General features: G+C 44.4%; 60 protein-coding genes, 1 tRNA gene and 2 pseudogenes (2 of these 63 only partly in view). 28 read left to right on the forward strand and 35 right to left on the reverse strand.

Annotated elements, in window-relative coordinates:
- Both EP13_RS10155 and EP13_RS10160 read right to left on the reverse strand, forming a co-directional pair.
- Positions 1–476, reverse strand: the 5' end (the start) of a protein-coding gene (locus EP13_RS10155; RefSeq protein WP_044057194.1) for a DUF3360 family protein. It extends 991 nt beyond the left edge of the window; the window shows 476 of its 1,467 coding nt (coding positions 1–476); the start codon lies at positions 474–476; the stop codon falls past the left edge of the window.
- A 179-nt stretch (positions 477–655) separates the two neighbouring features.
- Positions 656–747 (reverse strand) — tRNA-Ser (locus EP13_RS10160).
- A gap of 238 nt (positions 748–985) precedes the next feature.
- On the opposite strand from EP13_RS10160, the gene EP13_RS10165 reads away from it, so the two are divergent.
- The 9 genes from EP13_RS10165 to EP13_RS10205 all read left to right on the forward strand — a co-directional run bounded on the left by EP13_RS10165 (position 986) and on the right by EP13_RS10205 (position 5,928).
- Positions 986–1,651 (forward strand): Bax inhibitor-1/YccA family protein, encoded by a 666-nt coding sequence (locus tag EP13_RS10165; protein WP_044057195.1) that lies wholly within the window; start codon positions 986–988, stop codon positions 1,649–1,651.
- Positions 1,652–1,705: 54 nt separating this feature from the next.
- On the forward strand, positions 1,706–2,095 hold the full coding sequence (tusD, locus tag EP13_RS10170; RefSeq protein ID WP_044057196.1) for a sulfurtransferase complex subunit TusD: 390 nt from the start codon (positions 1,706–1,708) through the stop codon (positions 2,093–2,095).
- Positions 2,095–2,463, forward strand: a complete 369-nt coding sequence (locus EP13_RS10175; protein WP_044057197.1) for a DsrE family protein — start codon at positions 2,095–2,097, stop codon at positions 2,461–2,463. Before tusD ends, EP13_RS10175 begins: the two co-directional genes overlap by 1 nt.
- The gene (locus EP13_RS10180; protein WP_044057198.1) at positions 2,463–2,768 is read left to right on the forward strand and encodes a DsrH/TusB family sulfur metabolism protein; all 306 of its coding nucleotides are present in this window, start codon (positions 2,463–2,465) and stop codon (positions 2,766–2,768) included. The genes EP13_RS10175 and EP13_RS10180 overlap by 1 nt, the downstream gene beginning before the upstream one ends.
- 2 nt (positions 2,769–2,770) lie before the next feature.
- On the forward strand, positions 2,771–3,118 hold the full coding sequence (locus EP13_RS10185; protein ID WP_044057199.1) for a TusE/DsrC/DsvC family sulfur relay protein: 348 nt from the start codon (positions 2,771–2,773) through the stop codon (positions 3,116–3,118).
- 55 nt (positions 3,119–3,173) lie between these two features.
- Positions 3,174–3,992 carry an HAD family hydrolase gene (locus EP13_RS10190; protein ID WP_044057200.1) on the forward strand — a complete coding sequence of 273 codons (819 nt, stop codon included), beginning with the start codon at positions 3,174–3,176 and terminating at the stop codon, positions 3,990–3,992.
- A 240-nt stretch (positions 3,993–4,232) separates the two neighbouring features.
- Entirely contained in the window at positions 4,233–4,907 is a 675-nt protein-coding gene (locus tag EP13_RS10195; protein ID WP_044058895.1) for a CsgG/HfaB family protein, read from the forward strand.
- 1 nt (position 4,908) lies between these two features.
- On the forward strand, positions 4,909–5,253 hold the full coding sequence (locus EP13_RS10200) for a DUF4810 domain-containing protein (RefSeq protein ID WP_044057201.1): 345 nt from the start codon (positions 4,909–4,911) through the stop codon (positions 5,251–5,253).
- A 3-nt stretch (positions 5,254–5,256) separates the two neighbouring features.
- Positions 5,257–5,928 (forward strand): DUF799 domain-containing protein, encoded by a 672-nt coding sequence (locus EP13_RS10205; protein WP_044057202.1) that lies wholly within the window; start codon positions 5,257–5,259, stop codon positions 5,926–5,928.
- A 97-nt stretch (positions 5,929–6,025) separates the two neighbouring features.
- On the opposite strand, the gene serS is transcribed toward EP13_RS10205, so the two are convergent.
- The 7 genes and pseudogenes from serS to lrp form a co-directional block, all read right to left on the reverse strand.
- Positions 6,026–7,321, reverse strand: coding sequence for a serine--tRNA ligase (gene serS, locus EP13_RS10210; protein ID WP_044057203.1), 1,296 nt, complete (start codon positions 7,319–7,321; stop codon positions 6,026–6,028).
- A 10-nt stretch (positions 7,322–7,331) separates the two neighbouring features.
- Positions 7,332–7,715: a fluoride efflux transporter CrcB gene (crcB, locus tag EP13_RS10215; RefSeq protein WP_044057204.1), complete on the reverse strand. Its 384-nt coding sequence runs from the start codon at positions 7,713–7,715 to the stop codon at positions 7,332–7,334.
- Between the two features lie 120 nt (positions 7,716–7,835).
- Positions 7,836–9,143 (reverse strand): replication-associated recombination protein A, encoded by a 1,308-nt coding sequence (locus EP13_RS10220; RefSeq protein WP_044057205.1) that lies wholly within the window; start codon positions 9,141–9,143, stop codon positions 7,836–7,838.
- A complete protein-coding gene (gene lolA, locus EP13_RS10225) occupies positions 9,143–9,856 on the reverse strand; it encodes an outer membrane lipoprotein chaperone LolA (RefSeq protein WP_044057206.1) in 714 nt (237 codons plus the stop codon). Before lolA ends, EP13_RS10220 begins: the two co-directional genes overlap by 1 nt.
- A 16-nt stretch (positions 9,857–9,872) precedes the next feature.
- Positions 9,873–10,115, reverse strand: a complete 243-nt coding sequence (locus tag EP13_RS19440) for a DNA translocase FtsK (RefSeq protein ID WP_431603917.1) — start codon at positions 10,113–10,115, stop codon at positions 9,873–9,875.
- A gap of 15 nt (positions 10,116–10,130) precedes the next feature.
- A pseudogene (locus EP13_RS19390) lies at positions 10,131–12,617 on the reverse strand (DNA translocase FtsK); the annotation flags it as partial.
- A 107-nt stretch (positions 12,618–12,724) separates the two neighbouring features.
- Positions 12,725–13,210: a leucine-responsive transcriptional regulator Lrp gene (gene lrp / locus EP13_RS10235; RefSeq protein WP_044058896.1), complete on the reverse strand. Its 486-nt coding sequence runs from the start codon at positions 13,208–13,210 to the stop codon at positions 12,725–12,727.
- 146 nt (positions 13,211–13,356) lie between these two features.
- Here lrp and ald point away from each other — a divergent pair, with 146 nt between their 5' ends.
- Positions 13,357–14,487: an alanine dehydrogenase gene (ald, locus tag EP13_RS10240; protein ID WP_044057208.1), complete on the forward strand. Its 1,131-nt coding sequence runs from the start codon at positions 13,357–13,359 to the stop codon at positions 14,485–14,487.
- A gap of 60 nt (positions 14,488–14,547) precedes the next feature.
- Here ald and pyrF read toward each other — a convergent pair whose 3' ends face one another.
- The 10 genes from pyrF to gyrA all read right to left on the reverse strand — a co-directional run bounded on the left by pyrF (position 14,548) and on the right by gyrA (position 27,467).
- Entirely contained in the window at positions 14,548–15,243 is a 696-nt protein-coding gene (gene pyrF, locus EP13_RS10245; protein WP_044057209.1) for an orotidine-5'-phosphate decarboxylase, read from the reverse strand.
- Between the two features lie 7 nt (positions 15,244–15,250).
- Positions 15,251–16,420: a lipopolysaccharide assembly protein LapB gene (gene lapB, locus EP13_RS10250; protein WP_044057210.1), complete on the reverse strand. Its 1,170-nt coding sequence runs from the start codon at positions 16,418–16,420 to the stop codon at positions 15,251–15,253.
- A 2-nt stretch (positions 16,421–16,422) separates the two neighbouring features.
- Positions 16,423–16,680, reverse strand: coding sequence for a lipopolysaccharide assembly protein LapA domain-containing protein (locus tag EP13_RS10255; protein ID WP_044057211.1), 258 nt, complete (start codon positions 16,678–16,680; stop codon positions 16,423–16,425).
- 89 nt (positions 16,681–16,769) lie between these two features.
- Positions 16,770–19,112, reverse strand: a complete 2,343-nt coding sequence (locus EP13_RS10260) for a PilZ domain-containing protein (RefSeq protein WP_044057212.1) — start codon at positions 19,110–19,112, stop codon at positions 16,770–16,772.
- 142 nt (positions 19,113–19,254) lie between these two features.
- Positions 19,255–19,542 carry an integration host factor subunit beta gene (ihfB, locus tag EP13_RS10265; protein ID WP_044057213.1) on the reverse strand — a complete coding sequence of 96 codons (288 nt, stop codon included), beginning with the start codon at positions 19,540–19,542 and terminating at the stop codon, positions 19,255–19,257.
- Positions 19,543–19,617: 75 nt separating this feature from the next.
- A complete protein-coding gene (gene rpsA / locus EP13_RS10270) occupies positions 19,618–21,288 on the reverse strand; it encodes a 30S ribosomal protein S1 (protein WP_044058897.1) in 1,671 nt (556 codons plus the stop codon).
- 120 nt (positions 21,289–21,408) lie between these two features.
- Positions 21,409–22,080, reverse strand: coding sequence for a (d)CMP kinase (gene cmk, locus EP13_RS10275; RefSeq protein ID WP_044057214.1), 672 nt, complete (start codon positions 22,078–22,080; stop codon positions 21,409–21,411).
- 147 nt (positions 22,081–22,227) lie between these two features.
- Positions 22,228–23,508 (reverse strand): 3-phosphoshikimate 1-carboxyvinyltransferase, encoded by a 1,281-nt coding sequence (gene aroA, locus EP13_RS10280; protein ID WP_044057215.1) that lies wholly within the window; start codon positions 23,506–23,508, stop codon positions 22,228–22,230.
- 3 nt (positions 23,509–23,511) lie between these two features.
- Positions 23,512–24,597, reverse strand: a complete 1,086-nt coding sequence (gene serC / locus EP13_RS10285) for a 3-phosphoserine/phosphohydroxythreonine transaminase (RefSeq protein WP_044058898.1) — start codon at positions 24,595–24,597, stop codon at positions 23,512–23,514.
- 155 nt (positions 24,598–24,752) lie between these two features.
- On the reverse strand, positions 24,753–27,467 hold the full coding sequence (gene gyrA / locus EP13_RS10290; RefSeq protein ID WP_044057216.1) for a DNA topoisomerase (ATP-hydrolyzing) subunit A: 2,715 nt from the start codon (positions 27,465–27,467) through the stop codon (positions 24,753–24,755).
- 426 nt (positions 27,468–27,893) lie between these two features.
- Here gyrA and ubiG point away from each other — a divergent pair, with 426 nt between their 5' ends.
- The 4 genes from ubiG (at position 27,894) to yfaE (ending at position 33,034) form a co-directional block, all read left to right on the forward strand.
- Entirely contained in the window at positions 27,894–28,601 is a 708-nt protein-coding gene (gene ubiG / locus EP13_RS10295) for a bifunctional 2-polyprenyl-6-hydroxyphenol methylase/3-demethylubiquinol 3-O-methyltransferase UbiG (RefSeq protein WP_044057217.1), read from the forward strand.
- Positions 28,602–29,219: 618 nt separating this feature from the next.
- Positions 29,220–31,541 (forward strand): class 1a ribonucleoside-diphosphate reductase subunit alpha, encoded by a 2,322-nt coding sequence (gene nrdA, locus EP13_RS10300; RefSeq protein WP_044057218.1) that lies wholly within the window; start codon positions 29,220–29,222, stop codon positions 31,539–31,541.
- Positions 31,542–31,618: 77 nt separating this feature from the next.
- Complete coding sequence (gene nrdB, locus EP13_RS10305; RefSeq protein ID WP_044057219.1) at positions 31,619–32,749, forward strand: class Ia ribonucleoside-diphosphate reductase subunit beta; 1,131 nt, start codon at positions 31,619–31,621, stop codon at positions 32,747–32,749.
- Between the two features lie 12 nt (positions 32,750–32,761).
- Positions 32,762–33,034, forward strand: coding sequence for a class I ribonucleotide reductase maintenance protein YfaE (yfaE, locus tag EP13_RS10310; RefSeq protein ID WP_044057220.1), 273 nt, complete (start codon positions 32,762–32,764; stop codon positions 33,032–33,034).
- Here the strand turns inward: yfaE and EP13_RS10315 are convergent.
- The 4 genes from EP13_RS10315 to EP13_RS10330 are packed head-to-tail and all read right to left on the reverse strand — an operon-like array spanning position 33,031 to position 35,849.
- The gene (locus tag EP13_RS10315) at positions 33,031–34,125 is read right to left on the reverse strand and encodes a nucleotidyltransferase family protein (protein ID WP_052364358.1); all 1,095 of its coding nucleotides are present in this window, start codon (positions 34,123–34,125) and stop codon (positions 33,031–33,033) included. The two genes, yfaE and EP13_RS10315, sit on opposite strands and share 4 nt — an antisense overlap.
- Positions 34,122–35,000, reverse strand: coding sequence for an HprK-related kinase A (locus tag EP13_RS10320; RefSeq protein ID WP_052364359.1), 879 nt, complete (start codon positions 34,998–35,000; stop codon positions 34,122–34,124). Before EP13_RS10320 ends, EP13_RS10315 begins: the two co-directional genes overlap by 4 nt.
- Positions 34,990–35,202: a hypothetical protein gene (locus tag EP13_RS10325; protein WP_044057221.1), complete on the reverse strand. Its 213-nt coding sequence runs from the start codon at positions 35,200–35,202 to the stop codon at positions 34,990–34,992. Before EP13_RS10325 ends, EP13_RS10320 begins: the two co-directional genes overlap by 11 nt.
- A 44-nt stretch (positions 35,203–35,246) precedes the next feature.
- Entirely contained in the window at positions 35,247–35,849 is a 603-nt protein-coding gene (locus EP13_RS10330) for a hypothetical protein (RefSeq protein ID WP_044057222.1), read from the reverse strand.
- Between the two features lie 282 nt (positions 35,850–36,131).
- Here EP13_RS10330 and EP13_RS10335 point away from each other — a divergent pair, with 282 nt between their 5' ends.
- On the forward strand, positions 36,132–37,235 hold the full coding sequence (locus EP13_RS10335; protein WP_044057223.1) for an NADH:flavin oxidoreductase: 1,104 nt from the start codon (positions 36,132–36,134) through the stop codon (positions 37,233–37,235).
- A 43-nt stretch (positions 37,236–37,278) separates the two neighbouring features.
- Here the strand turns inward: EP13_RS10335 and EP13_RS10340 are convergent, their stop codons facing one another.
- From EP13_RS10340 to dapA, 4 genes are all read right to left on the reverse strand, one after another.
- Positions 37,279–38,142 (reverse strand): DMT family transporter, encoded by an 864-nt coding sequence (locus EP13_RS10340; protein ID WP_044057224.1) that lies wholly within the window; start codon positions 38,140–38,142, stop codon positions 37,279–37,281.
- Positions 38,143–38,259: 117 nt separating this feature from the next.
- A complete protein-coding gene (gene purC, locus EP13_RS10345) occupies positions 38,260–38,973 on the reverse strand; it encodes a phosphoribosylaminoimidazolesuccinocarboxamide synthase (RefSeq protein ID WP_044057225.1) in 714 nt (237 codons plus the stop codon).
- 12 nt (positions 38,974–38,985) lie between these two features.
- A complete protein-coding gene (gene bamC, locus EP13_RS10350; protein WP_044057226.1) occupies positions 38,986–40,089 on the reverse strand; it encodes an outer membrane protein assembly factor BamC in 1,104 nt (367 codons plus the stop codon).
- A gap of 12 nt (positions 40,090–40,101) precedes the next feature.
- Positions 40,102–40,986 (reverse strand): 4-hydroxy-tetrahydrodipicolinate synthase, encoded by an 885-nt coding sequence (gene dapA, locus EP13_RS10355; RefSeq protein WP_044057227.1) that lies wholly within the window; start codon positions 40,984–40,986, stop codon positions 40,102–40,104.
- Between the two features lie 180 nt (positions 40,987–41,166).
- Between dapA and EP13_RS10360 the strand changes: the two genes are divergently transcribed.
- On the forward strand, positions 41,167–41,730 hold the full coding sequence (locus EP13_RS10360) for a glycine cleavage system protein R (RefSeq protein ID WP_044057228.1): 564 nt from the start codon (positions 41,167–41,169) through the stop codon (positions 41,728–41,730).
- Positions 41,708–42,172 (forward strand): thioredoxin-dependent thiol peroxidase, encoded by a 465-nt coding sequence (gene bcp, locus EP13_RS10365; protein ID WP_044057229.1) that lies wholly within the window; start codon positions 41,708–41,710, stop codon positions 42,170–42,172. Before EP13_RS10360 ends, bcp begins: the two co-directional genes overlap by 23 nt.
- A 99-nt stretch (positions 42,173–42,271) precedes the next feature.
- Here the strand turns inward: bcp and EP13_RS10370 are convergent, their stop codons facing one another.
- Positions 42,272–43,345, reverse strand: a complete 1,074-nt coding sequence (locus EP13_RS10370; RefSeq protein WP_044057230.1) for an AI-2E family transporter — start codon at positions 43,343–43,345, stop codon at positions 42,272–42,274.
- A 268-nt stretch (positions 43,346–43,613) separates the two neighbouring features.
- On the opposite strand from EP13_RS10370, the gene bepA reads away from it, so the two are divergent.
- A complete protein-coding gene (bepA, locus tag EP13_RS10375; protein WP_044057231.1) occupies positions 43,614–45,080 on the forward strand; it encodes a beta-barrel assembly-enhancing protease in 1,467 nt (488 codons plus the stop codon).
- Here the strand turns inward: bepA and EP13_RS10380 are convergent.
- Positions 45,066–45,545, reverse strand: coding sequence for a TlpA family protein disulfide reductase (locus EP13_RS10380; RefSeq protein ID WP_044057232.1), 480 nt, complete (start codon positions 45,543–45,545; stop codon positions 45,066–45,068). The genes bepA and EP13_RS10380 overlap by 15 nt on opposite strands.
- A 173-nt stretch (positions 45,546–45,718) precedes the next feature.
- Here EP13_RS10380 and arsC point away from each other — a divergent pair, with 173 nt between their 5' ends.
- Genes arsC through EP13_RS10395 form a run of 3 tightly spaced genes read left to right on the forward strand, consistent with a single transcriptional unit; the run spans position 45,719 to position 47,116 of the window.
- Entirely contained in the window at positions 45,719–46,072 is a 354-nt protein-coding gene (arsC, locus tag EP13_RS10385; protein WP_044057233.1) for an arsenate reductase (glutaredoxin), read from the forward strand.
- Entirely contained in the window at positions 46,072–46,683 is a 612-nt protein-coding gene (gene wrbA, locus EP13_RS10390; RefSeq protein WP_044057234.1) for an NAD(P)H:quinone oxidoreductase, read from the forward strand. The genes arsC and wrbA overlap by 1 nt, the downstream gene beginning before the upstream one ends.
- Positions 46,673–47,116 (forward strand): DUF2069 domain-containing protein, encoded by a 444-nt coding sequence (locus EP13_RS10395; protein ID WP_044057235.1) that lies wholly within the window; start codon positions 46,673–46,675, stop codon positions 47,114–47,116. The genes wrbA and EP13_RS10395 overlap by 11 nt, the downstream gene beginning before the upstream one ends.
- Positions 47,117–47,357: 241 nt before the next feature.
- Here EP13_RS10395 and EP13_RS10400 read toward each other — a convergent pair whose 3' ends face one another.
- Together EP13_RS10400 and EP13_RS10405 are read right to left on the reverse strand one after the other, a co-directional pair.
- Positions 47,358–48,122, reverse strand: a complete 765-nt coding sequence (locus tag EP13_RS10400) for a transporter substrate-binding domain-containing protein (RefSeq protein ID WP_044057236.1) — start codon at positions 48,120–48,122, stop codon at positions 47,358–47,360.
- Between the two features lie 209 nt (positions 48,123–48,331).
- Entirely contained in the window at positions 48,332–48,670 is a 339-nt protein-coding gene (locus tag EP13_RS10405; protein WP_044058901.1) for a MerR family transcriptional regulator, read from the reverse strand.
- A gap of 60 nt (positions 48,671–48,730) precedes the next feature.
- Here EP13_RS10405 and EP13_RS10410 point away from each other — a divergent pair, with 60 nt between their 5' ends.
- A complete protein-coding gene (locus tag EP13_RS10410) occupies positions 48,731–49,507 on the forward strand; it encodes an MBL fold metallo-hydrolase (protein ID WP_044057237.1) in 777 nt (258 codons plus the stop codon).
- A gap of 220 nt (positions 49,508–49,727) precedes the next feature.
- Here the strand turns inward: EP13_RS10410 and EP13_RS10415 are convergent.
- Positions 49,728–49,955, reverse strand: a pseudogene (locus EP13_RS10415) (M24 family metallopeptidase); the annotation flags it as partial.
- Between the two features lie 27 nt (positions 49,956–49,982).
- Positions 49,983–50,615 (reverse strand): DJ-1/PfpI family protein, encoded by a 633-nt coding sequence (locus tag EP13_RS10420; RefSeq protein WP_044057239.1) that lies wholly within the window; start codon positions 50,613–50,615, stop codon positions 49,983–49,985.
- Positions 50,616–50,794: 179 nt separating this feature from the next.
- Between EP13_RS10420 and EP13_RS10425 the strand changes: the two genes are divergently transcribed.
- Positions 50,795–51,217, forward strand: a complete 423-nt coding sequence (locus EP13_RS10425) for a putative toxin-antitoxin system toxin component, PIN family (protein ID WP_044058902.1) — start codon at positions 50,795–50,797, stop codon at positions 51,215–51,217.
- A 1-nt stretch (position 51,218) separates the two neighbouring features.
- Positions 51,219–51,440 carry a toxin-antitoxin system HicB family antitoxin gene (locus tag EP13_RS10430; protein WP_012517112.1) on the forward strand — a complete coding sequence of 74 codons (222 nt, stop codon included), beginning with the start codon at positions 51,219–51,221 and terminating at the stop codon, positions 51,438–51,440.
- 170 nt (positions 51,441–51,610) lie between these two features.
- On the opposite strand, the gene hda is transcribed toward EP13_RS10430, so the two are convergent.
- Complete coding sequence (gene hda / locus EP13_RS10435) at positions 51,611–52,366, reverse strand: DnaA regulatory inactivator Hda (protein ID WP_044057240.1); 756 nt, start codon at positions 52,364–52,366, stop codon at positions 51,611–51,613.
- Complete coding sequence (locus tag EP13_RS10440; RefSeq protein WP_044057241.1) at positions 52,366–53,754, reverse strand: DUF2066 domain-containing protein; 1,389 nt, start codon at positions 53,752–53,754, stop codon at positions 52,366–52,368. Before EP13_RS10440 ends, hda begins: the two co-directional genes overlap by 1 nt.
- Positions 53,755–54,058: 304 nt before the next feature.
- Here EP13_RS10440 and purM point away from each other — a divergent pair, with 304 nt between their 5' ends.
- The 4 genes from purM to fadE form a co-directional block, all read left to right on the forward strand.
- Positions 54,059–55,099 carry a phosphoribosylformylglycinamidine cyclo-ligase gene (purM, locus tag EP13_RS10445; protein ID WP_044057242.1) on the forward strand — a complete coding sequence of 347 codons (1,041 nt, stop codon included), beginning with the start codon at positions 54,059–54,061 and terminating at the stop codon, positions 55,097–55,099.
- Positions 55,096–55,746, forward strand: coding sequence for a phosphoribosylglycinamide formyltransferase (purN, locus tag EP13_RS10450; protein WP_044057243.1), 651 nt, complete (start codon positions 55,096–55,098; stop codon positions 55,744–55,746). The genes purM and purN overlap by 4 nt, the downstream gene beginning before the upstream one ends.
- Positions 55,706–56,461, forward strand: a complete 756-nt coding sequence (locus EP13_RS10455; protein WP_231401124.1) for a DUF3108 domain-containing protein — start codon at positions 55,706–55,708, stop codon at positions 56,459–56,461. The genes purN and EP13_RS10455 overlap by 41 nt, the downstream gene beginning before the upstream one ends.
- Positions 56,462–56,743: 282 nt before the next feature.
- On the forward strand, positions 56,744–57,671 hold the start of the coding sequence (fadE, locus tag EP13_RS10460; RefSeq protein ID WP_044057245.1) for an acyl-CoA dehydrogenase FadE. Its footprint extends 1,535 nt past the window's final position; the window shows 928 of its 2,463 coding nt (coding positions 1–928); it begins with the start codon at positions 56,744–56,746; its stop codon lies off the right edge, out of view.

Raw genomic sequence — 57,671 nt, forward strand, 5'->3', positions numbered from 1 at the left:
GCGAGAATACTTCCTCCCTTCGTAATACCCAGTAAAAAACCAAAAAGCCCGATCAGTAACCCCAATGCCATTGGATGGCCGCCGGTAGCCACCATTAAAGGGACTAAGGGCAACAGAGGGCCGTGGGTACCTGCTAAGTTAGCGGATGGGTTTAAAAAACCAGAAATAAGCACAACAAATAGGACGGCAGCAATCATCAGCTCAAAACGTACGTTTTCAATCACAAATTCTGGTGATAAGCCAAGTGGCGCTGCAAACGCCCCTACCACAGCAGCCACCATAACGATTTTCCCAATGGTAGCGGCCATACCTGGCACGAAGTCTTCCCATTCAATACGATAATCTCTGCCCGGCAAATTTAGCCGCCAGCGCTTTGGCGAAATTATTTGAAGTTCATGGTTGAGATACGCTTCTCGAGACGGAAATTCACTGCTTGATTTGTGACGTTGTTGGTAAGAAGAACTTTCTTGAGACACATAACACCTTTAGATTGCGCGAAGAAAACGCAAGACTAAACATGTGAAAAGATTGTAACAATGCGACTCTGGTCTTATACGAAGGTTTAACGCTCAATGTGAATGGAAAACCGCCTCTTTTATTATCAATTTTATTGGGGCATAAAAAAACCCGCAACACTGTGCGGGTTTCTCTAATATGGCGGAGAGTGAGGGATTCGAACCCCCGGTGGGTTTGACCCCACGTCTGATTTCAAGTCAGGTGCATTAAACCGGGCTCTGCCAACTCTCCTGAAGTGCTGCGTATCTTAATGATATTTTTATGACTGTAAAGCGAAAATTGAAAAAAATTGTTTAACTGCCGAGAAATCATCCAATTAGATTGTTTATCAAGGCAATAAGGCGTTTTTATCTTCAGTTAATCGAATTTTCATCTGAAACTACTTGAAAATGGGAACTAAAAGCCATACAACATACACTAAATAACTGTGTACCATTTTGGTCATATCATAGTCCTATTGGAGGAAACAATGGATCAACGTTCGATGTATTCAAGTGCATCTCAACCATCGGTATTGCAAACGAACAAGGTTCTACGCAACACCTACATGCTGCTTGCGATGACACTAGCGTTTAGTGCGGTATGTGCTGGTATAGCTATGGCAGTAGGCATTTCTCCTATGATGTCTCTGGTAATGACTATCGGTGCGTTTATTACACTGTTTGTTGTACAAAAGAAAGCTGACTCGGCGTCTGGTATATACTGGGTGTTCGCGTTTACCGGCCTGATGGGCGCATCGTTAGGTTACACACTTAACTTTTATTTAGGTGTTGCCGGTCCAGGGTTAATTATGGAAGCGCTAGGTGCAACAGCATTAGTGTTCTTTGCGCTGTCTGCCTATGCCCTTACTACAAAGAAAGACTTCTCATTCATGGGCGGGTTCTTAGTGGTAGGTCTTGTGGTTGTACTAGTGGCGGCAATTGCGAATATCTTCTTCGCCGTGCCGGCGGTTAGTCTAGCAATTAGTGCAGCTATCGTATTTATTATGTCTGGTTTCATTCTATTTGATACCAGCCGTATTATTCATGGTGGTGAAACAAACTACATTCGTGCGACAGTTTCGCTATACTTGAACATATACAACTTGTTCACCTCTATTCTTCACCTACTCGGTGCGTTTGGCGGCGACGACTAAGCGAATATATAAAGGTTAAAGTAAACACCCCTTAACCGGGGTGTTTTTGTTTGTATGAAAGCATATTCAATACTTATCACGTCCTCCCCCTACCATGGTGATTGTGCCCAACGCGCCCTCGCCTTTATCGATGGCTTATTGGCCAATGGCGATACCTTAAAGCATGTCTTTTTTTATGGCGATGGCGTATATCATTGTAATAATATGATGCTTCAAAGTGGCAATGACTTTTATGTTTACGGCGCATGGGAGTCGCTTGCAAGCACACACAACACTCAGCTTTTGGTCTGTATTACCGCGGCGGTTAAAAGGGGAATAGTGAGCCAGCAAGAAGCGGCTGAAAATGGCATAAGCGCTGTAAACTTAACGGCCCCCTTTGTGCAAGCGGGCCTTGGCGAATTTTTTAGTGAGCTTCATCAATGTGAACGGTTGGTGCAATTCTAATGGCCACACTTTTAATCAGATTTACCCAAGCGCCCTACACCAGTGGCAAAAGCCAAGAGGGTTTAGATTTTGCGCTGGCGGCGACAAATTACGGCCATATTGTTCATGTGCTTTTTGAAGGTGAAGGGGTTTTACAGTTAGTAAAAACTGATGCCGTAAATACGCTGAAGAATCACAGTAAACGATTAGCCTCCATGCCATTTTTTGACATAGAAGCATGTTTTATATGTCAAGACAGTGCGCGCCAATGGGATATAAGTACGCTTTTAGCCAACACAGATGTCGCCGCTGAACTAGACGCGCACTATGTAGACGCCCCTGCACGTATTTCATTAATTAATAGTGCCGACCATGTGGTAACGTTTTAATGCTGATCAACATAACTCAAGCCAAATTGGATACTCGCCAAAAAACACTGATTACGGCTGCGCTTTTACACAATGCAACAACCAGCATTGTCTTTTCTGGCGATGGCGCTTACGCCCATGTTGTGGAACAAGCCTTTCTCGCTGAGTGCGTCAGCAAATCTAACGCCGAGTCCGTATTGCACGTTCACGTGATAAAAGAGGATGCTACTGCTCGTGGCGTCACGCTTTCACAAGCAGTCAACCCGTTGGATTATCAAGGTTTTGCCGCCCTCACAAGCACATTTAATCAAATGGTAACGTTTTAATCATGACCCAAGAAACCTACAGCTTTCTATACAAAGGCCAACCTATCGCAACTGACAAAGCGGGTTATCTTCTTGACTACACCCTTTGGGAAGAAGGGATGGTTGAAATTCTTGCTCGCGAAGAAAATATTGAGTTAACCGATGCCCATTGGGAAGTGGTTCGCTTTGTGCGCGGCTTTTATGAAGAATACGAAACCAGCCCAGCCATTCGTGCATTGGTAAAAGCCATGGCGAATAAATACGGGCCTGAAAAAGGAAATAGCCGTTACTTGCAACGCTTATTTAAGAAAGGACCTGCTAAACAAGCCACTAAACTGGCTGGGTTGCCTAAGCCTGCAAAATGCCTATAAGCGACGCCCGTTTTAATTAAATGCCCTTACACGCATTAACACCTAGGAATAACCCATGGATCTCATTTTTTTTGATTTAGATGGCACATTGTTAAATAGCCAATCACAAATATCGGATTTCACCCGTGAGACCCTTGCCCTTCTTAGAAAAAACGACATTGCCTATACGGTTGCCACAGGCAGAACCATGTTGTCCGCCAGTGCTATTATTGCCGAACACAGCTTTTTACTGCCACATATTTACAATAACGGCGTCACGGTATTTAACCCTAAAGACAATTCACTCAAATTAGAAAACTTGGTTAACCCCAATGAATTAGAGTTTATTATTAGTCTGGCGCAAGAACAGGAGATCACTCCTTTTGTCAACGTGATTGCAGGCACATCACACGAAGTTTACCACCCTCCTGCCCGTCACCCCATAGAGCATGATTTACTGAGTAAATACTTCAAAAGAACCGACGCGGTGCTATTACCTCTTTCCCAGCTTTCACTGACCGATAACATTACGAATATCAGTATGATTGGTGATAGCGCTACCATTCATTCCCTGTGGGACAGAGTTAATAAGGTAGACACTCTGGTGGCTTATTCTGGCCCGGCGATTGAAGGGAATAATTTTAGTTGGATGGATATTCACCATGGCGCTGCTAGTAAAGGGGGCGCAGTAAAACAATTAAAACAGCAGCTTGGTGCTACAAACATCATTTGTTTTGGCGACGGTGATAACGATTTAAGTATGTTTGAACTGGCAGACGAAAGTTATGCGCCAGACAATGCTAAACAAGCGATAAAACAAGCCGCCAGTGAGGTCATTGGCCATCATAACGAAGACGGTATCGCACGCTTTTTACGCCAGCGTTTTTCACTGTAAGTATTCGTCCTACCATCTGACTATTCCACTTTGTTAACGTGCGGTATGGCGCCAATACTAATTTAAGCTTTGTACGGTAACGAGAGCACTAACTAAATACACATGATTGCTCTTCATAAACGTATTGTTACGAATTATTCTCGCCTTGTTAGTTTTTTCCTGTTGATTTTGTGTTATAAAAACGCGCGCAAAGTCACATTCATTTGCGTTTTCATAATAAAATCAGGGACTAATATGAATATGAAAAATAATAAAAAATTACTTTCAGCGGTATCTATTCTCGCTATCGTTAGTGTGGCATCGGGATGCGCGACAACCAGTTCACAGGTTGTCGAAACACCTAAAGTAAACACCTATAACACCCAATATACGGGTGAGAAAAAGAAATTGGTTGTCGGTCAATTCGTTAACCGTTCAAGTTTTCAAAATGGTATTTTCTCTAACGGCCAAGATCGTTTAGGCGGCCAAGCAAAAACGACGCTTATTAGCCATTTGCAGCAAACCAATCGATTTAGCGTGCTAGACCGCGATAATATGAGTTTACTGGCTGAGGAAGCAAAGTTAACTGGTACAGAACAAAATATATCTGGGGCCCGGTTTGTCGTTACCGGCGATGTTACCGAGTTCGGTCGCAAAGCCATTGGTGATAAGCAGTTATTTGGTATTTTGGGTAAAGGGAAATCACAAATAGCCTACGCAAAAGTGACGCTGAACGTCGTGGACGTTACGACGTCCGAAGTGGTTTATTCGGTAGCCGGTGCAGGTGAGTACAGCTTATCTGAACGCGAAGTCATCGGCTTTGGTAGCACAGCAAGTTACGACGCTACATTGAACGGTAAAGTTCTTGATTTAGCCATCCGCGAGTCAGTTAACAACCTCGTAAACGGTATCGAAACAGGCGCGTGGAAGCTATAAGATGAAAAAAACAATCATAACGATGGCCATTGCACTTGGCATAGTGGGCTGTAAAACAACAGAACCTCTTTATTATTACGGCGAATACAACACGGCCGTATATACCTATCTTAAAGGTGAAGGGGCAACGTTGGAAGAACAAATAACGGCACTTAAAGAAACCATCGAACTTGCTGATGCTAATGGAAAGCCTATCGCTCCTGGCGTTCACGCCCATTTAGGCATGCTTTACTTTGAAACGGGCAACCCACAACAAGGCGAAGTACACTTTGAACAAGAAAAGCAGATGTTCCCCGAGTCGGTCCAATACATCGACTTTTTACTTACATCAGCAAAGGGAGCATAATCAATGTTGTTCAGATCTTTCATTGTTGTTGGTGCAATGGCGCTTTTATCCGCCTGCGTAAGCTTACCGCCAGCTCACGATTACAGTGCGTTTAAAGCAGCCAACCCAGCGTCGGTTATCATTTTACCCCCTATCAACAATACACCGGAAGTTATTGCGCCCTACAGTGTTATGACTCAAATGGCTACACCCATTGCTGAATCTGGTTTTTACGTGTTCCCTGTTGCTATGGTTAATCAAACCTTTAACAACAATGGCCTTACCGTGGCCAGTGATATACATGCAGTGGCCCCCACGAAGTTGAAAGAAATTTTCGGTGCGGACGCCGCCTTATATGTATCTATTGAAGACTATGGGACGAGTTACGTGGTGATTTCAAGTGAAACACGCGTAACCGTTACTGCCTCGTTAGTTGATTTGGCTTCTGGCCAAATGCTATGGACTGGAACGGCTTACGCCTCAAGTGCAGAACAACAAAATGCTAACAGCGGTGGTTTAGTGGGTATGTTGGTTCAAGCTGCGGTAAATCAAATTTTTGAGACCGTGACAGATAGAGGTTTTGATATTGCCGCTATCGCGTCTGCACGTCTTCTATCTGCAGAAAGTTACAACGGCCTTCTTTATGGCCCTCGCTCACCGAGTTACGGTCAACCGGTTGCTAGCGAGAAAAAGTAAGTTTTCTCAATATAGGTGGCAATAAAATCGCTACCTCAATCATTAGAAAAGCCCGTCACTTCATTGTGTACGGGCTTTTTCATGTCATTATTTCAGCTTAGTTAGCACTGATACGTTCTTGACCATTCATATAGGGCACTAGCGCTTTAGGCACAGTCACACTGCCATCTGCCTGCTGATTATTTTCTAGAATAGCCACAAGAGTTCGACCTACCGCTAAACCCGAGCCGTTAAGGGTATGCAATAATTCTGGCTTATTCGTTTTAGGGTTTCTAAAACGCGCTTGCATGCGACGGGCTTGGAAGTCTAACATGTTTGAACATGAGGATATTTCACGATAAGTGTTTTGCGCGGGTAACCACACTTCCAGATCGTAGGTTTTACACGCACCAAAGCCCATATCGCCGGTACACAGCAGTACTTTACGGTAAGGTAGCTCAAGCTTCTGAAGGATAACCTCAGCATGGCCAGTCAGTGCCTCTAACGCGTCAAAGCTATCTTCTGGTTTAACTAGCTGAACAAGCTCTACTTTGTCAAACTGATGCTGACGAATAAGGCCACGGGTATCACGTCCGTACGAGCCCGCTTCAGAACGGAAACACGGGGTATGCGCCGTCATTTTCACTGGCAGTGTCTTCGCATCTAAAATTTCATCGCGGGCAATGTTCGTTAGTGGTACTTCGGCTGTGGGAATAAGGCTTAGTCCTTGTCCTTCTTCCGTTGCCGGTTTAGTGTGAAATAAGTCCTCACCAAATTTAGGCAGTTGCCCAGTACCGTATAGGCTGTCAGCATTCACGAGGTAAGGCACATACATTTCTTGGTAGCCATGTTCTTGTGTATGAACATCTAGCATAAACTGCGCTATGGCGCGGTTTAAACGTGCTACATCACCGCGCATAACCACAAAGCGGCTGCCAGTAAGCTTACTCGCGGTGGCGAAGTCTAGGCCATTATTTAGGCCTTCTGCCACATCCACGTGATCTTTCACGTCAAAATCAAATTGACGAGGCTCACCCCATCGAGAGATCTCAACGTTGTCTTCTTCATCTTTACCCTCAGGCACAGATTCATCAGGTAAATTAGGAATCCCCTGGGTGAACGTATTAATTTCTTCTAGCAACGAAGAAAGCTCAGCTTTAGCGGCATCCAGTTCGTCGCCCAGTTTACCCACTTCAGCGAGAAGTGGCGCAATGTCTTCGCCCTGCGCTTTTGCTTTACCGATGGACTTACTTCGTACGTTACGTTCGTTTTGCAGATCCTGTGTTCTGGACTGAAGTGTTTTTCTTTTTTCTTCAAGGGAACTGAAAGCTGCTACATCGAGGTTAAAACCACGGGCAGCCAGTCGCTTGGCTGTTTGTTCTATATCGCTTCGCAAACACTTTGGATCTAACATGTGTTTCTACTTATCCTTTCATTAATTCAATGGCTAGCCAACCTGCCAGTAAACAGGCGCCAACATTAAGAAATACATTTGCTATCGCCTTTAGCCATAGCCCATTTTCTAACAACGTTAAGGTTTCTACCGAAAACGTGGAGAACGTGGTAAATGCCCCTAACAGTCCAACACCTATTAATGCTCTGTAAGGTGAGTCGCTTAAATCGTGGCGTTCTATAAAACCATAAAGTAATGCCAACGAGAACGACCCTATTACGTTCACGGCTAGTGTACCAAACGGCATGTGTTTTCCAAATAAGGAATCTACCGTTGTGGTAACAAAATACCGTAAACACGCGCCCGTTGCGCCGCCAACGGCAATAAAACAATACAAAGCTAACCCTTGAGGCAAAATTAAACTCCCTAAGCGCAGTTATAAGTGGTTTGAGTGAGGTGGCAATAAAACGCGAATATGTACCATCGTTGCCTATTAGCTAACACAAGTGATTAGGCTAAATTTGCCTTGATAACTCTACCTTTTTATTGGGCTTTGCGCATTAAGTGAATCAAGATAATCTCGCTTCGCTTTTAGCGCTTTTTCCAATCCCCGTTCATTAGGGTGATAGAAACGCGTATTGGTTAAGCCATCAGGGAAGTAAGTTTCTCCGGCGGCGAATGCATTTGGCTCGTTATGCGCATAACGATAGCCATCACCATGACCTAGCTCTTTCATCAGTGAGGTAGGCGCATTGCGTAAATGCAGGGGTACGGGAGCATCGGAGGTTTTACGCGCTAGGGCTTTCGCCTCGCTAAAGGCCATGTATACCGCATTACTTTTTGCCGCTAAAGCACAATATACTGCGGCATGTGCAATAGCCCGCTCCCCTTCAGCAGGGCCAACACGGTGAAAGGTGTCCCACGCATTAATGCACAGTTGCATAGCGCGCGGATCGGCGTTTCCAATATCTTCAGACGCGATGGCGAGTAATCGTCGACCCACATAAAGCGCATCACCCCCACCGTCAAGTATTCTGGCGTACCAGTAAAGTGCCGCATCAGGATCTGAGCCCCGTACGGATTTATGAAACGCCGAAATAAGATCGTAAAACGTATCACCCTTGTTGTCGTAACTGGCCACTTTTTCACCCACAGCTTGTTCAATGTCACCGATGTTAATTTCAGTGTCATTAGTAAAGTCTGCAGAAAGTTCCAAATAGGTAAGTAAGCGTCTGGCGTCGCCGCCACTTAATTCCACCAAGGCACTTTTCGCACTCTCGGCAATGGTAAGTTTTCGCTGCCCTAACCCCTTTTGGGCATCTAACAGAGCGCGGTCAACCAATTCATATAATGCCTCTTTCTCAAGAGGTTTTAGCACGTAAACACGCACCCGAGACAGCAAGGCGTTATTCAGTTCAAAAGAAGGGTTTTCGGTGGTGGCGCCAATGAAGGTCACCACCCCAGACTCAACAAAAGGCAAAAAAGCATCTTGCTGGCTTTTGTTAAACCTATGCACCTCGTCAACAAACAATAGCGTACGCTGATTGTAACGAGCATTCTCTTCGGCAGCGTCCATTGCTGCACGAATGTCTTTTACCCCACTGGTGACTGCCGATATCCGCAATACGGTGGCGTTAGTGTAATGGGCAATCAATTCTGCCAATGTGGTTTTGCCAGTACCCGGGGGCCCCCACAATATCATTGAGTGGCAATGCCCTGCATCTAACATTTTACGCAGTGGCTTATCATGCCCTAACAAATGTGACTGACCGCTGTATTCTTCAATAGTTACCGGGCGCATGCGCGCTGCTAAGGGCGCAAAGGCTTGATTAACATTGCTCATCAACGCTGATCATCAACGATGTAGCTTTCAGGTATGTCAATCGTAAACGTATCGGCAGCAAGCGGAAAACGGGTTTCGATGTTGTTAAACACCAATGTACTGGTTTGCTGCTGAGCATCTAGCATGGTCATGACTGCAAGTTCGTTGTCTTGATTAAACTGCAAAGTGAGCGTTTCTATTTGCCCGCCTTTTTCTTTCGGCGTAACTTGAAAGCCACGACGGCTTGGCTCGTCTGGGTTGCGTACCTGCTCAATAGTGAATTTGTCCCAAGTGGCTGCATCGTTAGCAGTAAGGAGCATGATGGGGTTATCTTTGATGGCATTCGCCTGAGATAATACCGTTACCTGCTCAACAAAGGTATCAAGATTCCACACAGCTTCGCCGTCTGCAACTAACAGAGTTTCATCAGGAAACGTGGTTTCCCAGCGCAATTTGTCGGGGCGAGTCATGGTAAGTTTACCCTGCGCCTCGTGCACGACATTGTTGTCAGCATCCATCACAGATTGCTTAAAGTCAGCGCGAAACTGCTTCATGGTGACAAGCAAGGCTTGTAGTTGCTGCTGAGATAGTTGCCCGTCTTCTTGGGTACTGTCTTCTTGTGTACTCGCCTGCATAGTAGCCGTGTCAACTAACGCACTTGGCGTAGCAGCGTGGGCACTGGTAAGCGTGCAAGCCACAAGGCCAGCGAAATAAATAGAAACTGCTTTATTCATAAACTTATTCCGTCATTTAGTCTTTAGGTGGGGGCGGCGCTAATACCTCACGGTTACCGTTATGCCCTTGTGCACTTACGACCCCACTCATTTCCATTTGTTCCACTAAGCGCGCGGCTCTATTGTAACCAATTCTAAATTTACGCTGTACACTAGACACACTGGCCCGGCGTGTTTCAGTCACAAAGGCAACGGCTTCATCGTAGAAGGCATCAAATTCTTGCTCTTCGCCTTCAGGCTGCTCGCCTGGAAGTAACACCTCGGCACTGGCTTCACCATTAAGAATTTCATCAATATATTCAGGCTCACCGCGTTTTTGCCAATCGGCGACAACCGCATGCACTTCGTGATCGTCCACAAATGCGCCATGTACCCGAGTGGGCACCGGACTACCTGGCGGCAAGTAAAGCATATCTCCCATACCGAGCAAAGTTTCTGCACCTTGTTGGTCAAGAATGGTGCGAGAATCTATTTTGCTCGACACCTGGAAGGCTATCCGGGTGGGAATATTGGCTTTAATCAGGCCCGTAATAACATCTACCGACGGACGCTGGGTCGCCAACACCAAGTGTATTCCCGCCGCACGGGCTTTTTGTGCTATACGCGCGATAAGTTCTTCTACCTTTTTACCCACAATCATCATCATGTCGGCAAATTCATCAACCACCACCACAATAGCGGGAAGCTTTTCTAGATCTGGCGCTTCCGGATCCATGCTTTCTTCGCTTTTCCATAGCGGGTCTTTAATTGGCGTGCCATTCGCAATGGCTTCGGCAACTTTGGCGTTATACCCTTTTAAGTTTCTTACCCCTAACGCGCTCATGAGGCGGTAACGTCGCTCCATCTCACCAACACACCAACGCAGCGCATTGGCGGCTTCTTTCATGTCGGTGACCACTTCCGCAAGTAAATGAGGAATGCCTTCGTATACCGACAACTCCAACATTTTAGGGTCAATCATGATCATGCGAACATCTTCTGGCGTGCTCTTATACAGCAAGCTCAAAATCATAACGTTCACACCCACAGACTTACCCGAACCTGTTGTACCGGCCACTAACAGGTGAGGCATTTTCGCCAAGTCTACAATCACCGGCTTACCAGAAATATCAGCCCCCAACACCATTGTAAGCGGCGATTGATGAGACTGGAACGCGTCACAGCTAATCACTTCACTCAAGCGCACCATTTCCCGTTTTTTATTGGGTAACTCCAAACCAATCACGGATTTGCCTGGAATAACTTCCACTACACGAACAGAGATGGCAGACATTGCACGCGCCAAATCTTTTGATAGGCCAGTAATCTTACTTACCTTCACACCAGGGGCTAAATCAAGCTCGAAACGCGTAATAACAGGGCCTGGGTACACACCAACTACTGTCGCTTCAATATTAAAATCGGCCAGTTTCTCTTCCACCAAGCGCGATATGGCTTCTATTTCTTCTTCCGTGAGTGGGTTTTCATGTTTGTCTGCTCTTTCTAGCAAATCAAAAGAAGGCATAGGAGGTAAATCTTCCGCCCCCTCCCCTCTTGGAGCTTTCACGGGTTTGGCCCCCATCGCAACCGGGGTAAAATTAGCAGACTGAGGTTGGGCGTGAGTTTGTTCCTTTTCTACAGGCGGCGCTGTTTCTTGCTGTTCATCATCTGCGGGGGTAGCAACAGCTTCGTCTTCGCCGATCACATCAGTGGAAAAAACCGGCTCCTCTTTTATTGCCGGTCGTGGGGCTGTGACTTCTGAGCCCTTGTCTTCTAAACGTTTGTCTTCTGAGCGTTTGTCTTCAGCGCCTTTTACCGCGTGCACTTTGTTTTTAACGGCTTCACGCATTCCCGATAATGAGAACGGTGAAGGTTTCGCTTCTGATGGCTCTTCCGCGGGCGTATGAGTTTCATCAGGGGCAAAAGGTGGTAAATCGTCGCCAAGTTCACCAAAGGTTGGTTCACTTCTTTGCGTTGTGGTGTGTGAAGCATTAGCCCCGTCATGACGGATGGGGCTTTCACTTTCGTTGTCTGTAGCGGTTGATGGCGTGTCCCCGTGCGCACTGGTTTGAGGTTGGCTAGAGACCTCCTCTTTACCTTGCGGCTCTGCGCGCATGCTGGTTATATCGAACTCAGTGGCGCTAGATTTAGATTTTTTATTCGGCAATGCTAGTCTAGGCATATCTATTGCCAAGGCCTGCTGAGGAAGCGAGAGTGTTTTGCGTCCAAACCATAGGGTTAGCTCGCCAAGCCTATCCACAATTGTCAGCCAACTCACCCCGGTTAACAGCGTAAACCCAGTACAAAAAAAGCACAGTAACAACAAAATAGTACCTGCGGTATTAAAATAAGGCACTAAAGCGGTACTGATGACGTCGCCGACAAAGCCTCCCGCGGAAAAATTGAATATATCGTCGAAGTTAATGCTAGCGATACCGGTTGCCCCGAGCGCCATAAGTAAACCGCCGATAATGCGTAAGCCTATGGTGAGATAATCGAATTCGTTGAGGGATTTTATATGTTGGAAAAGAAACCAACCTAAAAATGCTGCCCCAAATGGCATGAGATACGCCAAATACCCAAATGAAAACAGCAAGAGGTCGGCAACCCACGCACCGGTGGCGCCTACCCAATTGTGAACGTCTAGTTGCAACCCAGCTTGACTCCAGCCAGGATCACCAGGATGAAAAGATACCAATGCCAGCAATAAGAAAAAGGCGAAAACACAGGCCATAATCATGCCTGATTCCCACACTCGCTGAACTCCTGTCAATCGCGCCATAACCCTAAATCACTTTTTAAAAACCTGCACTAAATTGCAGAGTTATCAATAACCACTGTACTTTTGCACAGCCTATCACAAATTCACTAACTTGAGCCACGCTTTCATTACTTCAAATTAATTCTAAGTGCCGTGGTACATTTCACTTCTTCCATCACCACATAGGTTCGTGACTCACTCACACCGGGTAAGCGAAGCAAAGTATCACCGAGCAAACGTCGATAACTCGACATATCAGCCACCCTTGCCTTAAGCAAAAAATCAAAGTCGCCAGAAACCAAATGGCATTCCTGTATGTCGTCGTGCAGTTTCACCGCAGCAGAAAATTCCGCAAAAATGTCCACGGAGGTTTTCGTTAGCGTGATTTCGACAAACACCAACATAGCCGCACCCAGCTTCTCTGGATCGACATCGGCATGATACCCCTTAATGTATCCTTGGCTCTCCAGCCGCTTTACCCTTTCTAGGCACGGGCTGGGGCTTAAACCCACCTCTTTGGCTAATTCTACATTAGAAATGCGGCCGTTTTTTTGCAGTTGAATAAGAATATTTCTGTCTATTCGGTCAAGGTGTTTTGGCGTTTTTACTAACATACAAAATACTGTGAAATATAACTTTAATAATACTATATACTGATTTTCCATTATTTTCAGTACATAGTTTTTCATTATCTCTCGTATACTGGCACAAAATAAATCACTACATCCTTATCACAAGGTTGCAAATCAGAGGAATTTACATGTTAGTTGGTGTACCAAAAGAAATTAAAAACCATGAATACCGTGTTGGCTTAACGCCCGCCGCCGTTAAAGAGTTTGTTAGCAACGGTCATCAAGTGTTAGTTGAAACACTGGCCGGTGACGCCATTGGGTTTAGCGACGATATGTATATCGCTGCTGGTGCAGCCATCGCCTCTACCGCTGAGCAAGTTTTTGCTGAAGCAGAAATGATTGTAAAAGTGAAAGAGCCTCAACCCAACGAATGTAAAATGTTACGTAAAGGCCAAACCCTTTACACTTACCTTCACTTAGCGCCTGATCCAACGCAAACTGAACTTCTCATCGCCTCTGGAGCTACCTGTATCGCTTATGAAACGGTAACAGACGACCGTGGTGGTTTACCTCTACTAGCACCAATGAGCGAAGTTGCAGGTAGAATGTCAGTACAAGCTGGCGCCCATTACTTAGAAAAAGCCCATGGCGGTAGCGGCACGCTACTTGGCGGCGTACCTGGTGTAGCGCCAGGGAAAGTTCTGGTTATTGGTGGCGGCGTTGTGGGAACACAAGCGGCTAAAATGGCACTCGGATTGGGGGCAGATGTCACCATACTAGACCGTTCGCTACCTCGCCTTCGCCAACTTGACGACATCTTCAACGGCCAAGTTAAAACCGTTTATTCCACCGTAGATGCTATTGAGCACTATTCTGCTAACGCAGACTTAGTCGTCGGTGCGGTGCTTATCCCAGGTGCTGCTGCACCTAAGCTTCTTAATCGCGAGCAAATTTCAGCGATGAAGCCAGGCTCTGTTCTCGTGGACGTAGCCATTGACCAAGGCGGTTGTTTTGAAACCTCTAAAGCTACCACCCACCAAGACCCTGTTTATGTGATTGATGACGTTGTACATTATTGTGTGGCGAATATGCCAGGTGGTGTAGCACGTACGTCTACCATGGCGTTAAACAATGCAACCTTACCTTTTGGTTTGGCCCTCGCGAACAAAGGACCAGCGAAAGCTATGTTGGAAGACAAGCATTTATTAAACGGCTTAAATGTTCACGAAGGTAAAGTCACGTACAAAGCGGTAGTGGATGCCTTGGGTGAAAAGTTAGGCTTAACCTATACGCCAGCAGAAGAAGCACTGAAAGGCTAATTATCGCTTTTTATTAATCAGTTAAACACAATGCCCAGCTTAGTTGCTGGGCATTTTTGTTTACGCTATTGAATGATTCACTGATGTTAAAACCGCAACGGGATTGTCAGCCTTCGTTATCGGTCTCCCCATCACCAGATAGCTTACGCCGCTATCTATGGCTTCATCGGGAGTCATTACCCGTTTTTGATCGCCCGCATCCGCGCCTTTTGGGCGAATCCCAGGAGTTACCAGTAAAAATTCGTTGGTGAAAGTTTGACGTAATAGTTGCGCTTCCTGCGCCGAACACACAATGCCATCCAACCCTGCTTGCTGGGTTAACTTGCAAAGACGAAGTACCTGTTGTTGGGGCGTAACATTATCTATGACATCGCTCAACTGAGCCTGATCCATACTGGTTAGCACGGTCACTGCAATTAACTTTGTTTGCGGGTGACTGCTGTTGGCAATGGCTTCTTTAGCCGCTTTCATCATAGGCACACCGCCAGAGGCATGTACGTTTACCATCCATACACCCAGCTCTGCAGCCGCCTTACACGCTTTTGCTACCGTATTGGGAATATCGTGAAATTTAAGATCAAGAAAAACATCAAACCCTTTGCTGACCAAGGTTTTAACAAATTCAGGGCCAAAGAGCGTAAACATTTCCTTGCCTACTTTTAATTTGCACAATGAAGGGTCAAGTTGCGCCACAAACGAAAGTGCAGTTTCTTTATTGTCGTAGTCTAAAGCAACAATTACGCGGGGTTCTTGCATGGTGGACTTATTCTCCGTCTAAACCTTTGATGGGTTTCACTACGCCCCACTTTTTACAAGAAGGACATAGCCAATATAACTTTCGGCCTGAGAATCCACAGCTGTTACAACGGTATTGTGGCCGCTGCAACATCTGCTTTTCTACTAGCTCTTTGAGTAAACGCAAACTATCAGCCGAATTTTTATCTTCAATTTGATCAATATATAACCCCATGAGGGTTTTAAAGCCGCGCATAGTAGGTCGTTTACGCAACTGCTCTAATAAATAATTCGCGGCTTGGCCAGTGTCACCTTTCATCAAAAGTACATCAACCATCGCCAAGTACGAGGTGGCGCATTCTTGCCAGTGAGCCTCTAAACTTTTTTCAAAGCTGTCCCAATCGCCGGTTTCCTTTGCAATCTCTTCTAAACTGGGTACCGCTTCACTAAACCAGTTGATATCGCGTTCTGCCACTTGCACAAAATACGCTCGAGCGTCACTGTATCGCTTTTGGTTAAAGGCTAAATTGCCTAACATTAACCAAGGGCGCACCGCATGCTCATCAGCGTTCACGGCTTTTTGCAGTAACGTTAGTGCAACGCCCTCACTGTCATTTTTCAGTTCAACATGCGCTTGCTCGCAGTAAAAGTGGGCAAGTCGTTCGCATACATCATCATTATCACCGTGACACTCCACCATTCGCTCAGCAAGCTCAATAGCACGCTCCCATTCTTTTGTGGTTTGATAAATGCTGAACAGTTGCTGTTGCGCAACAAGGTAGTGCTTGTCGCTATTGAGCAATTGTAGGAAGGCGTTTTCGGCCCGCTCTAGAAAGCCAGCTTGCGTATAATCGTGCCCCAATTCTTTAAGTGCATTTTCACGTTGATTTGGCTGTATTTCTTCACGACTAACTAAATTTTGATGTACCTTGATGGCTCTGTCTATTTCTCCCCGATGACGGAAAAAGTTACCCATAGCAATATGAGTCTCAATGGTATCGCTGTTGATATTGATCATTTTAATCAAGGTATCAACCGCTTTGTCTGGCTGGTCGGAAAGGAGAAAGTTTAAGCCTTTATAGTAATGCTTAGAAAGAATACTCGACTGTTTACGCTGAGCTTGGCGCACACTATTTCGGCCCATGATCCAGCCGTAACCTGCCGCAACAGGCAATAGTAAAAACAGCAACTCGAGCATAATTAGTGGTCTTTTTTCAGGCTATTAATTTTTGCGTTAGCAGACATCAGCTGAACCCGAAGGTGTAACCAACTAATCGACATGATTAAAATGCCAATGCCAATACCTAGGGTCAAGAGGATTGCAATTAACGACGACAACCGTAAATTTGCCTGAGCAATGAGGTAGTTAACCGTAATATCGGCTTCGTTTTGCGCACCAATGACAAACGCTAAGGCCAGTAGAATTAGAACGAAAACTAGTATTAAGATCCCTTTCAAGATCAAACCCTTCTAAATATTTATTGGTTAAGAATAGCAAAATGCTGAGACAGATAATACCAAAACCCCATGATTTAGGATGATGTTTATTACGCTGCCCCTTCTTTTTCACTGTTTGTTTGTGTGGGTTTGGCAATCAGCTTGGCCATGACTAAATCGTGATGGAGAGCGGACATGTTTGTGACAAAGATACAATGGGTATAACCTGCTTGCATGGTTTCTAACTTGTCGTACATGGCTTTATCTAACTTAGACAACTGCGCTAACCGCTTTTTAGTTAACGGTGTAATAGCACCATGACAGCGAATTGCAGTGACATCTGTTGCGCTAATTTGAATTTTTTCTTCTTCTAGTTGTGACTGAATTTGGCTTCTAAGTTTAGTGTATAAAAAGTCGCGCTCTTTTATGTAAACAAGCCGGTTGTCACTTTTCCGAACACAGTGCACCACTAAGCTATGATCCATGGCACCTTTAAACATGGCATCTAACATCAGTGACTTCGGTTTTGATTGCGCTTTATCAGCAAAAAAACCGTGAAGTGGAATAATATTCTGCGTACGGGAGAACGGATACAAATCGTCAGAAGTATCACTTTGATAAACGGTTTTTAAGCGGTCTAAGATATGCCTGTTCATCACACACAGCACGGATAACGAAGGCATGTGTCGAACTGCTAGTTCCCATATAAATCTGTGGGTAGCGCGCTGGATACGTGCCACATCTCTTAACTTAAAATACGCGGTATTTTCCTCGACCATGGCATCAACGTTAGCACAGGTTTTCGATTTTTTACCGTCGTCCTGCAGGCAGAGTCGCACGGTTCCTGTACTTTTATCGTAGTGAACAACCCGATACTTTTCATTTTTTATTTTAAGATCTGGCACAGATACCCTAAGTTCAGACTGTAAATCTGTGCCTACAGGCACGAGTAATTTCATACCACTTGCCGATAGGTCTAACACTCTAACGTCTAGAGAATTTAACAAGCTTAGTTTAATTTGCGCGGATTTATCAATAACGTAGCGGGTTTCAGAGCGGCGATCTAACGCCTCTTCCATAACATAATCTATGTGCCAACGTTCGCCTGATGCCCTTAAAGACTTCGCCAAGGGTTTAAACTCACACTTTTCGCTTAGGGTAAGGGTATTAAGATACACAGTTACATCACGACAATACATAACATGACTTATGGCGCCGAGGTGCTCAAAGTCTTTGCTGGCAATGTCATGAATAGCGAAGGCTTTTTGTTTATCTTCTTTAGTGATGTCATCCAAACGACACTGAGTACAAATAAAGTCGTTATTTTTAACAAGCAAGTACACAATAGCATTGAGTTGTCCCAGCGCTAACAATTGCCTATGGGTAGCTGTGATCGCTATTTCACCGCTTTTGGTTTTAATCTTGCCATAAAAAATATACGCCTCGTTGTAGCGCATTAACTCTTCAGCCAACACATCGAATATGGTTTTGTCTTGCAAACTCTTGAGTAATAACTCAGCGTTGTTGTGTTCCACATTGGCTTTGGTGAATAACGAAATAACCGGCTTAAGTGATTTTTTATTTGCCGCAAGAAAAACCGGCATCCATGGGCTATTCTCTAAAATTCTGTCTCTTTCTAAATCTTGCATAGCCCGTTCAATTTCGAGGTCACGTTGAAGGGGCTGTTTGTATGAGACAGCTTTAATGTAGCGTTTAAGTTGGTTTAATAAACTGAGGTCAGTTTCCGATGAAATGGTAAAGAAAGATTCGTATTTTCCTAGATGCTTATTGTACTTAATGGTATCTAGTTCATAGGTAATTTCTGTTGGCTCTTTCGTTAACCCCATCACTTCTGGGATAGTGAAAGTAATAATATCACCGGTAGTTACATTCGGTGGACGCTTAGTCTCTACTGCTAATCCCGTGAATGACAGCGAACTGACGGTACAGTGACGGCCTTTTTCAAAGTCTGGAGACGAAACAGTAAAGTTGGGTCTAACGGCAATATCGTTACCAAAATCGATATCTGTAAATGACTGGCTTTCTACTTTAAACGCATCAACGATTTTCTTGAATTGATCACGTTTGATTTGGGTTTGATAGAAGTCGGAATTCATGACCGACTCAAACACCCCTACAGTATACCGTTCCTGGTAAAGCGAGGTTTCGCTTTTTAAGATTTCCGCGCCCACTTTGTCTAACCGCATTGGGATACCAAAGTGTTTGAATTTCATTACGGGGAATTGGGCGAACGCAGAATTATCCGCGGAGGCATCGGTTAAAGAAGTCAGTCTTACCACTTCTTCTTTTACGATTTTGCGGACACTACTTGGCAGCCTTTTTGAAAACTTATTAATTCCTTCTAACAGTCTATTGTCTTGTTCGTAAGGAATTAATGCACGTATTAGCGGCTGGTACTGCTTTATTATTTGTTCTTCTTCGCCGACGGACATTGGTACACCGAGCACCACTTAGTATTTATACAGCCTATTACTATAAAACCGTATATATTATGGGGTCAATAGCTAAACTAAAGTTAACTTGCTTAACCCATAGCCAAATACAAAAAAACCGCACTGATGTGCGGTTTTTATTTTAAGCTATTGACGCATCTACACGTTCGCGAAGCTCTTTGCCAGGTTTAAAGTGTGGTACGTATTTACCATCTAACTTTACTGTTTCACCGGTTTTTGGATTTCTACCTACGCGAGGCGCACGGTAGTGAAGAGAAAAACTTCCAAACCCACGAATTTCGATACGCTCACCCTTTTGAAGGGTTTGCGCCATTTGTTCGAGAAGTTCTTTAATCGCTAATTCGAGTTCTTTCGCTTGAATGTGACGCGCTTGATCTGCGAGCCGTTCAATTAATTCAGACTTGGTCATATAAACCTCATTGTCAATAATATGGTTAAACAGCTAGCGCAAAATCGGGTGTGCATATACACACCCGCAGCAGCATTATTCGCCTTTAGCAGCTTTAAATGCTTCTGCCATCGCGTTAGCGAAACCAGCGTCTTCTTGCTGGTTAACTTTATCGATAGCTTCTTTCTCGTCAGCTTGATCTTTCGCTTTAACAGAAAGGTTAACAGTGCGATTCTTACGGTCAACGCCCATAAATTTCGCTTCAATGCTATCACCAACGTTCGCTTCTTCAGTGGCGTCTTCAATACGGTCAACAGAAAGATCTGCAACACGGATGTAGCCATCAACTTCTTCAGCTAGGTTTACAGTAACGCCTTTAGCATCAACTGCTGTTACTGTACCAGTAACGATAGCACCTTTCTTGTTATCTGTCAGATACTTGTTGAAAGGATCTTCTTCAATCTGCTTAACGCCTAGAGAAATACGCTCACGCTCTGGGTCGACTTGTAGTACAACTGCAGAGATTTCGTCGCCTTTCTTATAGTCGCGAACCGCGTCTTCACCAGACTTGTTCCAGCTAATGTCAGAAAGGTGAACTAGACCGTCGATACCACCGTCAAGACCGATGAAGATACCAAAGTCAGTGATTGACTTGATCTTACCAGACACTTTGTCACCTTTTTCGTGTGACTTAGCGAAAGTTTCCCAAGGGTTGTCGATGCACTGCTTAAGACCTAAAGAAATACGACGACGTTCTTCGTCGATTTCAAGAACCATAACATCTACTGTGTCACCTAGGTTAACTACTTTAGATGGGTGGATGTTCTTGTTAGTCCAGTCCATTTCAGAAACGTGTACAAGACCTTCAACGCCGTCTTCGATTTCTACGAAGCAACCGTAATCAGTTAGGTTAGTTACCTGACCGTTGATCTTAGTACCTTCTGGGTAACGTGAAGCAATTTCTTGCCATGGATCGTTGCCCATTTGCTTCATACCAAGAGAAACACGTTGCTTCTCTTTGTCGAACTTAAGTACTTTAACGTTGATTTCGTCACCAACATTCACGATTTCACTTGGGTGCTTAACGCGCTTCCAAGCCATATCAGTGATGTGTAGTAGACCGTCTACGCCGCCAAGGTCAACGAACGCACCGTAATCAGTAAGGTTCTTAACGATACCTTTGATTTCGTGGCCTTCTTCAAGGTTAGCAAGAAGCGTTTCGCGCTCAGCGCTGCTTTCTGCTTCAATAACTGCACGACGAGAAACAACAACGTTGTTACGCTTAGCATCAAGCTTGATAACTTTAAATTCAAGCTCTTTGCCTTCAAGGTGCGTAGTATCACGTACTGGACGTACGTCAACTAGTGAACCAGGAAGGAATGCGCGAACACTGTTAACTTCAACAGTGAAACCGCCTTTAACTTTACCGTTGATAACGCCTTTGATAGTCGCTTTATCATCGTAAGCTTTTTCCAGCTCAACCCACGCTTCGTGACGCTTCGCTTTTTCGCGAGAAAGGATAGTTTCACCGAAACCATCTTCAACTGCATCTAGTGCTACGTCTACTTCGTCACCGATAGCGATTTCTAGTTCGCCTTCAGCGTTCTTAAATTGGTCTGCTGGGATAGCACTTTCTGATTTCAAGCCCGCATCAACAAGAACGATGTCTTTGTCGATAGAAACAACAGTACCTTTTACAATTGAACCAGGACGTGTTTCTAGTTCTTGTAAGCTTTCTTCAAAAAGTTGTGCAAAATTTTCAGTCATAAGGTTTAAATAAACTTTTAAGTTGATATCCACGCTTCTAATCCGGACAACGTGGGGTTATTAAAAATCGTCGCTACTCCCTGTTGCAACGCTGCTTTGGATGCGATTGTCTCGCGCTTTTTACAAGCGTGAGGAAATAATATCCATCGCTTTTTCAAAGACTTGGTCAATATCCAAGTCCGTCGAATCAATAATTACTGCATCTTGTGCCGGCACCAAAGGGGCAACTGAACGTTGTGTGTCACGCTCGTCTCTTGCTTTGATATCGGTTAAAAGGCGCGCAATATTAACATCCATCCCTTTATCTTTCAACTGGCTATAGCGACGCTCTGCGCGGGCTTCAGCACTGGCTGTAAGAAATATCTTTACATTTGCTTCCGGGAATACAACGGTGCCCATGTCTCTTCCATCGGCCACTAAACCCGGATCTTGCTGAAATGCCCGCTGACGTCTAAGTAATGCTTCTCTTACTCGAGGTAAGGCTGCGACTTTAGAGGCGACTGCGCCCACATCTTCAGTACGGATATCATCTGTAACGTCTTCGCCTTCAAGGATAATGCGGGTTGCATCCTCGTTAGTTTCAAAACTTACATCAAGACCGGTTGCTAGTGGAACAACACATTCTTCATCTTCACACGGAAGGTCGTGGTGTAAGGCGGCAACAGCTAATACGCGATAAATTGCGCCACTGTCTAAAAAGTGCCAACCTAGTTTTTTCGCCAGTAAGCTACTTAACGTACCTTTACCAGCACCACTAGGACCGTCTACCGTGACAACGGGTGTGGAATGCATACCTGCTCCAGAATTTAAAATACTAAAAAATCGCGCGCAATTATACGCGTTCATAACAGATAAGCAATGCCACCGGGCGACGATGGCATTGGATGTTAGACTAATTTATAAGGGCAGATCGCTGCAATTTTGCAGATAAACGCCAAATTAGCTGTATAGCGTGGCAAATCGAGTAAAGTAGTCTGGGAAGGTTTTACGCGTGCAACCTGGGTCATTAATGGTAACAGGGGTGTCACTTAACGCCACAAGAGAAAAACACATGGCTATGCGATGGTCGTTGTAGGTGTCAATTTCCGCATGCTTAAGTGACGCCGTTGGCCAAACTTTAATAGAGTCATGGCCCTCTTCCACTTTAGCCCCTAATTTTTGCAGTTCGGTTGCCATGGCCGCCAAACGGTCAGTTTCTTTGACCCGCCAGTTATAGATGTTTGTCATGGTTGTTGGACCTTCGGCAAACAAAGCCGTAGTCGCTATGGTCATGGCCGCATCAGGGATATGGTTCATATCCATGCTGACACCTTTGAGCGGCGCGCCTGTCACTTCTACATATTCGTCATTCCAGACCACCTTTGCACCCATTGCTTCAAGTACATCGGCAAAACGAATATCACCCTGTATCGAGTTTTGCCCAATACCGGTTACGCGTACCGTACCACCTTTAATGGCACCGGCTGCAAGGAAGTAAGACGCCGAAGATGCATCACCTTCTACCATAAATTTCCCCGGGGCTACATACTTTGCGTCTCCCGAAATGGTGAATGTCTGGTAGTTGTCATTTTCAACAGACACACCAAACTTCGCCATGGTATCTAAGGTAATATCGATGTAAGGTTTTGATACTAATTCGCCTTTGATACGAATAGTGACATCGCCTGCAAATAAGGGGGCTGCCATTAACAGCGCTGTCAAAAACTGACTGGATACACTACCGTCAACGGACATTTCCCCACCAAGCAAGGTTTTACCCTTTATCTGAAGAGGTGGAAAACCGTCGTTTTTCAGGTAACTAATGTCAGCATTGGCTTCACGTAGCCCATCGACTAAATCGCCAATGGGGCGCTCTTCCATACGTGGCTCGCCGGTAAGTACACAGTCTACCTTGCTTGCAGCTAAGGCGGCACACAAAGGACGCATTGCAGTACCCGCGTTTCCTAAAAATAGTTCTAGTGGTTCTGCGACATTAAATGCCCCGCCGTTACCGCTAACCGTACAGCGTGTTTTATCTTCATTAAGCGTATACTGAATGCCCAATTGCGTAAGCGCGTTAAGCATATGCGAAATGTCATCGCTGTCTAACAAATTCGTTAGCTCCGTGTCACCTTCTGCTAAAGCGGCCAGTAACAGCGCGCGATTTGATAAGCTCTTTGAACCAGGTACATTGACCTCTCCCGATACTTTTGCAATCGGTGCTAATGTTAACTGTTCCATTTTTTACCCATTTACTCTTTCAAATTCGCGCATAAATTCAACTAGCGCCACAATACCTTCGACTGGCATTGCATTATAAATACTGGCTCGCATGCCACCTACAGAGCGGTGACCTTTAAGCGCCAGTAAGCCTGCTGCTTGTGATTGCTCTAAAAACAAGCTGTCTAGCGCCGGATTAGCCAGATGGAAAGGAACGTTCATTTTGGAGCGGTTATCAGGATGAACCTTACTCGAATAAAAATCTGAACTGTCGATGGCAGAATACAGTAACGCGGCTTTTTCCCCGTTACGTTTTGCCATGGCATTCACGCCGCCCATGTCTTTTAACCACTCAAACACTAAACCAGCCAAGTACCATGAAAAGGTTGGCGGCGTGTTGTACATGGAATCAGATTTTGCTGCTAAAGCGTAATCGAAAATGGAGGGGGTTTCTTTTCGGGCTTTGCCAACAAGATCATCCCTAACAATCACCACAGATAAACCACTTGGACCAATATTCTTCTGGGCTCCGGCATAAATAACGCCATGCTTCGCCACATCCAACGGTTGCGACAAAATGGTAGAAGACATATCTGACACTAAAGGCACATTTCCCGCTTCAGGCAACCAGTCATAGGCGATACCGTCAACGGTTTCATTAGGACAAAAGTGATAGTAAGCCGCAGACTGGTCAATATCACTTAAAGCCGGTGGTGCAACATACTGGAGACCGTCTTTTTCTGATACATCGCCGACCACAACCGCCTTGTTGTATTTATTTGCTTCGGTTACCGCCCCTTTAGACCAAGAGCCACTAACAAGGTGCAAACTGGTGTCGTTGGGGTTAGACAAGTTAAGTGGAACCGCGGCAAACTGTCCTCGCCCACCACCGTGAGTAAAGAGCACATGATAGTTTGATGGGACAGACAAGAGATCACGAAGATCTTGTTCGGCTTTTGCTGCTATTTCGATGAAGTCTTTGCCTCGGTGGCTAACTTCCATCACAGAGCAACCAAGGTCGCGCCAATTGGTAAATTCTGCTTGGGCTTTTAGCATAACTTCTTTGGGAAGCATGGCTGGGCCGGCACTAAAGTTAAAAACCTCTTTCATTGCGTTTTTCAACACCTGTAAATAATCCCATTTAGACTCGGTCATGCCGTGTGAAAAAGCATTTACCTTGCCTAAATGGTAAAACAAGCGGCTTAAGCCGCTTGTTTTTAAAGAACACTGATAACGCGCTAAGCCTTTCGGTTAGCGCACCACCCCTACTCTTCTGTCGTTGAGCCATCGCTGTCTTGTGCAGCGTTATCTTGCTCTGGAACAGCAGTTTCTGCTTGTTCTGCTACCTCTTCTGAAATAATTGGGTTACCGTCTTCATCTAGTTCTTGTAACTCAGCCACTTCTTCAATGCGTTGTAATCCAACGACGTGCTCGCCTTCTACAGTGCGTATAAGTCGAACACCTTGTGTGTTACGCCCTACTACAGACACTTCACTTACACGTGTTCTTACTAAGGTACCTTGGTCGCTGATCAACATAATTTCGTTGCTGTCATCAACCTGTACCGCACCCACTACCTTACCGTTACGCTCAGAGACTTTAATTGATACAACACCTTGTGTTGCTCGGCTCTTCGCTGGGTAATCATCAAGCGGCGTACGCTTTCCAAATCCGTTTTCGGTGGCAGTAAGTACAGGGCCGTCGCCTTTCGGCACAATCAGTGAAACCACTTTTTGGCCGTCTTGCAAACGGATACCACGAACACCTGTTGCGGTACGACCCATTGGACGCAGTGCTAATAGCTCTTCACCGGTTTCAGGGTCACGTTTAACTTCGCCTGTTTCGCTGTCACGAAGTTTTTCGTTAAAGCGAACCACTTTACCTGCATCAGAAAACAGCATGATGTCGTCGTCACCATGGGTGATATCAACACCAATAAGCTCATCACCTTCATTCAAGTTAACGGCAATAATACCGCTTGAACGTGGGCGAGAATATAGACTCAGATCGGTTTTCTTCACGGTACCGTTGGCCGTTGCCATCAATACATATTTGCCTTCTTCAAACTCTTTAATTGGAAGAATAGCAGTAATACGCTCGCCTTCTTCAAGAGGAAGAATATTAACAATAGGACGTCCACGTGCATTTCGGCTGGCGAATGGCAATTGATACACTTTCAGCCAGTACAAACGACCACGGGTTGAGAAGCATAAGATATGATCATGGGTATTAGCCACCAACAGTTTTTCGATGAAATCTTCATCTTTCATCTTAGTTGCCGATTTTCCACGGCCACCACGACGTTGCGCTTCATAGTCGGTAAGCTTTTGATATTTTACATAACCTTCACGAGAAAGCGTCACAACAACGTCTTCTTGTTCAATTAAATCTTCAATATCTATATCATGACTTGCCGCCGTAATTTCTGTACGACGTTCATCACCAAATTCGTCGCGTACTTTTTCTAGCTCTTCTTGAATCACTTCCATCAAACGCGCTGGGCTGTTTAAGATGTGTAGCAATTCAGCAATAAGCTCAAGTAGCTGCTTGTATTCTTCTAAGATTTTTTCGTGTTCTAAGCCGGTTAGCTTATGTAAACGAAGATCGAGAATGGCCTGCGCCTGTTGTTCCGTTAGGAAATACTGACCATCACGAATACCAAATTCTGGCAATAACCATTCTGGACGCGCCGCATCATCGCCAGCACGCTCTAGCATTTGCGCTACGTCACCTAGATCCCAGCCTTGTGCCACTAAAGCTTTTTTCGCTTCTGCAGGGCTTGGAGAGGCTTTAATCAACTCAATGATAGGGTCGATATTCGCCAGGGCAATCGCCAAACCTTCAAGGATATGGGCACGATCACGGGCTTTCCGCAGCTCAAATACAGTACGACGAGTGACGACTTCACGACGGTGCAGTATAAAGGCTTCTAAGGTGTCTTTTAGATTAAAGACTTTAGGCTGGCCATTGTCCAACGCCACCATATTAATACCGAATACTGTTTGTAACTGTGTATTGGCATATAAATGGTTAAGCAGCACTTCTGCTGATTCATTACGTTTGACTTCTACAACAATACGCATTCCGTCTTTATCAGATTCGTCACGGAGTGCAGAAATACCTTCGATACGCTTTTCTTTAACCAGCTCGGCAATTTTTTCAATTAAACGAGCTTTGTTAACCTGGTACGGAATTTCATTAATGATAATGGTTTCTTTACCGTTATCTTCCGTTTCAATTTCCGCTTTAGCACGCATATATATTTTGCCGCGACCAGTACGGTACGCGTCATCAATACCTTTACGTCCGCTTATCATAGCGGCTGTAGGGAAATCAGGACCAGGAATATAAGTCATGAGATCATCAATGGTGATATCTGGGTCTTGAATTAACGCCACACAGCCATTGATAACTTCAGTTAAATTGTGCGGAGGAATATTGGTAGCCATACCCACCGCGATACCAGAAGACCCATTCACTAGCAGGTTGGGCACCTTAGTCGGTAAAACTTCTGGTATAAATTCAGTACCATCATAGTTAGGTACAAAATCTACTGTCTCTTTATCGAGATCAGCCAATAGTTCGTGGGCGATTTTCGCCATACGAACTTCTGTGTAACGCATAGCCGCCGCGGAGTCACCGTCCACAGAACCAAAGTTACCTTGGCCATCTACTAACATGTAGCGTAGCGAGAATGGCTGTGCCATACGTACGATAGTATCGTAAACAGCAGAGTCACCATGAGGGTGATACTTACCAATTACGTCACCTACCACACGGGCAGATTTTTTATATGGCTTATTGAAGTCATTTTTAAGTTCGTTCATGGCGAACAGCACGCGACGGTGCACTGGCTTCAGGCCATCTCTCACGTCAGGCAAGGCTCGCCCGACAATAACGCTCATCGCGTAATCAAGATAAGAGTTTTTTAGCTCTTCCTCGATATTTACGGGGAGGATTTCTTTAGCGTTATCAGACATAAACTGCTTAATCCCTTTATTTCGGTTTGTTCTGCGTAATCCATTCCAGTGCGTATGCTATATCAATCGTGACACAGCGCGCTTAACTGAGGGCTCGCATTGTTATTATGGGGGTCATAATCCTGTTCGAGTGTAACACTTGATGACAAAATTATGTAGCGCTTAATTACGTAACCCACCTTAGGTTATAACAACCGTTTACTTTTCGTTCAACAGTTTACCCTAGATGGATATTCCCCACTAAAAACGATGCACATAAGTGCGGTTTTGCGCTATTTTATCACGTTATCTCGTAGCCAATAGTACACTTACGCAATGGCGGACAATAAAATACAGTCAGCATAACCTGTCGTCGAAGATGTCTCATTGCTTTATTAGGTGGTGCAATTAGCTACTTTTAATTAGTCACAAATAGGAAGGTAAAAAATGACGAATGTTGATGAGCAAGAAATTGGTAAATTTTCTGAGCTCGCATCAAGATGGTGGGATCCCGAAGGTGAATTTAAACCCCTTCATCTAATTAATCCCCTTCGTTTAGATTTTATCAATCAACACAGTCAAGGGCTGTTCGACAAAAAGGTGTTGGACATTGGCTGTGGTGGCGGAATTTTAGCGGAATCAATGGCAAAAGCGGGCGCGCAAGTTACTGGCTTAGACATGGCTCAGGCATCACTCGATGTGGCGAAACTCCATGGTTTAGAATCAGGCGTTAAGGTTAGCTATCATTGTGAAACCGCTGAAAACTTTGCCGACGCCCATCCAGCTGAATACGACGTGGTCACCTGTATGGAAATGTTAGAGCATGTTCCCGACCCTGCCTCGGTGGTAAAAGCATGTGCGACCTTAGTTAAGCCCGGTGGTCACGTATTTTTTTCCACACTCAATAGAAATATTAAATCTTATTTAATGGGGATCCTTGGTGCAGAATATCTGTTAAAACTCGTACCTAAGGGAACACATGATCATGGTCGCTTCATTAAACCATCGGAACTCATTGCAATGACAGATGAAGCAAACCTTTTTCCCCGTGATATGACAGGTTTACACATGGACCCGCTTTCCCAAGGCTTTTACTTGTCAAACAAAAACGTGGATGTGAACTACCTACTCTATACTGTACGTGAGGAAGATTAAGGCACTAGATATAGGGCTTCGGTGATAATTTAGCCACCATATATCGTGTTTTTATAAAAAAACGGTTTTTGGAATAATTTATTTTAACCTTTAATCATTTTTTTCAATAGTGCTTGCATTCCATCGATTTGACGATTGTAGAATGCTAAAAAGTTAGTTGTTACTAACCTAATTTCCGTGCCAGTTTAAGTGGTGGAATAAGCAACAGGTATTGGGTTGCAATCGAAGGCAAACCTCACTATCTTGTGATGAGTTCAAAGGGGGAGATCCAAGGATCATCTAAACGATCATTCTTCTCGATCAAAGTAGGATCTTGGCTTTTGACACTCGGCTTGGTTATGTCCAAGACCATGGTGACTAACCTTCATAATGGTCTGCGGTGTAATTAGCCTCACAATACAGACAGAAATTGCAAAAAGTACAAAAAATATAACAACTCGTGCAAGTAAGATTAATACGCAACGTGGTTTTGCCCTGATGGCATTCAATCAACCTCGTTGTGTTTTGTTGTGTAGTTATCGCGGTAATGCATTTATCGCCGCACAATAATAAACGAACACAAAATATAACAGGGCTACATGCCCACGATTCAAGCGCTAACAGACAACGGCCAGTAACATGAATAATAACTTATCTGTCACCAAGCGAAACGGTGAAAAAGAGTCCATCGACCTAGAAAAAATTCACAAGGTTGTGACGTGGGCAGCTAAAGGATTACACAACGTTTCAGTTTCTCAAGTAGAAATAAAAGCGCAAATCCAATTTTACGACGGTATTAATACCAGTGAAATCCACGAAACTTTGATTAAGTCAGCCGCGGATCTTATTTCGACAGACGCGCCTGATTATCAATATTTAGCCGCTCGCCTCGCTATCTTTCATTTACGTAAAAAAGCCTACGGCCAATTTGAGCCGCCAGCGTTATTCGACCATGTCAGTAAAATGGTAGAAATGGGCAAGTACGACAGTCATATTCTTGAAGATTACAGCGCTGAAGAATTCGCAGAAATGGAAAACTATATTGACCATTGGCGCGATATGAATTTCAGCTACGCGGCGGTTAAGCAGCTAGAAGGTAAGTATTTAGTACAAAACCGTGTTACAGGTGAAATCTACGAAAGCGCACAGTTTCTTTATATTCTAGTGGCGGCCTGCTTATTCGCTAATTACGATAAAGCGACGCGCATGGACTACATTCGTCGTTTTTACGACGCAGCGTCTACATTTAAACTGTCACTTCCTACGCCTATCATGGCCGGAGTTCGTACCCCTACTCGTCAATTTAGTTCATGTGTATTGATTGAAACAGGCGATAGCTTAGATTCTATTAATGCGACAGCGAGTGCCATTGTGAAGTACGTTAGCCAGCGTGCCGGTATAGGGGTAAATGCGGGCCGTATTCGCGCTCTAGGCAGCCCTATTCGTGGTGGCGAAGCCTTCCATACGGGTTGTATCCCCTTCTACAAGTACTTCCAAACAGCAGTGAAAAGCTGTTCACAAGGCGGTGTTCGTGGTGGCGCGGCTACTTTGTTCTATCCCATCTGGCATATGGAAATTGAATCGTTACTGGTACTTAAAAATAACCGTGGTGTTGAAGAAAACCGCGTTCGCCACCTTGATTATGGCGTTCAATTTAACAAATTAATGTACCAACGCATGATGAAGGACGATTACATCTCTTTGTTCAGTCCGTCAGATGTACCTGGGCTTTACGATGCTTTCTTTGCGGATCAGAATAAGTTTGAAGCACTGTATGTGCAATACGAAAACGACGATAGCATTCGCAAAAAACGCATTAAAGCCATGGAACTGTTTAGCTTGTTTATGCAAGAGCGTGCAAGTACAGGCCGCATTTACCTACAAAACGTTGACCACTGTAATACTCACAGTCCGTTCAATCCAGAAGTCGCCCCTGTTCGTCAAAGTAACTTATGCCTTGAAATTGCGCTACCGACTAAGCCACTTCAACATGTGAATGATGAAAATGGTGAAATTGCGCTGTGTACCCTGTCAGCCTTCAATCTAGGTGCTATTGAATCATTAGACGAGTTTGAAGAGCTTGCTGATTTAGCTGTACGTGCCCTAGACAATCTGCTTGATTATCAAGATTATCCGGTACCTGCCGCGTATAACGCAACCATGGGTAGACGTACATTAGGTGTGGGCGTAATCAACTTTGCTTACTACCTCGCTAAAAATGGGGTTAAATACTCAGATCATAGCGCGAATGGCTTGGTTCACCGTACCTTCGAAGCCATGCAATACTACCTCTTGAAAGCGTCAAATAACTTGGCGAAAGAAAAAGGGGCGTGTCCTAAGTTTAATGAAACCACTTACTCTCAAGGTATTATGCCTATCGATAGCTATAAGAAAGAGCTAGATAGCGTATGCAACGAACCTTTGCATTACGATTGGGATGCATTGAGAGAGGAAGTAAAAACACACGGCCTACGTAACTCTACTTTATCAGCGCTTATGCCGTCTGAAACCTCTTCGCAAATCTCTAATGCTACCAATGGTATTGAGCCGCCACGAGGATTCATAAGTATTAAGTCTAGTAAAGACGGTATTTTGAAGCAGGTTGTACCTGAATACGAAACGTTAAAAGACAAGTACGAATTACTGTGGGATATTCCATCAAATGATGGTTATTTGCAGCTTGTTGGAATTATGCAGAAGTTTATTGACCAAACCATTTCTGCCAACACCAACTATGATCCAAGCCGTTACGATGGTAATAAGGTCCCGATGAAGCTATTGCTGAAAGACCTACTAACCACTTACAAGCTTGGTGTAAAAACACTTTATTATCATAACACTCGCGATGGTGCCACAGATGCAACTGCCGTTGATGCAAAAGCCAACGTGCCTTTGCCTCGTCAGGAAGAAGTGGTAGTAGAAGAAGACGATGATTGTGCTGGCGGTGCGTGCAAAATTTAGTGCGCACCCTTTGCCTTATCGCAGCAAGAACACCAATAAATAAACGCGTTTATCATTAAGTTTTTAGTTAGGCCACCATGAAATATACTACGTTTAATCAGCAAAGTACTAACCCCTTGGTTGAGCCAATGTTTTTCGGTAACCCCGTTAACGTTGCCCGCTACGACCAACAAAAGCATGCTATCTTCGAAAAGCTTATTGAAAAGCAAATTAGCTTTTTCTGGCGCCCAGAAGAAGTTGACGTTTCAAGAGACCGTGTAGACTTTCAAAAGCTAACCGACCCAGAAAAGCATATTTTTATTTCAAACTTGAAATATCAAACACTGCTAGATTCTGTGCAAGGACGAAGCCCTAACATTGCGTTTCTTCCCATCATTTCCTTACCGGAATTAGAAACTTGGGTAGAAACCTGGTCGTTTTACGAAACGATTCACTCACGCTCTTACACGCATATTCTTCGTAATCTGTTTTCAGATCCTAGTGAAATTTTTGAAGACATTGTAGTAAACGAAGAAATTAAGCGCCGTGCAGCGGATATTTCTAAGTACTACGACGATTTGATATTTGCTACCCAACTTTGGCAAACCCAAGGGGAAGGTGTGCATACCGTTGGTGGCACAGCCTATACGGTAAATATGTACGAGCTTAAGAAAAAGCTGTTCTTGTGCATGAACTCGGTAAATGCGCTAGAAGCCATTCGCTTTTATGTTTCTTTTGCCTGTACCTTTGCGTTTGCAGAACGTAAGTTGATGGAAGGTAATTCAAAAATCATTCGTTTGATTGCGCGAGATGAAAACCTTCATTTGTCTTCTACCCAGCACATTTTAAATTTATGGGCGAAGGGTAAAGACGACCCCGAGATGGCGCAAATTGCAGAAGAGTGTAAAGACGAAGCTCGCGACATCTTTATGAACGCCGTAGCGCAAGAAAAAGAATGGGCAGATTACCTGTTCAAGAGTGGTTCCATGATTGGTTTGAACAAAGAAATTCTTTGCCAATACGTAGAGTATATTGCAAACCAACGGATGACAGCCATTGGTCTTGACGCACCATTTGATGTCAGCAGTAACCCGCTACCTTGGATGAACAACTATCTTAATTCCGATAATGTTCAAGTTGCCCCTCAAGAATCTGAAATTAGTTCTTACCTTGTAGGACAAATCGATTCAACGGTTGGCGAAGGTGATTTTGCCGATTTTGAGCTGTAATTTATTGCAGTAATGAATAAAAACGATAAGGCTTTTCGCATCGATGTGGTAGATGTGGGAAGCCTATCTGCAACGCCTGAAACCACCCTACTCACCGCACTCGAAAACGCCAACGTGCATATTCACTATCATTGTCGTGAAGGATTTTGTGGTGCATGCAGGACAAAATTACTTGAAGGTGAAGTAGAGTATAAAACCGACCCACTTGCGTTTATTGATGACGATGAGATACTACCTTGTTGCTGTGTCGCGTTGTGCCCACTCAAGATTAAAGTACAGCTTTAACTGCCCGATTGACTGTTTTTAAAAACATGGTCACCGAATAACTTTTCAATCAATTTCCTGCTGCCTTTAACAAGGAAATGATACAGCAGAATGGGTATTGGCATTTTACACCAATGGCCCCGTGCCCAAGCCAACGTAATAGCAATGCCTTGATATTTACATTGCATGTATGGGTGCGATGGCAACACTGTTTTACTGTATATATTTTTCAGCAACCACCATTTAGCCTTAGGTAAAGTGTTAGGCTGCAAAGCCTTCGGCACACCTACATCAAAAAACTGACTCACAAAGTAAAGGGCAAGAATAACATCGGTTTTAAAACCCACACAGTCGGTTAACCTCACCAATTCAGTCCAAAATTCCTGGCTGTCAAAACGCTGAATGAGCAACCAAATATCGATGAGATCTCGGTAACCTTTATCTTGATCTTCGTTAAAAAACAGATGAACACTTGAATGCAATACAAGTGCGGCCGGTGACAATGTTTCAAACCCACCTTGGCTTTGCATGGTGTGCTCGGTGAGTATGGCGCTTGGAGGGGCCTTTCCGGATACCGGCGGCACAATATTGTGATGAATATCAAGCACAGTCCCTCGGTTACTATGGATTAAAGGCGGAATTTCGTGCATCCATTTGCGGTAATACGCTTCGTCGTAGTTATTCACGGGTTTAGCAATCCAACCTTTAAACCCTAAACGCTTTTCGATAGACAATAGTGCGTCTTTATCCACTAAGATATCAATATCAGAATACACTCTCCCTTTCGCCAGCTGGCTGCCAAGCAAGGTATAAGCCGCCCCTTTTAAAAACAAAATATGCTGACTAAACTGACTGCACAACGGCACTAACATTCGTGCTTCTATTTCAACCTGTTTAGCTTGTCTGGTTGCTAGGGTTTTCGCATTACCCAGGTGCGCTTGAACAAACGCTGGAAATCCCTCACTTTCATCCTCATACCAATAAGCAAATCTCGCCAATAGCATTTCACTTCTCAGCAATAACACTAAGGCTTCCCACTCTCGATTGCTTAACGAAGACAGCTGAGCCTGCTTTAACCAAATACCATGTAAGAAATCTGCACTAAAGATCACGTTGCTATTGCCAAGGTTTCTTCAATAAAACTCACTATTTCGTCAGCCTCATTAAAGGTAATGTGATACGCACTGACCTTGTCGGCTATACCCGCTAAGGTACTAAACCCTTGGGCACCTAAAATACCAATATTAAAGCAATGCTCGTAAATCTGATTAAAAGCTTGCCTGTGTGTAAGAGGTTGAATTTCGCAATAGGTATCTGCCCGGTAGCTGGGGAGTACGACTGCACTTAGCGAAGCGGTACTCGCTTTTTCACGCCACGATATCTCGGTGGGCGCCAGGTGTGCCACATCCCCTTTGTGCGTATTGGGTGCAATGTCTGATTTTGCCTGTTCAGGTAGCCATTCGCTGACAATGTCTACTGATGCGTTTTTTAAACATACCGGTCTTACAAATGGGGTAACCGTTAAAGTATTGGGCGTAATAAGCGCAAGTTCATCAGATAAAAGACGCCACCCATGCTTCATAAATGCACAACTGGTGGTACTTTTACCTGAGCCAGGGTGAGCGGGTAGCAGTATGGCTTTATTGTCTTTTGCCAACACACCAGCATGCACAATGACATGGCTAACCTCATGCGCTGCAATGACCCAGTTTAACCCCCACTCCAACATTGCATAGCTTTTGTCTGCGTCCATAGGGAGGAAAGGCTCAAGGTCATCGCATTTAAAACGCGCGTGCTGTTTCCACGGCCGCCCTACTTTACGCTGTAGAAGTAGAGACACAGAATAATGGGCAAAATCGTTTTCTGTGGGCGCGGTATTTAAGTTGGCACTACCATACACCCGCAGAAGATTATTGATAACAAGGGTAGAGTTCGTTGTCACGCGAAACGAAAAGGGGACGGTGTTTAATATGACTTCATGCATCATCACTGACAATCCAGCCACGCTTTTCTAATTTTTCAATACTGTATGCATGGTATTCGGTAATGTGGAGCTTACCGCTCTCTATCGAAAAGCAAAGGGCAAGTGATAGAATGTCACCACTGTATTCGTCATAAAACACGCTGCCGCTATTATCTGCAAAACAAAAAGGAATGATGCCATCACGCAATATCACGGTTTGGTTCATTAACCCATGCCACTCCCTGTTGCGTTAGCGCTAAACGACAAACCTTACTGGCACACGTTACCGACGTGATTATCGTCAATAAAGTTGGACATTTCATCAGCCACCGAATAGGTATTCCATTTCGCGTCAGAATACAGGTCTCGGGCATAGGCTTCTGGAGTAGAATATGCACCGCCAGATGACGGGTCGGCTACTGGGAACCACACATCATTGCTGCCAGACATATAGGCGTTCGCGTACATAGCAACCAAGAAATAATTGACATTAGATGGGCCGCCCAATTTACTCTTGTTGTTAGAGACTTTTAATGTACCGCCACCACCTGGCGCATCCAATACATCTTGTAACGTAACGCTGCGCAATTCAGAAGTGCTTGTTTTTGTGTCCGCAGTACCAATTAAATCGCCGCCAAAAATGTAATAGAAACTTTCGTGACTTGGCCAGCCACTATGGTTTTTGTAGTAACCTGGAGAAAGTACAGCAAGACACTGCGTAGTAAGATTTGAAGAGCCCTGCCCCGAAGCCACGATAGAAGTCGTCACAGTATTGGCCCACACTGATTTTGCCGGAATTGATGCCACAGCGGTGCCGGCAGCAAGCCCCTTTAAAATCCGACGACGAGACTTATCTTTAGCATTGACTTCCATATGACCTCCCACAACACCTCGTTAACTGCATAAGCCCTTCACACAGGCAATATAACCAAGCTGTACTCATAGTAAAATAGAGCTATTGGCTAATGATAACACTAAACCAGAAGCAATTTACAACTATAGTATAATGCGAATTTCACCCTAAGAAAGGTGCAATGCGTGTTTCTCTATTTATTTCCTTATAAATAACCATCATAAATAGAAAATTGACTGTGTCGACTTAGCCCTTATTATGAATCCTATCAGTTATTTACAGTTTCACATTAAGGATTCACCATGACTGCGAACGTAAACGCACTATTTACATCATTTAATAGCAAGAACCTTTCGCTGAGTAACCGGGTGGTAATGGCACCGATGACGCGACAATTTTCGCCCAATGGTATCCCTACTTCAGACGTGGCAGGCTATTACAAACGGCGTGCTCAAGGTGGCACGGGCCTTATTATTACAGAAGGAACAACGGTAAACGATAAAGTCGCCACAATGGATGCAAACATTCCTCAATTTCATGGTGAAGAAGCACTGACAGGTTGGAAACAGGTTGTGAGTGAGGTGCATCAAGCTAACGGTAAAATCATGCCTCAATTATGGCATGTTGGTATGGCGCGTGTTGCTGAAAAAGCCCCCTCCCCTGAGCTTCCTAGTGCAGGCCCTTCTGGTCTATTTAAACCAGGTAAACAAGGCGCTGAACCTATGACAGTGCAGCATATAGAGGCTGTCATTCAAGCCTTTGCTGATGCCGCCTCGGATGCCAAGGCTATCGGTATGGACGGCGTGGAAATTCACGGTGCCCATGGCTATCTTGTTGACCAGTTCTTCTGGGATGGCACTAATCAGCGCACAGATAGCTGGGGTGGCAATATGGCCAACCGAAGCCGCTTTGCTATTGAAATTGTAAAAGCAATAAGAGCGGCAACGGGCCCTGATTTTCCTATTGTTTTACGTTACTCACAGTGGAAGCAACAAGATTATACGGCACGGTTGGCTCATACGCCGCAAGAACTCGACGCCTTTTTGACCCCACTGAGCGATGCGGGCGTGGATATTTTTCATTGTTCTCAACGTCGCTATTGGGAAAATGAATTCGAGGGAAGTGAATTAAACCTGGCGGGATGGACGAAGAAGATCACTGGCAAACCTACGATTACCGTGGGCTCAGTTGGGCTTAGCGGGGACTTCTTTGGCGCATTTAAAGGTCAAGGGTCACAAACCCGTGCCGTAGACGACCTTATTGCAAGACTAGAACATAATGAGTTTGACTTAGTGGCTGTGGGTCGCGCTTTACTGCAAGACCCTAACTGGGCAAACAAAATTAAGGAAAATAAGACGAGTGAGCTCAGTGAATACTCAGGTGAAGCACTAGCAAGTTTATCTTAACGCGAATGGGGTATTTAGGCATGCCTATCTACCCCCGTTTTACTTAGCGTTTGGCGATAACCAACCCTATACCACCCAACGTCATTAGTGACGCCACGATAATTTGCATATTAATAGCCTCAGCCAGAAAGACCCACCCCATAAGGGTAGCAATAACAGGGACGCTTAATTGCACAGTGGCTGCTGTGGTGGAACGAATTAAAGGTAACGCTTTGTACCATATAGCATAACCGCAGCCAGAAGCGATAATTCCAGATGCCAACGCATATATTACCCCGCCTATATCAAACTGTAGATTTCCTTCAAACGCAAGCATAGCCAGTAAAGGTAAAGAGATTATAGTGGCTACGGCAAAGTTACCCGCAGTAAGGCGTAACGGGTTGACGGCTTTTTTGCCCAATAAAGAATACACACCCCATGCCATGCCTGCCATTACCATGAACACCGCGGAAACCAAGGGTGGCGTGCTTGCAGAAGGCAGGAGTAAGACGATTAACCCCGCTAAGGCAAGGCCGAAACCAATCCACTGTAATAAAGAAAATCGCTCGCCAGTAAAATAGCTAACACATAACATAGTGAGCTGTACCGCCCCAAATAATAACAGTGCGCCTGTGCCTGTAGACATATTCACGTATGCATATGAAAAACCAGCCGCATAAATAAATAAGGCTATAGCCCCTACCAACTTCGCGTTTGAAAATATCACGCTAAAAATGGCACGCTTCCTAGCGCTTTTGGGTTGATTAAAAAGTACCAACAGGCAAAGGCAGAGTGCTCCGCTAAACAAGCGAATGACAGTAAACAGGCCTGGATCGATATGCGTATTCGCTAATGCCATACGGCAAAAAAGAGAATTGGCGGCAAACGCCAGCATAGACACGCCCACTAACGCCCAAGTTTTACTCATCAATAACCCTCATCCTGTATGACTCCCTCGCGCCCCTGTTTGACTGGGCAACTTTTGATTGTGCAAAAGAAAAGGACCTGAGAAGGTCCTTTTTTATTTCAATAAGTCGCGACTTAATTAAAGTGACAAGCCTATACGCTGAGCAACTTCAATGTAAGTTTCTACCACAGATCCTAAACCTTGTCTGAAACGATCTTTATCCATTTTCTTGCGCGTTTCTTTGTCCCACAAACGACAACCGTCTGGCGTAAATTCATCGCCAAGTACAATATTACCGTCTTTGTCGACGCCAAACTCTAGTTTATAGTCAACAAGTAGCATTCCGCCTTCTGCGAATAATGCTTTTAGCACATTGTTTACTTCAAACGTAATGGCTTTCATTCTAGCGATTTGCGCTTCAGTAGCCCAACCGAAAGAAGCAATGTGGTAATCATTGATCATGGGGTCATGCAAAGCATCGTTTTTCAAGAAAAACTCAAAAACAGGTGGCGATAACTCTTGGCCTTCTTCAACACCTAAGCGGCGAACAAGAGAGCCCGCTGCCAGGTTCCTTACCACGCACTCAACTGGAATCATATCGAGCTTCTTAACCAGAGACTCGGTATCTGAAATCAGTGATTCCACCTGAGTGGCAATGCCCGCCTCTTCAAGTTTTGTCATAATGAAATGATTAAACTTGTTGTTGACTTCACCCTTGCGATCAAGCTGTTCTATTTTTTCGCCATCGAACGCCGAAGTGTCGTTGCGAAAGTGCAAAATAAGTTTGTCGCTATCATCGGTAAAATACACCGTTTTTGCCTTACCACGGTAAAGCTCGTCACGTTTTTCCATTCTCAGTCTCAATTAAATATCAAGGTTATCTTCTGACATGACCTCAGCAAAAGTGCTGTATAGGTCGGACACCTGATTAGCTTCAAAAGGCTGACTTTCATTGTCCATAAAGGTAATGCTAGTGCGGTTTTCGCCAGCAGCCTTTACTTTCAAGCGATAGTCACCCTTTTCTAACAATTCTTGATTACTAGAAAATAAACCATCCCACCAGCTTCCATCACCACCATTGTAGGTGACGAATAATAGCCCTGTTGATTTATCTAAATCTTTTACGTCGAAGCCTAGTTTACGCAATACAAGCAAGGTACGTGGCCAAACCACATCATATTGTGACGACACCACATAGGCTGCATCACCGTCATCGTTAAAGCCCATTTCAGTTTCAAGGCCCTGACGGATACGCGCTATTCTGCGGGTTTCTTCAAGTTGTACTTGATATTCGTAGTGACCCACTACTTGGTTTAATACATCAACCTCTTCGCGACGCTCTTGAAGGCTAGTAATTTCGTCCTTCACGTCGTCACCCACGGTTTCCATGTAGTCTTTTAAGTCTACACTTAAGGCCGCACTTCTACCGTGAGGTTTAACGTCGAGGTTAAATTCAAAACGTCGACCAATTTGGCTTTCCGTACTGGTCCAGCTATACCAAGGGCTATCAAGCTCCTTGGTAATAATCATCCAATCGGTGATAAGTACTTTATTGTCCGGATCGAAGCTATCAACACCAATACCTTGCTGATCCAAAAAGCTAAGTAATGAGTTCCAAATGGCTTGATCTAGCGGTTGACTGTCATCTACTTGGTCGAACCAAATAGTGGCGGTATGTTGACCTTCCTCAACATGTGACCCTGTCACGAGAGGCAAAACAAGCGCTGGCGACTGAACAATTAAGTTTTTACCCACGAGTGAGGTGTCTGCATCTTTACTGACTTCAGGCAGCGCGAACTCTCGGGAAAAAGCAGGCGTATCGAGATCAGAAGGTACGGAAAGTTTTTTCGTTTCTTCTGTTTTTAAATACTCATAACTGCCAGAAGCGGTTTTTCTATCTATTTGGCTTGAACAACCTGCAAGTGCTACCACGGCCAGTGAACTTGCTAGAGCCAGCGTTCTTTTCATCTGTGTTCCTTATTAACCAGAAATCAATTCGTATTTTTGTAATAGTTCTTCGATATGTTTTTGGCTTGCAAGTTCCGGTAAAACCATCGGTAATCGCATTTCAGCACTTTCCATCATGCCCATTTTGTACAATGCCCACTTCGGCATAACCGGGTTAGGCTCGATAAATAGGGCGCTGTGGAGTAGTTCAATGGTTTTATCAATCGCTTTACATTGAGCAAAATCTTTTGCCAATGCGGCTTCGCACATTTGCGAAATTGCCTTTGGCACCACATTCGCTGTAACCGATATGACACCGTGACCACCTTCACACATGAAATCACTACTGGTACCGTCATCGCCACTTAATAAAACGAAATCTTTCGGTACGAGTGCCTGCGTTGCTTTTAATCGAGAAATATCGCCCGTTGCGTCTTTCAAGCCGACAATATTTTTATGCCCGGCTAATTCACTTACGGTTTCTGGCAACATGTCTGCAACAGTTCTACCAGGCACGTTATAAAGCAAAATAGGTAATTCGCTGGCATCGGCAATCGCATTGAAATGCGCCACCATACCGGCCTGTTGCGGCTTGTTGTAATAAGGTACAACGCTTAAGAATCCGTCGATACCCGCTTTACCGAGCTGCTCAGTAAGAAAAATTGCTTCAGCTGTAGAGTTTGCCCCACTGCCAGCAATAACAGGTATAGCACCTGACGCCATGGCAACGGTCTCTTTTACTACGTTAACGTGTTCGTCAAAGGGTAGAGTGGCCGATTCACCTGTGGTGCCAACCGATACAATCCCATGCGTACCCTGCTCTACATGAAAGCGTACTAACTTTTCTAATGACTTATAATCGATATCGCCGTTTTGGAACATCGGCGTGACGAGTGCTACGTAACTGCCAGTAAACATAATCTCTCCGCAAAATGTGAGCGCACATGGTAAATATGTCAGTGCCTAAACACAAGCGGCACGACAGGCAAAATGGTAAGAATTTACCAATATATCCCCTTCTCACCCCAAAAAGGCGCTAACTTCGCAAAAAACTCTATGCTAACATCGTCAAAATGGTTCCCTCAGATGTAAACTTGCATGTCTAAACATCAACTTATCGTGACAATATTAGGCACGGATAAAACGGGTATATTAAGCGAGTTAGCCTCGACGGTCTCTGAAGCACAATGCAACATTCTCGACAGTCGACAAGCCATTTACGGTAAAGAATTTTCGCTTACAATGATTTTAGAAGGCTCACAACCGGCTATTACGAAAGCCGAGTGCCTTATTCCCCCCGTGTGTCAGCGCCTTGATCTGCTGTCAATGATGAAGCGTACTAGCCATCACGCCAAGCAAAATTTGGAACATCTTTTTCATGTTGAGTTCAGTGGCGAAGATACCGCTGGGCTTATAAAATCCGTTACGGGATTCTTTGCTGATAGAAACGCGTCAATAAGCGCGTTTAGGCAAAAAACATACAAACAGACCGGTTCACAAAAAGAGTCGATGAAGTGTAAATTTGTCGTGAACATGCCTGCTCACGAAAACTTCGACGCTTTAGAGGCAGAATTAACTGCCCTTTTCGAAACATTAAACGTAACCGGAAAAGTCATCGATAAACACAAGAAGGATACAAATGAAAACCTTACAAGCTGGTGATAAAGCACCTCAGTTCTCATTACAAAATCAAAACGATGAAACGGTATCTCTTAGCGACTTTGCGGGAAAAAAAGTACTGGTATACTTCTACCCGAAAGCCATGACGCCCGGATGTACGGTTCAGGCCCAAGGGCTGCGTGACAGCAAAGAAGAATTGGTCGCTAAAAATGTTGAAATACTCGGCATCAGCCCAGATCCCGTTAAGCGCTTACCGAAATTTGCAGACAAAGAAAGCTTAAACTTCACCCTACTTTCAGATGAAGACCATGCTGTGGCTGATGCATTTGGCGTGTGGGGCTTGAAGAAATTCATGGGTAAAGAATATGATGGTATTCATCGTATCAGCTTCATGATTGACGAAAACGGTACCATTGAACAGGTTTTCAATAAGTTTAAAACCAAAGAACACCACACCGTCATTTTGGATTATTTAAATACCTAAACGCGCACGTGGGAAAATGACTATATGCACAAAAAAGCCGCTACTGAAGCGGCTTTTTTTATTGCTGATTAACTGGCGTTTGTCGTGGCCTCATACCACCTACATTGCGCTATCTTGCATCACAGGAGGATTACTCGACCATGCGGTAACAACAGCTTTCACTAGGGTCGCTAAAGGAATGGCGAAGAATACCCCCCAAAAGCCCCATAAGCCGCCAAATACCAACACCGCGATAATGATGTAAAGCGGATGCAAACTGACAGCCTCAGAGAACAACAATGGCACCAGCAAGTTGCCATCTAAGGCTTGAATAATGCCGTAGACTATCATGAGATACCAAAACTCAGGGGTAAAACCCCATTGGAACATGGCAACCACGGCCACAGGTATCGTCACCACTGCCGCACCTATATAGGGAATCAGTACAGATAGCCCCACCAATACCCCTAACAAAATAGCGTATCTTAAGTCCATTAAGACAAAAGTAATACATGACACCGCGCCCACAATAACGATTTCAATCACCTTGCCACGAATATAGTTGGCGATTTGTGCATTCATTTCATGCCCAACCTGGGTAATAAGTCGTCGCTCTTTAGGCAGAAGTCGAGAGATATTTTCTAGGAAAAACATTTTATCTTTCAGCATAAAAAATATCATCAAGGGCACAAGCACAATGTAAACCAGCAATGCCGCTACATTAGCAATATTGCTAAAGGACACCGAAATAAGCGTTTCTCCTACTTCTACCAGTTTTTCATTCAGCCCTTCCATCATCTGATGTATTTGATACACCTGCACGTAGTCTGGGTATTTTTCAGGCAACGTTAAGATCCAATCTTGTGCCTTTTGCCATATTAACGGCGATTCTTGCACAAGATTCACGCTTTGCTTTGAAATAATAGGCACAAGCCCAATTAAAAGTAATATGGTGAGCGTTATAAAACCCAACAACACAGCGCCACAGGCAAGCCCGCGCCCCACCCCAATTTTGACTAATTTGGTCACGGGCCAATCGAGTAGATAAGCAATAACGGCTGCCACTAAGACAGGCATAATAAGCTCACCCCACAACAGCAATACCGTGGTTGTGAGCAAAATAAGGATAAGCAGCATGGCTGCATCAGGATCGGAAAATTTGCGTCGGTACCATCTACCAAACACATTAATCATAAATAACGCTCGAAATAATAACTAAAGTGGCATGCATCATAGTGTAACAGGTGTGATTGGAGCAATATAGAAAGTTTAAAAATCAGCATATTTTTTGCGCAAAAAAGTCGCTTTATGTTGTTCAATTTGTAACAGATTTTGTCACCTAAGGGTGGTATATCACGCATGTCTGCGGCAGAATGAAAAATTGATGAAAATTAATTGAAACTGAAAGACAACTTTAGTGCTCTAATAAATCAATAACCCTTACCTAATAGCCTAAGGATACATGAAAAAAACATTTTCAATCTGGTTGTTCTGCTTGTCACTGTGCGTTACCGCAAGTTTGTCGGCTGTGGCACAGGACGCGACATACAGTAATAAGAATGCGCTGCCTGAAATTGGTGTTGTGGCGTCAGACGCCATTTCTTTAGATAAAGAAATGATTGTTGGCGACGCTGTTATGCGTCAAATGCGCGGGCAGAGCCCCGTTATCGCCGATCCCGTTCTTGACGAGTATCTACAAGACCTGGGCAACCGCTTAGTCATCCATGCTGAAAATGCGAAGTTTCCGTTTGAATTTTTCTGGGTAGACAATGATGCAATTAACGCGTTTGCGTTTTTTGGTGGACACATTGGCGTACATACCGGCTTAATGCGTCGGGCGAAAACCGAAAGTGAATTGGCCTCCGTGTTAGCCCACGAAATATCTCACGTTACCCAGCGTCACATCGCACGTAAAATGCAGGCACAAAAACGCTCATCTCCCTTAGCCATTGCATCGCTAATTGGTGGCGTACTCATTGCTATGGCCAACCCTGAAGCGGGTATTGCTGCCATGCAAGCGGGGTCGGCGGCATCCGCTCAATTGCAAATAGACTATACCCGTACCAATGAACAAGAGGCTGATCGAATTGGTATTAGCATGCTTGCAAGAGCCGGTTTCGATGTGACAGCTGCCGCCAGTTTTTTCTCTACCATGGCGGAAGAATACCGCATGGTATCTAAACCGCCCGCTCGGCTGTTAACGCATCCCTTAACCGAAACCCGTATCGCCGATGCGCGAGCCAGAGCCGCTGATTATCCAGCACGTTATTTACGCCCCAGTGTACAGTTCGAGTTAGCCAAAGCGCGAATTATGGCCCGTTATTCTTTTGAACCCGATTACGCCGTGGACTATTTTAACGCCGCACTAGAAAAAAATGCCTATAAGCTGAAAGTGGCTGCGCAATATGGCTTAGCATTGGCCTACATGAGAGCGGAAGAAAACGAGAAAGCAAAAGAAATTGTCATTAATCAGCTACTGTCACAAGACCCTAGCAATCTGTTTTATCTTGACGCTGCCACAGATATTTATATTGCGTTAGGGGAACCCCTGAAAGCGGTTGAGTTACTGCAACCTCATGTTTCGTTAAACCCGCGCAATCAGGTGTTGGCATTAAATCAAGCCAATGCGCTGATCAGCGCCAGCCAGTATGAGCAAGCGATAGATTTACTACGGGACTTCCTGTTAGTGAACAAAGACTACCAAATTGCTTATCAACTAATGACGGAGGCTTACCAAAAAGCCAAGCAGTTTTCTCAAATGCATCAAAGTAAAGCCGAAGTTTACGCCTTATATGGGGCTTACACCCGCGCGGTCGATGAACTTCAATATGCATATAACTTTGCCGGCGAAGATCACCTTGAAAAACAGCGTATTCGTGCCCGCATAAAGCAATTTAGAGATCAGGAAGAGCGCTTAGAGCGCCTTTAATTGGGATAAGCGTTGGGCTAATGACGACGCCGTGACTTCTCCCATTATTGTGTCTCTTACCCTGCCATCAGGGCCGATAATAAAGGTGGCAGGTAGGTAATTGGGTTTGGCCATAGGTAACAAGGTATCTTCGTTTGCCTCAATAACTTTCAAGGTAATCTTATGAGCCGCCAGCATGGCCACTAAGTCACTGTGGGACAAGGCGTCGTAATTGATGGCAAACAATTTTGTGTTTGCGGGCAGCGCGCGGTCAAACTCATGCAGTTCAGGCATTTCACGTAAACAAGGCACACACCAAGGCGCAAAGTAGTTAATAATAACCCAGTTCCCTTCTAATTCTTGCCACTGATAAGTGGTGCCATCGGTGGTAACAAAGTCTGCCTTGGTATACTGATAACCCACAAAACCAGCAATGACTGAAAAAGCCATTAGGCCAATAATGCCAATCAATTTTACATACTTCATGGTGCCCTACCCTTTACTGCGTTGCGCTAGCCTAAAGCGTTAGGTCTAGCGTAGACACATTATCATTGGTGTCAAATTTAGCATAGGAGGCGACAAAAACTTGAAAAAAGATGTAAAAACGGCAATAGTCTGCGCCATTATTTTACCCTTAAGATCATCTTAGGTATTTCATCATGTCTTCTACTGTCATTCTACATAACCCTCGATGCTCAAAAAGCCGTCAAACCTTAGCGTTGCTTGAAGAAAAAGGCATTGCGCCTCAGGTAATCGAATATTTAAAAACGCCATTAGGTGTTGACGAACTCAACGATGTGTTTAAAAAACTTAATCTTGAGTCTGTTCGCCAAATGATGCGTACTAAGGAACAGGAATATAAAGACGCAAATTTAGCTGATACGGCCTTAAGCGATAACGATCTTTTTGCTGCCATGGCAGCAACACCAAAGTTGATGGAGCGACCTATTGTTATTACAGAAAGTCAGGCACGTATTGGGAGACCGCCCGAGTCTGTATTGGAAATTATTTAATGAAACCTGTACTTGTACTATATTACAGCCGCCATGGCAGTACGCGTAAATTGGCCGATGCTATTGCTCAGGGGGTGATAAGCACGGGGGCAGAAGCCTGGGTACGAACCGTTAAACCACTCAATGAAGGGGATGGCACCGCCCAAGAAAATGCGAACTTGGCAGCACCTGTGGTTACCGACGAAGAGTTGGTGCAATGTTCAGCATTAGCCCTTGGCAGTCCTACTCGATTTGGCAATATGGCAGCCCCTATGAAGTATTTCTTAGATGGCACCAGTTCCCATTGGTTAAAAGGCAGCTTAATTAATAAACCCGCATGTGTATTTACGTCTTCATCTTCGATGCACGGCGGGCAAGAAAGCACATTGCTCTCTATGATGTTGCCGTTAATGCATCACGGTATGCTAATGTGTGGTCTGCCTTATAGCGAACCGGCTTTACATGATACTCAGTCGGGCGGCACCCCCTATGGTGTTACACATGTGGCCATGCACAACAATACGCAACTTAGCGACGATGAAAAAACCTTATGTCTGGCTCAAGGCAAACGCTTAGCGCAACTTGCAAAGTCGCTTACCCAACATTTACCGGAGAACACCCATGGCGCCTGATACCCGCAATTACCGTTACCTTGCGCTAATTTGCCACCTATTGTTAGTCGCATGGATTGCTGTTTGGCAGTTTGCCTTAAGTACCACCCAAACCTACTCGCTTATTTTTATTGTATTGCTGTATTTAGTGCCTATTTTATTGCCGTTACCCGGTGTTATTAAGGGCAAACCTTACACCCATGCGTGGGCAAATTTCGTCGTCCTTTATTATCTTATGCATGGCTGTACCGTCGCCTACGCTGTGCCCGCCGAACGTTTGTACGCCGTGATTGAAATTTTACTGTGTACAGGCATGTTTGCAGGATGCAGCGTTTTCGCCAGAAAGCGAGGACGAGAACTTGGTCTAGGTATTAAAAAGCTAAAAGTTGAAATGGCAGAAGAGAAAGCCTATTTCGAAGGCCAGAAACAACAAGGCACAAACAACGGCGAATAACCTTACAATGTTGTCGGAGGTTAAGGAGTAAAAGCCCTTACCAGACATGACAGTCATCTTGATACAGAGAATACACGTTCAACGTCTGTGTGAAACACTCGTTGAACATAACCTCTATTGGAGAACATTGAAAATAACTCTGTATACAATGTTATTCGTCTTTCTTGATTAATATGAATTAGATTAAGCTAAAGTGTGAACTCCACGCGATGGGTCGTAGTCGTTATTCCCAAAGGTTGGATTAATCTTCTAACAGGGTACTGTCAACAATGCGCTTGAGCTGTACCCACTCATCTTCTGACATGTACTTTTGCGCGAGATTGACAAACTCACCAGATTGATAAAGCGACATTAGAACATCATCAAAAGCTCTGAGAAAAGCACGGCTCCCCTCTAAATCATTACACATTAGGTGACCTTCTTCATACCTGGGCGTACCAGCAATTCCATAGCTGCGTAAGTTTTCTACCTCAGGGTTACTTCTCATAATACTGGGATAGGTCAGATAAAAGGCTACTCGGCCTTTCGACAACATTTCAATCATCGAAGAGTAAGGGTCGATACCGTGTCTGACGTACAGGTTATTCGGGGGAATTTTCGCAATAATATCATCTAAGAAATCCCCGTATGAATGGTTAGCGCCCGTAAGCAAAGTGTATTCTGGTGAAGATACCAACATTTCCACTAAATCGATAACGTTCCCATTGCTGTCGAGAAATTTTTGACTAATAGGCTCACTACTTTTTTGCTGATAAAGTCGTCGATTGAAAAAGAAATCCGTGGGGCGACTAAAAACATAAACCTTTTCCCTCTCCTCTGTCTTTAGCCGAAACGGAGTGCATATAGGTTCACCCTCAGACATTAGCGTACTTATGCGCTCATGGGGAGCAAACAGGAATTTGTCTACGGATAATTGTGTGAGCACCCTGTTATACACTTCTTCAGGAAAACTTTGTGGAGGCTTATTGTGTGCAATAACATCAAACATATTTTTGGAATCAGTCACAATTACTATTGCCAAACTTGCTGACGACCAACAGAGTGTTATTATTAGGCAAACCCAACAGAATAACTTAAGTATCATCCTTTTCTACTACCTATATTAGAAACACAAAGAAAGTACTGTCTTTACACATTTTTGCTTCTCGCCCACATAACTAATGCTGTAAACGTCCAGAGTACGTTACAAAAGCGTTGTTTTTTGACTATGAAGTCTTAACTCGTTTTCAACATTTTGTCTATGTGCGTTACTACTGCTTTATCGTCTTTTATACGTTGACAAAAAAAGTGTTTCTTTGCTTCTAACTCTTGCTTGAATTCAGGGCATAAATGCCCCCACTTCAAATAGCGATCGAGTCCACTTTTAATCTCTTTCAACGAAAAGCCAATTGCCTTTCCCTGCACAATAAACTGCAAGATAGCCAAGTGATCATTAGTGTAGAGCCTATATCCATTGGCACTTCGATGGGGTGCGGGCAATAGCCCTATATCTTCGTAATAACGAATTGTATCCCGCGATAAACCCGACTTATTTTCAAGTTGTGAAATTTTCATAAAGTATGGACTGACTATGGTGTTACTCCACACCTTAGCATAGTCGAAAAAGGAGATCTTATGAAATTTACACAGATTAGAAATGCCACTATTTTGATTGAATTTAGTCACGGCAAAATAATTGTCGACCCAATGTTAGCAAGAAAAGGGTCACTGCCTAAACTGCGTTACTACAAAAGTGATAAACGGAATCCCTTGGTTGATCTACCCGAAGTATTTACTGAGAACAAAGACAATATTGATTACGCACTTATAACGCACTGTCAAAAAGGTCACTTTGACCACCTTGATAGAGCAGGCGTCCGCTGGTTAGTCAAACGTCAAATCCCTACATTTTGTACGCCAAGAGACGAAAAATTCCTCGATAAAAAACAAATCCTGACTCGAGTATTGGCGCAAAAGAGAAGCACCTTTTTTGATGGTACTATTGAACGTATTCCAGCGACTCATACGCGAGGTTGGTTAACAGCATTCATGGAGCACGGTACAGGTTATTTTATTCAATTGCCCAATGAGCCAAGTGTATATTTAATGGGCGATACAGTGCTAACCCACTCTATTCGCAATTTCATTCAGGACAACCAGCCTGACTACATCGTTGCGCCAACGGGCAAAGCGCAATTTGACCTGGGCGCACCTTTACTACTGGACGAAAACGAGATTATCGAATTAGCGAACTTAAGCACTGGAAAGATTATTTGCAATCACATGGGCGCCTTAGATCATTGTCGAATTGACCACCATAGTCTCGCAGCACTATTAGAAAAGCATGCCGTGAAGGACAGGTACATTATTCCTCGCGATGGCGATACCGTGATACTAACAACAAATTATTGAGAATCTAACAGTGGTTAGCTCGGCTTTCAGAGAGGCTTTGAAACACTAGTTATCGGGTACTACGTCAATCTGAGTGCCATAATTGCACATGTGAATAATCGATGGGTTTTCTTGGTTTCATGCTAACGCTCCCCCTGTACAAGGATAGCGTTGCATTCACCAGTTGAACTCAAGACGTCTTAAGGATCTTCACACTGCCGTTGGGTTTTATGTGCTCAATTCATTGTATTTCGGAAGGACGGAGGGTCAACACTTCATAACCATTTTGAGTAAAGAGTATGGTGTGCTCCCATTGAGCAGATAACTTTTTGTCCCGGGTAGCCACAGTCCAGCCGTCTTTTTTCAATTTGGTTTTATGGCTACCTTGATTGATCATAGGTTCAATAGTAAATGTCATGCCGGCTTGTAATTGCATACCCGAATTCGCGGAGCCAAAGTGCAACACTTGACGCCTTAGTCTCTTGTTATGTTTACATTACTCTACAGCCTTCTTTATATATTTTGATACTTTAGAGTTAGAAACCGCTGCATCACCATAAATTTTAGGTGATGGAAAATACTCAGCATTCAACTGTATTTCCGACGCTACAGCCTCATCAAAATAATCAGCAACAAATGCTAAAGTCATATCCATACCTGCAGAAACACCTGCTGATGACCAGATATTACCGTCTTTAATATAACGCTCCTCGATAACCTCAACGGAGGTATCTTGTTTTAGTTCATCAAGAAACGCCCAATGTGTTGTCGCTTTTTTGTTAGCAAAAAGTCCCGCTCTTTGCATTAAGTACATGCCAGTGCAAATAGATAAAATACTGTGAGATTGACTACTAGTTTCTTTTAAATATTGAATTACATCAGGATCTTCCATCGCCAACCTCGCGCCACTACCTCCAGGAACAATTAAGACATCAGGAAAAATATTTTCAGTAAAATGTATATCAGCATTAAATCGCATTCCATGCTCACCCGAAGGATTCATAGAATTTAACGAAATAAGTTTAGGAGGCTCACAAAGTTTCATTTCAGCTAAAAGCCCAATAAGTTCCCATGAGCCAACTAAATCTAATTCTTCAACTTTGTCAAAAATAGCAAAATATATTTTCAAAACTACTCCTTGTCCGACTGTAAACATAACTTTTCAATAACGGGCGCAGACATGTGGGGCATAATGGCGAAGCCGCCCCGCGTGTATGCGTGCCAGCGAACGAAATGAGTGTGTTGATTAGGTTGTTAGCTGCCACTGTAAAATTGAAAAGTGATAGCATATACGCTAGCATAAAGGGTATGAATAAAGTAGTTATTGACACCAGTGTACTTATTAGTGCTCTGATTGGCAAAACAGGCCCTGCCCGAGAAGTGATACGGCAATGCTTGTTGGGTCAGCTAAAACCGCTCATTAGCACGACCTTATTTTTGGAATACGAAGCAGTAAGTAAGCGAGACAAGATCAAAGAGTTGTGCCCGCTTATCGAGGACGAAGTGAGCGAGTTGCTAGCAGCATTTTTTAGTGTTTGCGAATGGGTGCAGATACATTATTTGTGGCGGCCAAATTTAAAAGATGAAGGCGATAACTTTCTTATTGAACTTGCAGTAGCAGGAAATGCCGAGAGCATTATTACGAATAACCTAAAAGACCTGCGAAATGCGGAATTACAATTTGATGGTTTGAAAGTGTTAGCGCCCGAAGATTATTTGAGAGGAGTTTAATATGTCCACTTTAACCGTACGTTTACCAGACGATAAGCATAATCGATTGAAGGCTTTGGCGGCGCATAAAAAGTTGAGCTTAAACAAATTGATAGAAGAGTTGTCTACACAAGCGATAGCTGAATTTGATACTGAGGTAAGATTTAAGGCTATTGCTGCTACTGGAGACAAAAAGAAAGGTTTAGAGCTTCTAGATAAGCTTGATTCACATTTTGGCAGCTAACAATTTAATAAGGCGCAAATTGCGAGTTTTTCTACCGATCTACCGCTCGTTTTTGTCCATATTGTCATGCTTACCCAGTTTGTGAAAGCCGATGTTCGTGATCATAACTGAGCGTTGTTAAGTTTGCTGCCATCAATTTACTTCACTTCCGTTTTTTCACATTTATCCATTTAAGGTAAACCTAACTCGCGTTTCACCATAGCCACCGACAACTTTTTTTGTTCTTGCAGCGAACGTGTATCTAAACGTTCAAGCAAGCCCAGCAAACTGCGCAAATCTCTATCACTATGATAAAGCAAAAACTGAAGCGCCTGTTCCGATAACTTTAGTCCTCGTTGAGACGCCCTTAAACGTAAAACATCCTTACGCGAGTCATCATCAAGGGTATTTAAGTGATAAATCACCCCCCAGGCTAAACGGGATCGCAAATCGGGCAAAACAAACTTAGGGTGACTGGGCCCAAGTTGACTACTGCCCACCACTAGCGCCCCCGGGTTTTCTATAACACGATTAAACAGGTCAAAAAGTGCTTCTTCCCACGCGGTAATGCCTGCTACAGCATGTATATTGTCTAAACAGATAAGCGATAAATTTTCTAATCCATCGAAGATATCGAGCGACCACTGGGCATGTTGATTTAAATTGATATATATATGGTTTACCTGTTGCGTGGCCAATTGATGACACAGCGCATAAAGCAAGTGGCTTTTCCCCACGCCACTGCCACCCTGTAGGGTAACCAGCGGCAAATGAAGAGAGGCAAGACTCACCAGCCTGGGTTCGTCTCGCCACTGTGGCATGCCAGTCGCAACATCTTTTAGCAATGTAACCACCTCTTGATTCCCTTTGTCGATGATACTTTCAAAGGTTTCATCGGTAGGTAGGGTTACAGGTAATGGCAGTTGCGACGTAAAGGTGTCTATGATTAATTACCCCAATAAAAGGTGTAGCTTTCGACAACCTGCCCGTAGACATCTGTGACTGGACGAAGTTTGTTTTCTAGCCGAACGGTGTTAATCAAATCTTGCGCGCTACCCAGCAACGTAATGGTATAGGTAGCCACTGAACCTTCTTGTTGAATAAGTGCTGCACTGTCTACCACGCTCAAGCTATTTAAATAGGCGGTAGCGTTCGCGTAACTAGTGACCGAGTTCACATTGGCTATGGATACAGTAATCGTCACTTTTTCAGCATCGCTGGCCCCTGGGATAATGGCATATTGCGCCGACAGGTAGTTGGAATACGCATCGACAAGAAGCGACGCTAAAGTCGCCGGATCGTCTGCAAATATGCTGCCGTAACTCACTTTACCACCGCCCACAAATACCCAATCTAACGCGTAGTCACCCTGCTCTGCGCGCTGGGCATAGGTGGTAAATTCATCCATGGTAAAGGGTGGCATAGACACATTTGTAACACCTTCTACTGAATCATCATCGCCCGCCTCTGACATCGCATCGGTGTTATAAGGTTGCTCTGCCGTTTCAGCAGTATAATCACTCTCGTGAGCAACAGGGTTGTCATTCAGATCTGCTGTGACTAAATCCTGAGAATCACCCCGCGTAGCGTCTAATTGCAGCTGTTCCAAACGTGCAGTCTCTCCTGGCACTTCACTCACAGTGCCCGGCTCATTTTTATACACTCTTGCGCCAATGACATTATCCACACTGTAGCGATTAGACGCCTGAGTGAGCGACTGTACAAAACGCCCCCATACATCATAGATAGAAATGGTGGTTCTGTCGGTTAAATCCATTAAAGGGAAACTTAACGGCAGCCCTCTCTCTTTCGCCTTGGCACTTAAGTGTTCTCGCATCTCGCTAGGGGTAGTTTCATCTAACAGCTGTCTTTCTCCAGACTCACTGTCTTCTGTGGCCATCCATAATAACGTCTCTGGACGGCGTTCCCCCCAAAGCGGCAAGCCTTCTCGCTGCAACAACTCGTTCAGCTTTATTTTATCGAATTCAGCCACATAAAGGGTCTCCCCCTCTCGAAAGTCAAACCGATAAGAACGAAGGTAGGCTTGTGGCGTGCGTAAGGCGGCTTTTACACCTGGGTTTTGCAGCGCATCTTTATTGCCCGTAATTTTTATCATTACCTGCTTAAACGCCGATTTTAGCGCGCTATCCTGTGAACGCTGACTTTGGTCGTCTACCGCAATCGCGGCAATATTGGTTTGTATAACCTGTGTAGCTTCAACATGACCAGACACCAACGCAGACAGTACGATAGACGTTGCCCAAAAACCTAAGCAGCCACGCACGCTTCCTTTTCTAAGAGAAATCAATTGCTTTATTACTCCAATTACGTTCATAAGGTCTCACAGATATACGGCTATTCTCTTTCATCTGATGACTTTTTTCATCATTAATTTATGCATTACGTGCCACGATGGTGGAATATATCCAGGAAATACTCACTCCACCCCGTACAACGCACTAATGAGACAAAAAATAAAGGCGCACCACATACCCCGTTGAAAACCCGCCTGCGATCATTTTTAGCCCTTCAACTTTAAATTTGAAGAATATGCCAGATATCCCCGTTTGAAAATTGGACTTGTGGTCACTTGCTGGTAGAATCCGCGTTTTTCTACCTCTTTGTTCTAGGGTTCACACGTGAGCGAAAATAAAACCTCTCTAAGTTATAAAGATGCTGGTGTTGATATTGATGCAGGAAATCAACTTGTCGAACGCATAAAGTCGGTGACGAAAAAAACACACCGACCTGAAGTTAAGGGAAACTTGGGAGGCTTTGGCGCACTTTGCGAATTGCCGACGAAATACAAGAAACCACTGCTTGTCTCTGGTACTGACGGTGTAGGCACCAAATTACGGGTAGCGATGGATGCAAACCGTCACGATGGTGTAGGTATAGACTTAGTGGCAATGTGTGTTAACGACCTTATTGTACAAGGTGCAGAGCCATTATTCTTTCTCGATTACTACGCGACAGGTAAACTCGACGTAGACGTAGCAGCATCGGTGGTTACTGGCATTGGCGAAGGCTGTGAACAAGCAGGCTGCGCACTGATTGGCGGTGAAACTGCTGAAATGCCAGGCATGTACCACGATGGTGACTATGATATTGCGGGCTTCTGTGTGGGCGTTGTTGAAGCAGATAATGTGATTGATGGCAGTAAAGTCAAACCTGGACAAAAGCTTATCGCCTTAGGATCTTCCGGTCCCCATTCCAATGGCTACTCACTTATCCGTAAAATCTTAGAAGTTAGTGAAGCTGATGTAAATGAAGCGCTTGAAGGGCAACCTCTTATTGAGCACTTGCTAGCCCCTACCCGTATTTACGTAAAATCTGTTTTAGCCCTGCTAGAAGAGGTTGATGTCAGTGCGATTTCACATATTACGGGCGGCGGTTTCTGGGAAAACATTCCACGTGTACTTCCTGATGATGCGAAAGTGGTGATTGACGAATCTAGCTGGCAGTGGCCATCAATCTTCAATTGGTTACAAGAAAAGGGCAACGTTACGCAACACGAAATGTACCGTACATTTAACTGCGGTGTTGGTTTAGTTATCGTGGTGGACGAAAACGTTGTAGAGCAAGCGCTAGCAATACTGAAAGCTCACGGTGAAAATGCATGGCTCATCGGCCACATCGAAGCGAAAGACGGTGAACAACAGGTAGAGATTAATTCGTGAGTACAACGAAAGCCAAACTGTGTGTGCTGATTTCCGGTAACGGAAGTAACTTGCAGGCCATGATTGATGCCGTAGATGCCGGTAGGCTAAACGCAGAGATTGTTGGGGTTATCAGTAATCGCCCCAACGCCTATGGGTTAACGCGAGCTGAAAATGCTGGCATTAAAACGCTTTGCTTAGATCACACCGAATATGCTGATAGAGCGGCCTACGATGTAGAACTTCAACGAGCCATTGAATCCTTGCAAGCCGATGCTATCGTGCTTGCTGGGTTTATGCGTATCCTCACCCCGGAGTTTGTTGACGCTTTTGCTGGAAAATTACTGAACATTCATCCGTCTTTGTTGCCTAAATACAAAGGGTTGAACACCCATCAGCGTGCCATAGATAACGGCGACAAAGAACACGGCGTTAGTGTACACTTTGTTACGCCTGAGCTTGATGGTGGCCCAGTAATCATTCAAAGCCGTGTTCCTGTGTTTGAAGATGACACCGCGGATGATTTGGCTGAGCGTGTTCAAGAACAGGAACGTCGCATTTACCCACTGGTACTTTCATGGTTCAGTGCAGGGCGACTTAAAATGCTTAACAATAAGGCGATCCTAGATGAACAAGAATTACCAGAATCGGGTTATGCAAGCGAGTAAACGGGGTGTAGTGGCTGCACTCGCATGGATAGTTGCCTCAGCAGCAACCGCAAGTAGTAGCTCTCCAGAGCAAGCCATTAGCCATTTAACCCCGTACGAGGCTGTATACACAGCCTATAAGTGGGGTGACGACGTTGGCGAGGCAACACTAAAGTTAGAGTCGCTAAGTAACGGTCAATATTCCCTCACCTATTCTTCAAAGGTCTCTAAGTTTTTTCTCTCCGATAAACGTCATGAGCACTCTATCTTCAAAATTGATGAAGGTGCGTTAGTGCCGATAGAGTATCACTATACACGCACTGGCACAGGGCCAGACAAATCGTTGGATGTGACGTTTAACAAAGACCAAGAAGGTAAAATCAAAGTCAAAAAAGGCGATACATTTGACTATAATGGCGAATTCGACAATCAAATTTACCGTATCGATTTAGCCAATAAATTAGCCAATGGTGAAACCCAATTTGACTATAGTTTTATTAATTACCGTGGTGAATTAAGATCTTACGGCGTTGAAGTCATTAAGCGTGAGCCACTGGACTTACCTTTTGGCCAACTCGATGCTGTTAAAGTGAAGCTTATTCGTGACTCAAATAAGCGAGAAACATTTGCCTGGTTTGCGCCGACCCTCGATTTTGCGTTAGTGCGTTTACAACAGTTCAAAGATGGCGAAGAACAAGGCGACATAAAACTGAAGTCTTTCGATACCCTCGATTAAGAAAAAGCGGTCATCTTAACGAAACAACAGGGGGCGATTATATTGAGCCCCCTTTTTTATTCCTCATTTATCTTCCACCCCACTAACCATAAGGGTTAGTCCTATATCAACTATCACCCAAATTAATGCAAAAATCATGTAAAAATCTTGATCTTTGGGCAATTAAATAATACGTTTACCTAATGCTGGTCAGACCTCAAATTATTGCAAAGTTCTTCAAAGATTTTTGCGGTTTTCTGAGAGAATTCAGTCTAACGTTTAACGCCTTTTCAGGAGTGAAGTATGGCAGATTTTATATGGTTTTTACTGGTCGTTTTAGCACTGGCAATTGCCAGCTATCAACGCACCAGTTTGGTAACAGCAGTCGCCATGGGTGCGGGTGTGATGATTTTAGGTACCCTCTTTGGCGATATCGGCCTGTTTGGATGGGTAGTTTATTTAGCATTAACACTGCCTTTTACCCTTTCGAACATTCGACAGCCTTACATCACTAAGAAGCTTTTGGCGTTCTATAAAAAAGTGATGCCTGAAATGTCGAGCACTGAACAAGAAGCCATCGACGCCGGTACCGTGTGGTGGGACGGTGATATTTTCAGTGGTAAGCCTGACTGGGACAAGCTACACCGAATTCCAAAAGGCCGTCTTTCTGCTGAAGAGCAAGCCTTCTTAGACGGCCCCGTGGATAAAGTTTGTTCAATGGTGGACGAATGGCAAATTAATCACAAAGACGCCGACCTACCTCCTGAAATTTGGGACTTTTTGAAAGAGCACAAATTCTTCGCCATGATCATCAAGAAAAAGTATGGCGGCTTAGAATTTTCAGCTTACGCACAATCTCGCGTATTACAGAAGTTAGCTGGCGTGAGCGCCGTGCTTTCAAGTACGGTAGGCGTTCCTAACTCTCTTGGCCCTGGTGAACTGCTGCAACACTATGGCACCAAAGAACAGCAAGATCATTATTTACCGCGCCTAGCGGGCGGCGAAGAAATCCCTTGTTTTGCACTCACGGGCCCTGAAGCGGGTTCTGATGCAGGGGCAATCCCAGATGTGGGTATTGTGTGTAAGGGCGAATGGAACGGTGAAGAAGTGTTGGGTATGCGCCTAACCTTTAATAAGCGTTATATTACGCTTGCGCCTGTTGCGACAGTGATTGGCTTAGCATTTAAACTTCAAGATCCAGAAGGCTTACTAGGAAGCAATAAAGAGCCAG

Origin of the sequence: Alteromonas australica (assembly GCF_000730385.1) — a bacterium.
Lineage (GTDB): Bacteria > Pseudomonadota > Gammaproteobacteria > Enterobacterales > Alteromonadaceae > Alteromonas > Alteromonas australica.

Bases quoted from the DNA above. Each gene is read 5' to 3' on its own strand.
- EP13_RS10330 (WP_044057222.1), bottom strand. From the start codon at position 35,849: ATGGAAGTCAATGCTAAAGATAAGTCTCGTCGTCGGATTTTAAAGGGG.
- lapB (WP_044057210.1), bottom strand. From the start codon at position 16,420: ATGCTCGAGTTGCTGTTTTTACTATTGCCTGTTGCGGCAGGTTACGGC.
- serC (WP_044058898.1), bottom strand. From the start codon at position 24,597: ATGAAAGAGGTTTTTAACTTTAGTGCCGGCCCAGCCATGCTTCCCAAA.
- purC (WP_044057225.1), bottom strand. From the start codon at position 38,973: ATGGAAAAACGTGACGAGCTTTACCGTGGTAAGGCAAAAACGGTGTAT.
- EP13_RS10220 (WP_044057205.1), bottom strand. From the start codon at position 9,143: ATGAGCAATGTTAATCAAGCCTTTGCGCCCTTAGCAGCGCGCATGCGC.
- EP13_RS10175 (WP_044057197.1), top strand. From the start codon at position 2,095: ATGGCCACACTTTTAATCAGATTTACCCAAGCGCCCTACACCAGTGGC.
- pyrF (WP_044057209.1), bottom strand. From the start codon at position 15,243: ATGCAAGAACCCCGCGTAATTGTTGCTTTAGACTACGACAATAAAGAA.
- EP13_RS10405 (WP_044058901.1), bottom strand. From the start codon at position 48,670: ATGAAAATTTCACAACTTGAAAATAAGTCGGGTTTATCGCGGGATACA.
- cmk (WP_044057214.1), bottom strand. From the start codon at position 22,080: ATGCATTCCACACCCGTTGTCACGGTAGACGGTCCTAGTGGTGCTGGT.
- EP13_RS10205 (WP_044057202.1), top strand. From the start codon at position 5,257: ATGTTGTTCAGATCTTTCATTGTTGTTGGTGCAATGGCGCTTTTATCC.
- EP13_RS10410 (WP_044057237.1), top strand. From the start codon at position 48,731: ATGAAATTTACACAGATTAGAAATGCCACTATTTTGATTGAATTTAGT.
- EP13_RS10335 (WP_044057223.1), top strand. From the start codon at position 36,132: ATGACTGCGAACGTAAACGCACTATTTACATCATTTAATAGCAAGAAC.
- EP13_RS10455 (WP_231401124.1), top strand. From the start codon at position 55,706: ATGAACAAGAATTACCAGAATCGGGTTATGCAAGCGAGTAAACGGGGT.
- bcp (WP_044057229.1), top strand. From the start codon at position 41,708: ATGAAAACCTTACAAGCTGGTGATAAAGCACCTCAGTTCTCATTACAA.
- EP13_RS10195 (WP_044058895.1), top strand. From the start codon at position 4,233: ATGAAAAATAATAAAAAATTACTTTCAGCGGTATCTATTCTCGCTATC.
- EP13_RS10370 (WP_044057230.1), bottom strand. From the start codon at position 43,345: ATGATTAATGTGTTTGGTAGATGGTACCGACGCAAATTTTCCGATCCT.
- EP13_RS10200 (WP_044057201.1), top strand. From the start codon at position 4,909: ATGAAAAAAACAATCATAACGATGGCCATTGCACTTGGCATAGTGGGC.
- EP13_RS10325 (WP_044057221.1), bottom strand. From the start codon at position 35,202: ATGAACCAAACCGTGATATTGCGTGATGGCATCATTCCTTTTTGTTTT.
- EP13_RS10260 (WP_044057212.1), bottom strand. From the start codon at position 19,112: ATGTCCGTCGGCGAAGAAGAACAAATAATAAAGCAGTACCAGCCGCTA.
- serS (WP_044057203.1), bottom strand. From the start codon at position 7,321: ATGTTAGATCCAAAGTGTTTGCGAAGCGATATAGAACAAACAGCCAAG.
- wrbA (WP_044057234.1), top strand. From the start codon at position 46,072: ATGAAACCTGTACTTGTACTATATTACAGCCGCCATGGCAGTACGCGT.
- nrdB (WP_044057219.1), top strand. From the start codon at position 31,619: ATGAAATATACTACGTTTAATCAGCAAAGTACTAACCCCTTGGTTGAG.
- EP13_RS10165 (WP_044057195.1), top strand. From the start codon at position 986: ATGGATCAACGTTCGATGTATTCAAGTGCATCTCAACCATCGGTATTG.
- EP13_RS10440 (WP_044057241.1), bottom strand. From the start codon at position 53,754: ATGAACGTAATTGGAGTAATAAAGCAATTGATTTCTCTTAGAAAAGGA.
- ald (WP_044057208.1), top strand. From the start codon at position 13,357: ATGTTAGTTGGTGTACCAAAAGAAATTAAAAACCATGAATACCGTGTT.
- gyrA (WP_044057216.1), bottom strand. From the start codon at position 27,467: ATGTCTGATAACGCTAAAGAAATCCTCCCCGTAAATATCGAGGAAGAG.
- ubiG (WP_044057217.1), top strand. From the start codon at position 27,894: ATGACGAATGTTGATGAGCAAGAAATTGGTAAATTTTCTGAGCTCGCA.
- ihfB (WP_044057213.1), bottom strand. From the start codon at position 19,542: ATGACCAAGTCTGAATTAATTGAACGGCTCGCAGATCAAGCGCGTCAC.
- bamC (WP_044057226.1), bottom strand. From the start codon at position 40,089: ATGAAAAGAACGCTGGCTCTAGCAAGTTCACTGGCCGTGGTAGCACTT.
- EP13_RS10430 (WP_012517112.1), top strand. From the start codon at position 51,219: ATGTCCACTTTAACCGTACGTTTACCAGACGATAAGCATAATCGATTG.
- EP13_RS10425 (WP_044058902.1), top strand. From the start codon at position 50,795: ATGAATAAAGTAGTTATTGACACCAGTGTACTTATTAGTGCTCTGATT.
- lolA (WP_044057206.1), bottom strand. From the start codon at position 9,856: ATGAATAAAGCAGTTTCTATTTATTTCGCTGGCCTTGTGGCTTGCACG.
- EP13_RS10360 (WP_044057228.1), top strand. From the start codon at position 41,167: ATGTCTAAACATCAACTTATCGTGACAATATTAGGCACGGATAAAACG.
- arsC (WP_044057233.1), top strand. From the start codon at position 45,719: ATGTCTTCTACTGTCATTCTACATAACCCTCGATGCTCAAAAAGCCGT.
- dapA (WP_044057227.1), bottom strand. From the start codon at position 40,986: ATGTTTACTGGCAGTTACGTAGCACTCGTCACGCCGATGTTCCAAAAC.
- nrdA (WP_044057218.1), top strand. From the start codon at position 29,220: ATGAATAATAACTTATCTGTCACCAAGCGAAACGGTGAAAAAGAGTCC.
- lrp (WP_044058896.1), bottom strand. From the start codon at position 13,210: ATGTTAGTAAAAACGCCAAAACACCTTGACCGAATAGACAGAAATATT.
- tusD (WP_044057196.1), top strand. From the start codon at position 1,706: ATGAAAGCATATTCAATACTTATCACGTCCTCCCCCTACCATGGTGAT.
- aroA (WP_044057215.1), bottom strand. From the start codon at position 23,508: ATGGAACAGTTAACATTAGCACCGATTGCAAAAGTATCGGGAGAGGTC.
- rpsA (WP_044058897.1), bottom strand. From the start codon at position 21,288: ATGACTGAAAATTTTGCACAACTTTTTGAAGAAAGCTTACAAGAACTA.
- yfaE (WP_044057220.1), top strand. From the start codon at position 32,762: ATGAATAAAAACGATAAGGCTTTTCGCATCGATGTGGTAGATGTGGGA.
- EP13_RS10380 (WP_044057232.1), bottom strand. From the start codon at position 45,545: ATGAAGTATGTAAAATTGATTGGCATTATTGGCCTAATGGCTTTTTCA.
- EP13_RS10185 (WP_044057199.1), top strand. From the start codon at position 2,771: ATGACCCAAGAAACCTACAGCTTTCTATACAAAGGCCAACCTATCGCA.
- bepA (WP_044057231.1), top strand. From the start codon at position 43,614: ATGAAAAAAACATTTTCAATCTGGTTGTTCTGCTTGTCACTGTGCGTT.
- EP13_RS10340 (WP_044057224.1), bottom strand. From the start codon at position 38,142: ATGAGTAAAACTTGGGCGTTAGTGGGCGTGTCTATGCTGGCGTTTGCC.
- EP13_RS10190 (WP_044057200.1), top strand. From the start codon at position 3,174: ATGGATCTCATTTTTTTTGATTTAGATGGCACATTGTTAAATAGCCAA.
- EP13_RS10320 (WP_052364359.1), bottom strand. From the start codon at position 35,000: ATGATGCATGAAGTCATATTAAACACCGTCCCCTTTTCGTTTCGCGTG.
- EP13_RS10395 (WP_044057235.1), top strand. From the start codon at position 46,673: ATGGCGCCTGATACCCGCAATTACCGTTACCTTGCGCTAATTTGCCAC.
- EP13_RS10180 (WP_044057198.1), top strand. From the start codon at position 2,463: ATGCTGATCAACATAACTCAAGCCAAATTGGATACTCGCCAAAAAACA.